The organism is Pseudomonas sp. C 49-2, assembly GCF_003970195.1.
GTDB lineage: Bacteria > Pseudomonadota > Gammaproteobacteria > Pseudomonadales > Pseudomonadaceae > Aquipseudomonas > Aquipseudomonas canadensis.
On sequence record NZ_RXYG01000002.1, the window covers coordinates 230,318 to 287,988 of the forward strand.

The window sequence follows — 57,671 nt, forward strand, 5'->3', positions numbered from 1 at the left end:
AGATTCTTTGGCAACTGGGCGAAAAACACGCCGAGGTTTTCCAGGACGCGGTTGCGCGACAACGGCTTGCCCGCCTCTTCGACGCGGATCCCGGCGCCATCGATCAGGTACAGCTTGCCGTCTTGGCGCAGCAGGTTGTCCAGGTGCAGGTCTTCCTGCCACAGCCCCCGAGTGTGCATCTGCGCAATTGCGCCCAGCGCTTCGGCCAGCACCGCAGTTTGTTCGTCAGCCAATGGCGGCAACCCTTCGACGGCCTGCCAGGCATCGGCCAGGCTTTCGGCGCCCTCGATGAATTCGAACAGCAGCCAACCGCCCTCGCCTTCCTTCAAGCCATCGGCCAGCAACAACGGCGTGGTCAGGCCTTGCTCGGCCAGCAGGCGCACGCCGCTGAGCTCTCGCTGAAAGTGCCGTGCTGCCTTGCTGCCCACCAGTAACTTGGCCAACACCGGACGGCCACGCCACACGGCGGCGCCTACATAGCGTTCGCCCGGCAGCACGCGCAACAGGCTCAACAGTTGCAACTGACCTGGGCCCGCCGCATCGGCCAGCTCAAGTGTCAGGGGCAAGTCCGGGGAACGGCCGGCGGTTTTCAGCTCGGACAAACGCATCAACGGTTTTCCTTGTGGCTGCGGCGGACGGTCAATTTCTGTAGCCAAGTAGCGACCAGCGCGCCGTCCTCCGGCTGATCGAGGTAGGCAGCCAGCAGTTGACGCACCTGCTCGTGAGACCACTGCGGCGCACGACGCAACAGCGGCTCCAGGTCCTTGACCCGATCACGCCAGCCGAACAGCAGCGGGCGGGTTTTCTCCAGGTCGATCAACTGCGCGGCATAACCGTCGCCGGTGGCCTGTAGGAAAATATGCTTGGGATAGAAACAGCCATGCACCTGGCCGACACTGTGCAATTGACGCGCAAGCTGACCGCAGGCCAACAGGATCGCGCAGTGCTGCGCATCGCTCAGTTGCGCCCACTGCTCCAGCAGCGAATCCAGGTCATTCCAGCCGTCCAGGGCGCGGGTCAGCAACATGGCGCGGTGTTCGCCGTTAACTTTACGCTCGCCGTAGAACGCCGCTTGCAAGGCGGGAATACCGAGCTTGCGATAACGGCTGATATTGCGGAATTCGCGGGAAAAACTCGGCTCGCCAAAAGGGCGGTGCAAGCTGCGCGTCAGGTAATTACTCTGGCGCTTGAGGTAGTAACCCTGACCGTCGAGTTCAAGGCGGAACACGCTGCTCCAGCCACCGCGACTGGTATTGGGTTCATCCACCGCGTCCAGTTGTTTGGCCCACAAGGCATCGAACGTCGCCAGGCCGTGCCGCTCCAACAGCGCACGGTCTTCAGCCGCCAGGAAATCACTCATTCGCGTCCCTCGAAAAACTTCACCACGTGGCGAATCCGCTCTTTATCCGATGCACTCAAGTGCCGGCACTGACGGTACTGCATGTAGAAGCGCAGGCGCTGGGTGGCGGACAGGTGATATTTGGCCACCTTGTCCAGGCAGGCCAAGTCTTTGGTGATGCGGTACTTGAGCCAAAACCCACGCCAGAAATCGCCATTGGGGCAATCGATCAGGTACAGGGTGGCCTGGTCATCGATCAGCAGGTTGCGCCACTTCAAATCATTATGGGTAAACCGATGGTCGTGCATCGTGCGCGTGTATTCGGCGAGTTGGCGGCTCACCGCATTGACCCACTTGGGGTCGCTCAGGCGCGCGTCGTTGCGCTCGGCCAGCACCGAGAGGTCTTCGGTCCTCGGCAGCTCGCGGGTGATCATCGCCCCACGGTTGTAGGCCAGGCCTTTGCGTTCCAGACCCCAGGCCACCACATCGGCGGTGGGAATGCCCCACTTGGCGAAGCGCTTGAGGTTCTGCCATTCGGACTTGACCCGCGGCTTGCCCAAGTAACGCCGCAGGCCCTTGCCGGCGCCGGTGTAGCGCTTGACGTAGTAATTGACCCCGCCGCGCTCCACGCGGATCACTTCCGACAGTGGGTCACGGGTCAGCCGCTCGCCTTGCAGGGCGAATACCGCTTCGAGGCTTCCAAAATCATCCGCCAGATTGGCGTAAGCAGGCTCCAGGTTCCAACCCGCCATCAGATTGCATCCCCGAGGCGCTGCTTGCGCGCGTAGAGCTTGTCGGCCTTGCGCTGCATCAGGTTCAACGACGCCGATTGCTCGGCCAGAATCTGGCGCAGCGGCTGGCGGAAGTAACCCTTGAGGAAGCGCAGTTTGTCGCGACGGGTCAGGCCAATCTCCAGCGCCGAGTAGTACAGCGCGGAGAGATCCTTGTCGCGCCAGCGCAACGGCAAGTGCGCGCGCAATTGGGCGCGGTGCAGGTCGATCACCGACAGCTTGATGCTCTTCGCATCGATGGGCTTGGCAGTGTCCAGCAGGAAATGGCACAGGTAGCAGTCGCGGTGGTTCACACCGCCACGGTGCATGTCGCCGACCATGCGCGCCAGTTCATGGGTGAGCGCATGACGCAACGCAGGCGCCGGAGGCTCGGCCACCCAGTTGATGGTCAGGTCTTCCAGGCTAAGGGTCGGCGCCAGCTCTTCGGTGATGATGAACGAGTGCTGGTCCGCCGGATTGCTGCCTTTTTCGCCGAAGGCCACGCCAGTCATGGTCGGAACGCCCAGTTCCTGCAAGCGGTGGATGGCATCCCACTCCAAGCCAGCGCCTAGCACCGGCAACTTGGCGGTGATCAGGTTCTTGAAGATTTCCGCCCAGCCAATGCCGCGATGAATTTTCACAAAATACGGACGGCCATCCACCACGGTACGCAGGGTGCGACGCGCCGCCAGCTCACGGAATACTTCGCCTTGCAGTTTCTCGACTTCGGCAAAGGCATCAAGCCCGGCCCATAACGTCTGGAACGGTTCGGCAAGAATCAACTTCATCGTTTTGGCTCCGCCAGGATCACATCCGCAGCGTGCTGCGGCATGCTGTAAAGGTCGGCCGTTTCAGCGAAGGCCAAACCATTGCGGCTCCAGGCCGCGCGCCGTGCAGTGTCAGTGAGCATATTCGTCAGGTACTGATTGAGCTGCGCTTGTTCGAACGGCTCATCCAACACCAGGCCGCTGTCGGCTTCGCCAATGTAGTGGGCATAACCACACACGGCCGAGACCAGCACCGGCAGCCCGGCCACCAGGGCTTCAAGCAATACGGTGCCGGTGTTTTCGTTGTACGCCGGGTGGATCAACAGGTCGGCGCCCAGCAGGAAGCGCGGGATATCACTGCGGCCCTTGAGGAACTGCACGTTGTCCCCCAGGCCCATCGTGGCGCTTTGCAGTTGGAATACTTTGGGGTCGTCCTGGCCGATTACAAACAGGCGCGTGCGTTTTTTCAGCTCAGACGGCAACGCGGCCACAGCCTTGAGGCTGCGGTCGACACCCTTGGTCTTGAAGCCCGAGCCGATCTGAACCAGCAGTAAATCGTCGTCGCCCAGGTTGAATTCCTTACGGAAACCCTCGCGAATTTCTGCGGCATTCGGCGGCGCGCGGCGGTCCTGGGCAATCCCCGGCGGCAGCAGATGGAAGCGCTCCAGCGGCGTGTCGTAGTGTTTGATGAACAGCGGCTGCTGCACTTCGGAGATCATCAAGACCTCGGTCTTGGCGTCCTTGGCGAACACCGCGCGCTCGTACTCGGCAAAGTGCTTGTAGCGGCCAAAATAGCGGTACAGCGAGTGGCGCAGGTTTTGCGCCTTGTCTTCAAAGCAGCCGTCGGCGGCGTAATACACATCCAGGCCAGGCATTTTATTGAAGCCGATCAGACGGTCCACCGGGCGCTTGGCTAGGTCGGCGGCCATCCAGGCGCTGAGTTTCTCATTGCGCCGATGGTTGAAGAACGCCTTGACCGGCGCCACCAGCACTTCGAAACCGGGCGGGATATCGCCTTCCCAGATCAGCGTGTAGACACGAATCTGGTGGCCGCGCTGCTGGCACTCCAGGGCGATGCGCATGAAGTCGCGCTGCAGGCCACCGAAGGGGAAATATTTGTACAAAACAAAAGCCAGTTGCATCAGTGCAGCTCCTCAGCCAATAACAACGTGCTCAGTCGGCTTGCCACACGCTCAGGGTTCAGGCGCGTGAAGCACAGGGGCGACTCGCGCTTGAGGTCGAACCGACGCAGGTCGTCGGCCGTCGGTTGATAGGTACAGTGTTTTTGCAGGCACGGCGCGCAAGGGAAGTCGCTGGCCAGGTGAATCTGGCCCTTGCCGTAGGCGCCGGTGAGGCCGGGGTTGGTCGGGCCGAACAGGGAAATGGTCGGCACATCCAGCGCGGCGGCCAAGTGACCGAGACCGGTGTCCACCGCCACACAGGCACGGGCGCCGGCCAGTACACGGGCGACACCGGCCAGGTTCAATTTGGGCAGTACTTCGGCGTTTTGCAGGCCCTGGGCCAGGCGTTCGGCGCGGGCCTTTTCGGCGGCGTTGCCCCAAGGCAATTTCACATCCACGCCCAGACGCCCCATGCGCTCGGCCAGCTCGCGCCAGTAGGCTTCGGGCCAGTGCTTGGTGTCCCAGGTGGTGCCGTGCAGCAGCAGTACAAACGGCTTTTTCGGCGGCAAGCCCAGGAGCTTTTCAGTGCTCAGGCCGTAGTCGCCCAAGCCCTTGGGCAAGTCATAACCGAGGGCCACGGCGAACAGCTGACGCAAACGCTCCACCGCGTGCTGCCCACGCGCCACGGCGAGGCGGCGGGAATAGAAACGTGCAGCCATCGGCTCACGGGCGGAATTTTTGTCGAAACCCGCGATGGGCGCACGCACGTAGCGGGTCAGCCAAGCGCTTTTCAGCAGTCCCTGGGCGTCGATCACCAGGTCATATTTGGTCGACTGGACTTGCTGCTTGAAGCGCCGCCATTCGCCACTCTTGATGGTCTGCCAGATGTTCTTGCGCCAGCGGCGGATCGCCACCGGGATCACCTTGTCGACCGCCGGGTGCCAGGTGGGAATCTCGGCGAAGCCTTCCTCCACCACCCAGTCGAATCGGATGCCGGGGATCGCCCGCGCCGCGTCGGTCAGGGCCGGCAAGGCATGAATCACATCGCCCAGGGATGAGGTCTTGATTACCAGTACGCGCAAACTATCGGACCTCGACCGCAGAGCCCTGCAACCGCTGCAAGGCTTCATTCACCGGCTGCGGCAGCAACTGGCGCATGCAGTTGTAGTGACCAAAACGGCAGGTGCGATCAAAACACGGGCTGCACTCCAGGCCCAGGCGCACCACTTCGACCTTGTCGGCCAACGGCGGCGTGAAGCCCGGTGATGTGGAGCCGTACACCGCCACCAACGGGCGGTTCAGCGCGGCGGCGACGTGCATCAGGCCGGAGTCGTTGGACACCACCGAATCGGCGCAGGACAGCAGGTCGATGGCTTCGGCAAGCGACGTGTCACCACTGAGGTTGACCGCCTCTTCACGCAGGCCGGGAATCAGGCGCTGGCGAATGTCCTCGCCTACCGGATGGTCCTTCTTCGACCCGAACAGCCACACCTGCCAGCCTTCACGGATCTTGGCCTCGGCAACCTTGGCGTAGTGCTCCGACGGCCAGCGCTTGGACTCGCCAAACTCGGCCCCCGGGCACAGTGCCAGGACCGGACGGTCGAGCTCTAGGCCGAACTTGGCCAGGGCGGCGTCACGGCTCACCGGGTCAATCTGCAAACTCGGACGCGGATACGGCGTGGGCAACTCGGCGCCCGGCTCGTAGGCCAGGGCCATGAAACGCTCGATCATCAACGGGTAGCGCGCTTTGTCCAGGGTACGCACGTCATTGAGCAGCACGTAACGGAACTCGCCACGCCAGCCGGTGCGTTTGGGGATGCCAGCAAAATAGGGCACCAACGCCGACTTGAGCGAATTGGGCAGCAGGATCGCCTGGTCGTATTCACCCGCCAGGGATTTACCGATACGACGGCGGGTCGCCAGCTCCAGAGCGCCATGGCCGAGCGGAAAGCTCAGGGCCTTGCGCACTTCGGGCATGCGTTCGAGGATCGGCCGGCTCCACTCAGGGGCAAGTACGTCGATCTGGCAGTCCGGGTAGCGCATACGCAGGCACTGGAACAGTGTCTGCGCCATCACCATGTCACCGACCCAACTGGGCCCAACGATCAGAATATTCATGTAGTTTCCACAAACGATGCGGGGAGGCTTATGCCTCCCCGCATCGAAATTTTCTGTAGGAGACGAACAATTGCAGGAGCTGGCTTGCCAGCGATAACGTCCGAAAGATCTCCATGGATTCCAAGGGCCTCATCGCCGGCAAGCCGGCTCCTACAGTTGACTCAACTTAACCCCAGTTCTTTCCAGATTCGCATCACCTGGCGCCGTTCGTCGGCGAACTGATCCCCGGCCACCGTGCCCGCCTCGTTTTGCAAGGCCTGGCGGTGCGCGGCGGAACGGTAGGCCTTATACACCTCGCGCAGCAGGTGGGCATCGGCCGCGGGCATCAAGCCCACCTGCTCCAGGCCTTCCAGAATGCGGATATTGTCGGTGTAGCGCAGCAACGATGGATGTTGCGCAGACCACGCCAAAGCCGCGTATTGCACCATAAATTCAATATCGACGATACCTCCGGCGTCCTGCTTGAGGTCGAACGCCGCCGTGGCCTCGAAGGCATTGGCGCCGGTGCCGGCCGCCGTGGTCTTGGTGCCCAGGTTGTCGCGCATCTTGGCACGCATCTCGCTGACCTCCTGGCGCAGCTTCGCCAGGTCGCGCTCCTGCCCCAACACTTTAGCCCGTACCTGCTCGAATGCCTGGCCCACATCCTGGCTGCCCACCAGCACCCGCGCGCGGATCAGCGCCTGATGCTCCCAGGTCCAGGCTTCATTTTGTTGATAGCGGTCAAACGCCCCCAGCGAACTCACCAGCAAACCAGACGCGCCGGAAGGCCGCAGGCGCATGTCGACTTCGTACAACTGGCCGGAGTTGGTCTGCGTGGTCAGCAAGTGAATGATGCGCTGGCCCAGGCGCGTAAAGAACTGCGCCCCGTCGATCGGCTTGGCGCCATCGGTTTCCGCTTGTGGATCGCCATCGTGGATAAACACCAGGTCCAGGTCCGAACCATGCCCCAGTTCGATCCCGCCGACTTTCCCATAACCGACAATGATGAACCCAGGATCGCACAGGGTGCCGTCCACGCGTTGCGGCGAGCCATGGCGCGCCACGGTCTGGCGCCAGGCCAAGGCCAATACTTGTTCGAGGATGGCCTCGGCAAGCCAGGTGAGGTAGTCGCTGACTTTCATCAGCGGCAGGCTGCCGGCGATTTCCGAAGCGGCCACGCGCAGGCGGTGGGCCAGCTTGAAGTGGCGCAGGGCTTCCATCTGTTGCTCCAGGTCGTCCTCCGGGATGCGCGTCAGGCGCTCGCGCAGCTCGGCAGCCAGCTCCGGCGCCAACGGTGGCTTGAACAGGCGGCCTTCGTTGAGCAATTCATCGAGCAACAGCGGGAAGCGTGTGATCTGCTCGGCGATCCACGGGCTGGCGGCGCACAGGGTTAACAGCCGACGCAGGGCGTCGGGGTTTTCCGTGAGCAGCACCAGATAAGCGGAACGCCGGGCGACGGCTTCCACCAGCGGCAGCACGCGCTCCAGCACTAGGTCCGGGTTGGCATGTTCAACAGCTTGGGCGAGTAGGCGCGGAATAAAGGCATCCAGCCGTTCGCGCCCCAGGCGCTGCATGGCGCGCAGTTGCGGGCTGCCGCGCAGGCCGGCCAGGGCCTTGAGGGCCTTGGGCGCATCGGTGAAACCGCCTTCGGCCAGTTGGCGGCAGGCTGCGTCTTCGTCTTGGGACTCTTCCCACAGCGGCAACCACTCACCGCCCACGACCAATTCGCTTTCTTCGCCCTCTTCTTCGTCCGGATCGGCAATCACTTGGCGGAAGTGCCAGTCCACCCGACCGCGCCAGTACATCAGGCGTTCGTGGAAGGCGGCCCAGTCGGCAAAGCCCAACATAAAGGCTATGCGCGCCTGGTCTTCCGGGCTGTCTGGAAGCATTTGCGTCTGCCGGTCGGCAATCGCCTGGATCGCGTGTTCGGTGTAACGCAGGAATTCGTAGCCATTGCGCAATTCGGCGATCACCGTCGGCGGCAAGTAGCCCTGGCCTTCCAGCGTACCGAGTACCTTGAGCAACGGGCGCTGTTGCAGGCTCAGGTCACGTCCGCCGTGGATCAGTTGGAAGGCCTGGGCGATGAATTCCACTTCGCGGATCCCGCCCGAACCCAGCTTGATATTGTCGGCCATGCCCTTGCGCCGCACTTCCTGCTGGATCAGCTGCTTCATGGTGCGCAGCGCCTCGATGGCGGAAAAATCCAAGTAGCGGCGGTAGACGAACGGTCGGAGCATGTCGAGCAGTTGCGCACCGGCCACTTGGTCGCCGGCAACAACCCGCGCCTTGATCATGGCGTAGCGTTCCCAGTCGCGGCCCTGGTCCTGATAGTACTGCTCCAGCGCATTGAAGCTGAGCACCAGCGCGCCGGCCGAACCGTAGGGGCGCAGGCGCATGTCGACACGGAACACAAAGCCATCGACGGTCATTGGATCGAGGGCCTTGATCAGTTTTTGACCAAGGCGAATAAAGAACTCCTGGTTGTCCAGAGAGCGTTTGACGCCAACGGTCTCGCCGCCCTCGGGGTAGGCGAAGATCAGATCGATATCCGACGACAGGTTCAACTCCACTGCGCCGAGCTTGCCCATGCCGAGGATGACCATGTGCTGCGGCTCGCCGCTGCGCCGGCTAGTGGGCGTGCCGAATTGCACGCAGTGGCGCTGGTACAGCCATTGGTAGGCTTGGTCGATGCTGGCGTCAGCCATGTCGGAGAGGTCGCGGCAGGTTTGCACCAGGTCGGCCTGGCGGGTCAGGTCGCGCCAGATGATGCGCACCTGCTGGCGCGTACGCTGGCGACGCAGCACACGGCCCAGCTCATCTTCTGTTTCGGCTTGTTGCACGGCGCCAGCAATCTGCCCGCACAGCTCACCAGGGGCAAAACCACGGTCCAGCTCGCCCCAGGCCACGAGTTCGAGCAACATCAAAGGGTCACGAACACTCTGTTCAATGACGAAATCACTCGCCGCGCACACGCGGGCGAAGTCGGCCCACCGTTGCGACGTCCACGCGGAAAGTCCATGATCGTCGTCCAGCGCGGCCACTGCGTCACGAAATGACTGCTCGGCCCGCTGGGCTTTTGGCAAGAGAATGGCCGGGAGTTCGGCGAGTGTTGGAAGGCTCATGGTCTATCCTTGATCGGCGCGTAAATGGCCTGTTGCTGTGAACGCAAGAACCACGCTCTATGAAGGACTGTCGAACAAAGGTTAGAAATAGCTGAAATTAATTTCATTTTGGCAGCCAACATCAAACATTCACCTTTTCTTGTTCGCAAAAGATCAACAATAACGATTATGCTCACCAGCCAGACCGAGCCATACGCTCAGTCTTGTGTAGTTTTACTACTCGTATATACATTCGAAAGGCTGAAATGGCCGACGATTTGTAGTAAAACTACAGGACGCCGAAGCAACCTTCGGCCATCCAAGAATTTATGTCGTCTGCCCACAAGGCCAGTCGCAAACTTCAGGCAACCGATTCTGGTAGCCTTTCCGCCCTGGAGCAAGCCATGCAAGACCTCGATCCCGTCGAAACCCAGGAATGGCTGGACGCCCTGGAATCGGTTCTCGACAAAGAAGGCGAAGACCGTGCTCACTACCTGATGACCCGTATGGGCGAACTCGCGACCCGCAGCGGCTCGCAACTGCCTTACGCCATCACTACGCCATACCGCAACACCATCCCCGTTACCCACGAAGCACGCATGCCTGGCGACCTGTTCATGGAACGCCGCATTCGCTCGCTGGTACGTTGGAACGCCATGGCGATGGTAATGCGCACGAACTTGAAAGATTCGGACCTGGGCGGTCACATCTCCAGCTTCGCTTCCAGCGCAACCCTGTATGACATCGGCTTCAACTACTTCTTCCAGGCCCCGACCGACGAACACGGCGGCGACCTGATCTACTTCCAGGGCCACACTTCTCCAGGCGTTTACGCCCGTGCGTTCATGGAAGGCCGCATCACCGAAGAACACATGAACAACTTCCGCCAGGAAGTGGACGGTAACGGCCTGTCGTCGTACCCGCACCCTTGGCTGATGCCTGACTTCTGGCAGTTCCCGACCGTTTCCATGGGGCTGGGCCCAATCCAGGCGATCTACCAGGCACGCTTCATGAAGTACCTGGAAGCCCGTGGCTTCATCCCTGAAGGCAAGCAGAAAGTCTGGTGCTTCCTGGGCGACGGCGAGTGTGACGAGCCAGAATCCCTGGGCGCCATCTCCCTGGCCGGCCGCGAGAAGCTGGACAACCTGATCTTCGTCATCAACTGCAACCTGCAGCGCCTCGACGGCCCGGTTCGCGGCAACGGCAAGATCATCCAGGAACTCGAGGGCGTGTTCCGCGGTGCTCAGTGGAACGTGACCAAAGTCATCTGGGGCCGCTTCTGGGACCCACTGCTGGCCAAAGACGTCGACGGCATCCTGCAACGTCGCATGGACGAAGTCATCGACGGCGAGTACCAGAACTACAAAGCCAAAGACGGCGCGTTCGTACGTGAACACTTCTTCAACACGCCTGAACTCAAGGCAATGGTTGCAGACCTGTCCGACGACGAGATCTGGAAACTCAACCGTGGCGGCCACGACCCGTACAAGGTCTACGCGGCGTACCACGAAGCGGTCAACCACAAAGAACAACCGACCGTCATCCTGGCCAAGACCATCAAGGGTTATGGCACCGGTGCTGGCGAAGCGAAGAACACTGCGCACAACACCAAGAAAGTCGATGTCGACAGCCTGAAGTTGTTCCGCGACCGCTTCGACATCCCAGTCAAGGACGAAGAGCTGGAGAACCTGCCGTTCTTCAAGCCGGAGCCGAACAGCGCCGAAGCCCGTTACCTGGCCGAGCGCCGCGCCGCACTGGGTGGTTTCGTGCCGCAGCGTCGCGCCAACAGCTTCAGCGTACCGACGCCAGACCTGAGCACCCTCAAGGCTATCCTCGACGGCTCGGGCGACCGCGAAATTTCCACCACCATGGCTTTCGTGCGCATCCTGGCGCAGCTGGTCAAGGACAAGGACATCGGCCCGCGCATCGTCCCGATCATCCCGGACGAAGCCCGTACCTTCGGTATGGAAGGCATGTTCCGTCAGTTGGGCATCTACTCCTCCGTCGGCCAGCTCTACGAGCCAGTCGATAAAGACCAGGTGATGTTCTACAAGGAAGACAAGAAGGGCCAGATCCTCGAAGAAGGCATCAACGAAGCGGGCGCCATGAGCTCCTTCATCGCTGCCGGTACTTCGTACTCCAGCCACAACCAGCCGATGCTGCCGTTCTACATCTTCTACTCGATGTTCGGCTTCCAGCGCATTGGCGACCTGGCGTGGGCAGCAGGCGACAGCCGTACCCGTGGCTTCCTGATCGGCGGCACCGCCGGCCGCACCACGCTAAACGGCGAAGGCCTGCAACACGAAGACGGTCACAGCCACATCCTGGCTGCCACCATCCCGAACTGCCGCACCTTTGATCCAACCTACGGCTACGAGCTGGCGGTGATCATCCAGGACGGCATGAAGAAGATGACCGAAGAGCAGCAGGACGTTTTCTACTACATCACCGTGATGAACGAGTCCTACCAGCAGCCAGCCATGCCGGCCGGCGTCGAGGAAGGCATCATCAAGGGCATGTACCTGCTCGAAGAAGACACCAAGGAAGCGGCGCACCACGTACAGCTGATGGGCTCCGGCACCATCCTGCGCGAAGTGCGTGAAGCGGCGAAGATCCTGCGTGACGAGTTCAATGTTGGTGCTGACGTGTGGAGCGTGACCAGCTTCAACGAACTGCGTCGCGATGGCCTGGCCGTAGAGCGTCACAACCGTCTGCACCCTGGCCAGAAGCCACAGCGCACCTTCGTCGAAGAATGCCTGACTGGCCGTAAAGGCCCGGTGATCGCATCGACCGACTACATGAAACTGTTTGCTGAACAAATTCGCCAGTGGGTCCCGTCCAAGGAATTCAAAGTCCTGGGCACCGACGGTTTCGGTCGCAGTGACAGCCGCAAGAAGCTGCGTCACTTCTTCGAAGTTGACCGTCACTTCGTGGTGTTGGCAGCCCTGGAAGCCTTGGCTGACCGTGGTGAGATCGAACCTAAGGTGGTGGCAGACGCTATCGTCAAGTTCGGGATCAACCCGGAAAAACGCAACCCACTGGACTGCTGAGGAGATTTTTTGTGAGCGAACTCATTCGCGTACCTGACATCGGCAGCGGTGAAGGTGAAGTAATCGAGCTGTTTGTGAAGGTCGGCGACACCGTCGAAGCCGACCAGAGCATCCTGACCCTGGAATCGGACAAGGCGAGCATGGAAATCCCTGCTCCCAAGGCCGGCGTGGTCAAGAGCCTGAAAGTGAAGCTGGGCGACCGCCTGAAAGAAGGCGACGAACTGCTGGAACTGGAAATCGAAGGTGCCGCTGATGCGGCCCCTGCGGCTGCTCCTGCTGCCGCTGCTGCACCTGCCCCTGCTGCTGAAAAGCCTGCTGCTGCCGAGGCCGCTCCGGCCCAGGCTGCCGCACCTGCCGCCGCCAGCGTCCAGGACATTCATGTCCCGGACATCGGTTCGTCGGGCAAGGCCAAGATCATCGAGCTGCTGGTCAAAGTCGGCGACACCGTCGAAGCCGACCAGTCGCTGATCACCCTGGAGTCCGACAAGGCCTCCATGGAAATCCCTTCGCCGGCTGCCGGCGTGGTGGAAAGCATCGCGGTCAAGCTGGAAGACGAAGTCGGCACTGGCGACTTCATCCTCAAGCTGAAAGTACAAGGCGCTGCACCTGCTGCCGCGCCAGCCCCGGCCGCCGCTCCAGCCGCCAAGGCTGAAGCTGCACCGGCTGCCGCTGCGCCTGCGCCTGCTGCAAAAGCCGAGGCCGCTGCGGCCCCTGCTGCTGCTGCTCCAGCGCCAAGCGGCGCCAAGGTGCACGCCGGCCCCGCCGTGCGTCAACTGGCCCGTGAGTTCGGCGTTGAGCTGAACGCTGTGTCGGCCACCGGCCCTCACGGTCGCGTGCTGAAGGAAGACGTGCAGGTCTACGTCAAGGCCATGATGCAGAAAGCCAAGGAAGCTCCGGCTGCCGGCGGCGCTACCGGTGGTTCGGGCATTCCGCCGATCCGTACCGTGGACTTCAGCCGCTTCGGTGAAATCGAAGAAGTGCCGATGACCCGCCTGATGCAAATCGGCGCGGCCGGTCTGCACGCCAGTTGGCTGAACATCCCGCACGTGACTCAGTTCGACCAGGCCGACATCACCGACCTGGAAGCTTTCCGCGTTGCGCAGAAAGCCGTGGCCGAAAAGGCCGGCGTGAAACTGACCGTGCTGCCGCTGCTGCTCAAGGCCTGCGCGCACCTGCTCAAGGAGCTGCCGGACTTCAACGCCTCGCTGGCGCCAAGCGGCAAGGCGATCATCCGCAAGAAGTACGTGCATATCGGTTTTGCGGTCGACACCCCGGACGGCCTGCTGGTACCGGTCATCAAGAACGTCGACCAGAAGAGCCTGCTGCAACTCGCTGCGGAAGCCGCTGCACTGGCTGCCAAGGCCCGCGACAAGAAGCTCACCCCGGACGACATGCAGGGCGCGTGCTTCACCATCTCCAGCCTCGGTCACATTGGCGGCACTGGCTTCACGCCAATCGTCAACGCGCCGGAAGTGGCGATCCTGGGCGTGTCCAAGGCAACCATCCAGCCTGTGTGGGACGGTAAAGCGTTCCAGCCGAAGCTGATGCTGCCACTGTCGCTGTCCTACGATCACCGTGTGATCAACGGCGCTGCTGCTGCTCGCTTCACCCAGCGTCTGAGCCAACTGCTGAACGACATCCGTACCATCCTGCTATAAGCAGGAACAGGCCTCCCGTTCACCCGGGAGGCCTGGTTGCACCGATTTTCGAGCGCCACGCTCGTACCTCAACCCCGCCACTTGGCGGGGCTTTTTTTGCCGGTTTGCTGGACAATAAAAACAGGCTTGTACACCTTCCATCACCCCGATTGCAGAAATCCCTTTCACGGCCGATAACCCCCTTATAGCACTTAGCCTTCATCCTCTCTTGTCAGCCCGCGCCGCATGATGCAACCTTGCCGCAGGCAACAGAAAAGAGGGCGTGAGCCCGGCGCCGTGCGCGTAATTTCAAGTGAGTTTCCCCCATGAAAAGCCAGCCCGATGTCGCCCGTATGGCGGCCGAGGTAGTGACGCAGTTACCGGTGCCTTCGCGCCTCGGTATGCTGCGTTTCGAGCGGCTGAATGAGGCAAGCTGGGCCCTCCTTTACCTCGACCCCAATTGCGAACGCCAATTCGGCCTGACGGCGGTCGAGCTGTGTGCCTTGATCGGCACGCCCTACGCCAGCCTGATGGAGCCCCAGGCGCGCTATCAACTGCACGACACCATCCAGCAGCAACTGACCCAGAGCCCGCATTACCTGGTGCGCTACACATTGCACACCAGCGACGGGCCGCTGAGCCTGCTGGAGATGGGCGAAGCCTACAAACAACACAATCGCCACCTGCTGCGCGGTTACTTGATGGTGGTCGACGGCCTGTTCAGCGAAATTCCCACCGCTGCCCCGACGGCAGACCTGGAGAACCAGAACAGCCGCCTGCAGATCGCCCTGGAGCTCAACCAGCGTGCCCAACTTGAACAATTGCAGCATTTGGAGCGGGTGCGCGCCCAGCAGGAACTGATCCTGTTGCTGGCCCGCCAGCGCTACACCACCCACAATTCGCTGCAAGAAGCCGCCGAACTGATCACCCGCAGTGCCTGTGATATCTACCAGATTGACTGCGCCAGCATCTGGAACCTCGAAGGCCAGCGCCTGGTGCCGATCTCCGCCTACCACCGCGCCGACGAGCAACACCACCTGCCCGAATCCATTGATGCAAGCTGCTTCCCGGACTACCTGGAAGCCTTGCACAGCAGCCGGGCGATCGACGCCACCAACGCGCTGCGCGACCCTCGCACCCGGGAAATGGCCGACAGCCTGCGCGATAAAGACATCCACGCCATGCTCGACGCGAGCATTCGCGTCGACGGCCATGTGGTGGGCGTGCTGTGCCTGGAGCAAAGCGGCAGCACCCGCGCCTGGCAGGCCGATGAAATTGCCTTTGCCGGCGAGCTGGCCGATCAGTTCGCGCAGGTCATCAACAACCACAACCGCCGTACGGCGACCAGCGCTCTGCACCTGTTCCAGCGCGCCGTGGAGCAAAGCGCCAATGCCTTTCTGCTGGTCAATTGCGACGGCGTGGTCGAGTACGTCAACCCGAGCTTTACCGCGATCACTCAGTACAGCGCCGAAGAGGTCCACGGCCACCGCCTGGCCCAGTTGCCGGCGCTGGAAAACCTCAGTGAATTGCTGTTCGACGCACCGTCAGCCCTGGCCAAGAGCAACAGCTGGCAGGGTGAATTCAAGAGCCGCCGCAAAAATCTCGAACCCTACTGGGGCCAGCTGTCGATTTCCAAGGTGTATGGCGACAACCGCGAGTTGACCCACTACATCGGCATCTACGAAGACATCACCCAGACCAAGCTGGCCCAGCAGCGCATCGAGCGCCTGGCCTACACCGACAACCTGACCAACCTGGGCAACCGCCCGGCGTTCATCCGCAACCTCGACGAACGCTTTGCCCGCGACAGCGACAGCCCGATCAGCCTATTGCTGGTGGACATCGACAACTTCAAGCGCATCAACGACAGCCTCGGCCACCAGACCGGCGACAAGCTGCTGATTAGCCTCGCACGGCGTTTGCGTAACAGCCTGAGTGCCGGCGGCAGCCTGGCACGTTTTGCGAGTAACGAGTTCGCGGTGCTGCTCGACGACACCGACCTGGAGAGCGGCCAGCAGGTTGCCAGCCAGTTGCTGGCAACCCTCGACAAACCGATGTTCGTTGACAACCAGTTGATCAGCGTCACCGGGTCCGTGGGCCTGGCGTGCGCGCCACTGCACGGTCGCGATCCGCAAACACTGATGCGCAACGCCGGCCTGGCCTTGCACAAGGCCAAGGCCAACGGTAAGCATCAGGTCCAAGTGTTTACCGAAGCGCTGAACGCCGAGGCCAGCTACAAGCTGTTCGTCGAGAACAACCTACGCCGCGCCCTCACCCAGAACGAGCTGGACGTGTTCTACCAGCCCAAGCTGTGCCTGCGCAGCGGCCGCCTGCTGGGCATGGAAGCGTTGCTGCGCTGGAACCACCCGGAAAAGGGCATGATCCGCCCGGATCAATTCATCAGCGTGGCGGAAGAGACCGGCCTGATCATCCCGATCGGCAAATGGATCGCCCGCCAGGCTTGCCGCATGAGCAAGCAACTGAGCGCCGGCGGCATGGGCAACTTGCAAGTGGCAATCAACCTGTCGCCCAAGCAGTTCTCCGACCCGGACCTGGTGGCCTCGATTGCCGCGATCCTCAAGGAAGAACAGTTGCCGGCCAACCTGCTGGAGCTGGAACTGACCGAAGGCCTGCTGCTGGAAGCCACCGAAGACACGCGCCTGCAGCTTGATCAACTGAAAAGCTTTGGCCTGACCCTGGCCATGGACGACTTCGGCACCGGCTACTCGTCGCTGAGTTACCTGAAAAAATTCCCCATCGACATCATCAAAATCGATCGCAGCTTTATCCACGAAATCCCGGACAACCAGGACGACATGGAAATCACCTCCGCGGTGATCGCCATGGCCCACAACCTCAAGCTCAAGGTGGTCGCCGAAGGCATCGAGACCGCCGAGCAACTGGCGTTCCTGCGTCGCCACCGTTGTGATGTGGGCCAGGGTTACCTGTTTGACCGGCCAATCCCCGGTGCAGAGCTGCTGGCGATGCTCAAACGCTACCCGCGCGGGCCAATCGCCTGACAGCGCCGTAACACTCGGGCACACTGGTTGTCTGAATCTTTACTGCTAACTCAACCTGACGAGAGGACTGATCATGGTCTTGCGCTCGGAAATTCTGGTGAACAAAAACGTGCTGCCTACCCAAGAACAAGCTCTACCTGGCCGTGAAACCCCGATGAACCTGCCGGAGACGCATTTCGTCAACGGCAACCCGCTGCTGGGTCCATTCCTGGACGACGTCGGCTTTGCGATCTTCGGTCTGGGCTGCTTCTGGGGGGCCGAGCGCCGGTTCTGGCAGCGCGATGGCGTGGTCAGCACCGTGGTCGGTTACGCCGGCGGCTACACGCCGAACCCGACCTACGAAGAAGTCTGCTCCGGCCTGACCGGCCACAGCGAAGTGGTACTGGTGGTGTATGACCAGGCCAAGGTGAAATACGAAGATTTGCTGAAGATGTTCTGGGAACTGCACAACCCGACCCAGGGCATGCGCCAGGGCAACGACATCGGCAGCCAGTACCGCTCGGTGATCTATGCGACCACGCCGGAGCAATTGGCGGCAGCGCAGGCGAGTGCCGAGGCTTATCAAGCTGAGCTGACCAAAGCCGGACTGGGTGCGATCACCACGGAAATCGAAGAAGCGCCGACGGTGTATTTTGCCGAGGCGTATCACCAGCAATACCTGGCGAAGAATCCGCAGGGCTATTGCGGGATTGGCGGCACGGGCGTGACCTGCCCGATCTGAAGCCATTTTGTGGTTACACCGATTCCCTGTGGTGAGCGAGCTTGCTCGCGCTGGGGCGCGAAGCGGCCCCAACAAGGCCGCTACGGTTTTTCTGATAGACCGTGGTGACTGGTTTTGGGGCTGCTACGCAGCCCAGCGCGAGCAAGCTCGCTCACCACAACAGCCCGCCCCCCCGCAAATTGATCAGCGTTGCTGACTACTCAGCGATGAGCCAATCCATCTGCCACCCACCCTGGGTCTGGCCCAGCTTCTTGGACAGCCACGGCAGCAGCTCACGCAACTCCTCTTCCAAACCCCACGGCGGGTTGGCGATCGCCAGGCCCGAGCCGGTCAGGGTGTTGGGTGTGTCCAACGGATGCACCAGCAACTCCACACGCAGCAACTTCGGCGCACCGGTGCCGGCCAAGTCTTGGTAGAAACGGCGCAACATGCGTTGGTCTTTCACCGGGTACCAGATGGCCGCGACGGTCTGGCGCATGCGGCTCACGGCTTCCTTGAGGGAAGCGGCGCAGCGTTGCATCTCGTCGAGTTTCTCGAACGGTGGATCGATAAGCATCAGCGCACGCTTTTCCGGCACCGGCAGCAGGGCACGCGGTACATGCCAGCCTTCGCCCAAATGCACCTTCACGCGGCGATCACCCTTCATATTGTCCTTGAGCAGCACACCGTCTTCCGGGTGTTTTTCATTGAGCAGCACACGGTCCTGGGGACGAGTGAGGCGTCGCGCCAACTCCGGCGAACCTGGGTAGTAACGCAACTCGCCATCCGGGTTCATCTCATGCAGCACGCGCATGTAATCGGCTGTCAACGGCGGCAGGTCGCTTTCGCCCCAAAGGCGCGCGATGCCTTCCAGATATTCACCGGTCCGATTGGCCTGGTCGCCCTGCAGATCGTACAGGCCGATCCCGGCGTGGGTGTCGAGGTAGGCGAACGGCTGCTCCTTGCGCGACATCAGGGCGATGAGGCGGGTCAAGGTCAGGTGTTTGAAGACATCGGCGTGGTTGCCGGCGTGAAAGGCGTGACGATAATTCATGGTTGCTCCTGCGCAGGAGGCGAAGTTTACCTTTTACGCGGGCGTTGGTGCAGTGCGGCGTGCCGGGCGGTGCTTATGTCGAAAAGGCAGGTGTGCACCTGAAAAAAGTCTAAATGTTGGTGAGGGCGCGGATTTATTGTGGCGATCCACACGCCAGGGAGGTCCACCACCATCATGAAAGACGCCACCATCGCATTGCACCACGGCTTCCAGTCGGACCCGACCACCAAGGCCGTCGCCGTGCCGATCTACCAGAACGTCGCGTTCGAGTTCGATAACGCCCAGCACGGCGCCGATCTGTTCAATCTGGACGTGCCCGGCAATATCTACACACGGATCATGAACCCCACCAATGACGTGCTGGAACAGCGCATCGCCGCGCTGGAAGGCGGTATCGCGGCCCTGGCGGTATCGGCCGGCAGCGCAGCGATTCACTATGCGATCCAGACCCTTACGCGAGCGGGCGACAATATCGTCACCACCCCGCAGCTCTACGGCGGCACCTACACCTTGTTCGCGCACTTGCTGCCCAGCTTTGGCGTCGATGTGCGTTTCGCCCGTGACGACTCGGCCGAAGCTATCGCCGAACTGATCGACGGCAACACCAAATTGGTCTACTGCGAAAGTATCGGCAACCCGGCGGGCAATATCGTCGACCTGGAAGCCCTGGCCAAGGTCGCCCACGCGCGTGGCGTGCCGCTGATGGTGGACAACACCGTGGCCACGCCGATCCTGTGCAAGCCGATCCACTTCGGCGCCGATATCGTGGTGCACTCAGTGACCAAATACATCGGCGGCCACGGCAATTCCCTGGGGGGCGTAATCGTCGACAGCGGCACTTTCCCCTGGGCCGACTACCCGGAGAAATTTCCCGGTCTCAACAACCCAGAGCCGGCCTATCACGGTGTGGTCTACACCGAAAAGTTCGGTCCCGCCGCCTTCATCGCCCGCGCGCGTACCGTGCCGTTGCGCAACACGGGCGCGGCGTTGGCACCGATGAATGCCTTCCTGCTGCTACAAGGCTTGGAAACCCTGGCCCTGCGCATGGAACGTCATACTGAAAATGCCTTGAAAGTTGCGCAGTTCCTCCAAGGTCATGCCGAGGTGGAATGGGTCAGCTACGCCGGCTTGCCGGATCATCCACACCACGAACTGGCGCAGAAATACCTGCAGGGCAAACCCTCGGCGATTCTCTCGTTCGGCCTCAAAGGCGGTTATGCCGCCGGTGTGCGCTTCTACGATGCGCTGCAAATCTTCAAGCGCCTGGTGAACATCGGCGACGCCAAGTCCCTGGCGTGTCATCCGGCGTCCACCACCCACCGGCAAATGAACGAGCAAGAACAAGCCAAAGCCGGCGTGAAGCCGGAAATGATTCGCCTGTCAGTGGGCATCGAGGCGATTGAAGACCTGATCGAAGATCTGCAGCAGGCGCTGGGTTCAACTCAACTCTGAAGCCAGGTAGTCCGCCAAACCCTGATGGCTGACATCCCGGCGGCGCGTGAAATAGGCGACCTTATGCCGCAAGGTCGTCGGCACGAATGCGGTGTAAAGGTCGGGCCGCTGCTCTTCGAGCCCTTGCAGGAGGTTATCGATCAGGGTTTGGGGCGATTGCTCGGCCAGATGTTGCAGTAAAGGCGCAGGCACTCGCCACCACGGGCTCGCCTTGGCGGCTGTGACTGGGCCAGAAGTGACGGTCAGCGACTGGCCATTGATCACGTAGCGCTGGAACATCGGCAATAGCTCATCGCCCGACTGCTGAAGAATCGGCAGGAATTGAGCACCATCCCAGAACCGTAAGAACACATCCTGACCATCGGGCAGGTAGACCTTGGTCAATCCTTGCAGGTGTGCAATCACGGTTTCCAGTGGATGGGTCGATATGGCCAGCCACCCCCAATCCGTGGCATCAGTGCAGGCGGCCCATTCCAGGAAAGGACTGCCCGGCTCGACGATGCCTACATAGGGCATGACCTCGTCCCATGTCGCATAGGCCGTGCCGGCCCATACGGGTTGCGGCGGGGCCCCGACGGCGAGCGCCCGCCAAGCGTCAAGGGGTTTGGCGTCGCTGGCAGCGCTCAGCACTGCAAACAGTTGTTCGCCAGGCAGCAAAGGTTGATGCATCTTCGTAAATCCCTTTAAAAGTCAGATGGGGCCGCACTGGCCGTTTTTGCAACGCTCGCACTCTTCGCAAAACGGCGCGCTGCGCTTGAGGCTGGCCACCTGCACGCGGCTCAGCGGAGCAGGAATCACCGCCAGCAGTGTTTCCTTCAGTCCAGGCGTTAACGGCGCTGCAGTAACAGCGGGCGCACTGCCAAGCTGGATCGGCACACTGCTGAAAATCCCGCCCGCAGACAGCGTGATCGACTGCCCGCCTGCCTGAATCGTGACAGTTGCGCCACCATCGATCACAACGCTTTGCCCCGCGCCTATCAGAATGGCCTGCCCTGCCCTTACCTGCCGAGAGCCGCCAACCATCAAGTGGTCGTCTCGCTTCAGGTCAGTCAGGCGGTTGCCATGGGTAATGCGCAGCTCCTCGCCCTGCAGTTCGTGATGCGACTCACCGTCCACTTTTACCCGAAGGTCATGCAGCACGTGTTGGGTCCAGTCCCGCTGGGCACGCAGGTAGATTTCCTCGGCCCCCTTGCGGTCCTCGATGCGCAACTCGTTGTAGCCACCACCACCGGGGCTGCTCTGGCTGCGGAAGATGCTGCGGGTCTTGTCCGCAGGCAGATCGAGGGGCACCTGGGCGGCCGCATTGGGTAGGCAGCCCATGACCAGCGGCATATCCATGTCGCCATTAACGAAGCCTACCAACACTTCCATACCGACCCGAGGGATCAATACCGCCCCATATCGATCATGCGCCCAGCCGCTGGCAACCCGCAGCCAGCAGCTGGAATGGTCGTTATGTTCCCCATCGCGATCCCACGCCAACTGCACCTTGACCCGGCCGTATTCGTCGCAATGGATTTCGCTGCCGGCGGGACCGGTCACCACTGCGTTCTGGTAACCCGATATTTGAGGCCGGGACATAATCTGAGGTGTTCGAAACGCTACGTCCCAAGGCGTTACAACAAATTCATTGCTGTAGCCTTGAGGCGACTCATCGCCAACAGACTCCTCAAGCACTTGAGGTTGGTGCCCTACATGGTGCAACTGGGTAATCAGCCACAAATCATTCCATTCCTGACGAGGATGCCCAGTCATTTTCAAGAACTGCCCAGTGACCAACGCCGGCTGGTCGCTAGCGCCGCTGGCCTGACGGTAATCGCTGCGATGACGCTCCAGCAGGCGTTGCGCCAGGTACTTACCACGCTCACGATCCGTGAAGTGCCCAGGGTAGCGCTGGTCGTCCAGGGTGGGCCGCAGCCGACTGGACACTTCGCTTTCCAACGTCAGGCTAGGCTTTTTGAAATCGTAATCCCGCAGGCTCACACCGGTGGTACGAGTCTTCAGCCGCAGAATAAAGCGCTTGATCGCTGTCTCGTCGGCAACCATCCCGGTACCAGGCGAATACGGTGTGGATTGATCAGGCCGCGCAAAAACACTTTGATCGTCGCCAAACACCAACAGGTGACGCTCAGGGTTGTGCTGGAAGTGATAGTGAATGCCCGATTCAGCACATAGACGCTGAATGAACTCCAGATCGGTTTCGCCGAACTGAACACAGTATTCACACTCGGGATACTTGCCGCTCAGTTGAAACGCGAAGGCATCACTTTGGATAGCCTGAGCTTGCAATACCTGCGCAATGATCTCGGGTATGGTTTTTTTCTGGAAAATCCGCTGGTGAGTGCTGTGTTCCAGATAAGCCAGCTGCGGCACCAGGGTGATCTGGTAACGGGTAAGGCGCCTGCCCGAATCGCCTTGCGCCACCCGATACACCAAGCCATGAATACCATGGCCATGAGCGTCAAACCCCAGGAACGCTTGACGATGTAGCAGGCTCTCAAGGTCTTGATCGGACTGTTCGCTGACCAACTCAAGGTCAAAGCGAAAAGGCAGGCTGATGAACTCATCCCCCACGAACCCGTGGACCTGGAATTCACTGGGCTCCCCGTCGAGGGTCAGGGTAAAGGCGCTTTGGTTGGCAGGAGCGAACATCCGGTGTTTCTCTGCGGGGGGTGGGCTGCCGATTTTGCATCACCCTTGCGACCTGCTGAGCACTCGCCAGGAAAATCAGTAAAACCCTACGTGCGCACGTCCGAATTTTCTTAGGACCGACATAAATCACACGTAAAAAAAAGGCCCGCAATCCGTAGGACGCGGGCCTTTCTTTCAACTCACTTGGCGCTAAACACCCAGCGAATTACTTATTGAGGTTGTAGTCTTTTTCCGCAGCATCAAAACGCTCGACCATACCGGCAGTCGGTGCGCCCATCTTGCTCACGAAGTAGATCGCCAGGCTGGCGAAGATAAAGCCTGGGATGATTTCGTACAGGCCCAGCAATTCGAAGTGTTTCCACACAATCACAGTGATCGCGCCGACCAGGATACCGGCCAGTGCGCCGTTGCGGGTCATGCCTTTCCAGATCACCGAGATCAGCACCACAGGGCCGAATGCGGCGCCGAAACCGGCCCAGGCGTAGCTCACTAGGCCCAGTACGCGGTTTTCCGGGTTGGCAGCCATGGCGATAGCGATCAGTGCAACCAGCAGCACCATCAGGCGACCGACCCATACCAACTCAACTTGGGACGCGTTTTTGCGCAAGAAGGTCTTGTAGAAGTCCTCGGTCAAAGCGCTGGAGCACACCAACAGTTGGCAGCTCAAAGTGCTCATCACCGCCGCCAGGATGGCCGACAGCAGCACGCCGGCAATCCATGGGTTGAACAGCAGCTTGGCCAGCTCAATGAATACGCGTTCGTGGTTTTCGGTCACAGGACCTGCCACTTCCGGATGCGCCGAGAAGTAGGCAATACCGAAGAAGCCCACCGCCACGGTGCCGCCCAGGCACAGGATCATCCAGGTCATGGAAATGCGACGAGCCTTGGCAATCGACTTCACCGAATCCGCCGCCATGAAACGCGCCAGGATGTGCGGCTGGCCGAAGTAACCCAGGCCCCAGCCCATCAGCGAGATGATGCCGATGAAGGTTGTGTTTTTCAGCATGTTGAAGTTGTCAGGGTTCTGGGCTTCGATCGCCAGGAACGTGGTGTCGACGCCACCGGTGGCCAGCAGCACGATGATCGGCGTGAGAATCAGCGCAAAAATCATCAGCGTGGCTTGTACGGTATCTGTCCAGCTCACGGCCAGGAAACCACCGACGAAGGTGTAGGCAATGGTCGCTGCAGCACCGGCCCACAAAGCAGTCTCGTAGGACATGCCGAAGGTGCTTTCAAACAGGCGGGCGCCGGCGACGATGCCGGAGGCGCAGTAAATGGTGAAGAACACCAGGATCACCACGGCGGAGATGATCCGCAGCAGGCCGCTTTTATCTTCGAAACGGCTGGAGAAGTAATCCGGCAGGGTCAGGGCGTCACCGTTGTGCTCGGTCTGGACCCGCAGGCGACCGGCGACGAACAGCCAGTTGAGGTAGGCACCGACGATCAGGCCGATGGCGATCCAGCTTTCCGACAGGCCAGACATGTAGATCGCGCCCGGCAGGCCCATCAACAACCAGCCGCTCATGTCGGAAGCGCCGGCCGACAAGGCAGTCACCACGCTACCGAGGCTGCGACCGCCCAGGATGTAGTCGGAAAGGTTGTTGGTGGAGCGATAGGCCATGAAGCCGATCAGCACCATTGCTGCGATGTAGATCACGAACGTGATCAGGGTTGGATTACTAACGCTCATAAGAGTGACGCCCTGGCTTTGTTTTTATGTAGCAACGGTCTGTCAGACTGCCACCCACTGGAAGTAGGTAGACGTAGCTGCGTGCCGCGCATTTATGACTGACGTTTCCCCAGGAAAGCCGTCAGCCGATGAACCGAACTTTCAAAGTGGTTGCACCTTGGGCGCGAATGCTATTCAACAAAGCAAATAAGGTGCAACCAGTTTCGTGAGAATAAGTTGCACCTTGATATGTTTTGTGGAAAACGCCCTGTTTTTGCTCCTTTTCGGAGCAAGAACAGCCGATCTCAGAAGCAAACGCACCAAGGCAGAGCGGAATCCGTCGGCGGTGTCTTTTTTTCCCGATCACGATCGAAAATTTCCTGAATAAAAAGGGTTGCACCCGGTTGCACCTCTGCATGCGCAAAGCTAATCTTGCCGCCAGCTAATGCCACTCGGTAGTGGCACCCATGAGGATAAGAAAATGGCTACGACCACCCTTGGGGTCAAACTCGACGACCCGACCCGCGAGCGCCTGAAGGCTGCCGCGACCTCCATTGATCGCACGCCGCACTGGCTGATCAAGCAGGCGATTTTCAATTACCTGGAGAAACTGGAGGGTGGTGCAACCCTGTCCGAACTCAATGGTTTGAGCAGCAAGGACGCCGACGATGCAGGCGAGGTCCAGACCGACCACGCCCACCAGTGCTTCCTTGAGTTCGCCGAGAGCATCCTGCCGCAATCCGTATTGCGCGCCTCGATCACCGCCGCTTACCGCCGCCCCGAGCCGGAAGTGGTGCCGATGCTGATCGAACAGGCTCGTCTGCCGGCCCCGATGGCCGAAGCCACCAACAAGCTGGCCGCGTCAATCGCCGAAAAACTGCGTAACCAGAAAAGTGCTGGCGGCCGTGCCGGTATTGTTCAGGGCCTGCTGCAGGAGTTTTCCCTGTCGTCCCAGGAAGGCGTGGCACTGATGTGCCTGGCCGAAGCGCTGCTGCGCATCCCGGACAAGGGCACTCGCGACGCACTGATCCGCGACAAGATCAGCACCGGCAACTGGCAGCCGCACTTGGGCAACAGCCCGTCGCTGTTCGTCAACGCTGCTACGTGGGGCCTGCTGCTGACCGGCAAACTGGTCGCCACCCACAACGAAGCAGGCCTGACCTCGTCCCTGAGCCGCATCATCGGCAAGAGCGGCGAGCCGATGATCCGCAAGGGCGTCGACATGGCGATGCGCCTGATGGGCGAGCAGTTCGTCACCGGCGAAACCATCGCCGAAGCCCTGGCCAACGCGAGCAAGTTCGAAGCCAAGGGTTTTCGCTATTCCTACGACATGCTTGGTGAAGCCGCGCTGACTGAACACGACGCGCAGAAGTACCTGGCCTCGTACGAACAAGCCATCCATTCGATCGGCAAAGCCTCCCACGGCCGTGGGATTTATGAAGGTCCGGGTATCTCCATCAAGCTATCGGCCCTGCACCCGCGCTACAGCCGTGCGCAGTACGAGCGCGTGATGGACGAGCTGTACCCGCGCCTGCTGTCCCTGACCTTGCTGGCCAAGCAATACGACATCGGCCTGAACATCGACGCCGAAGAAGCCGACCGTCTGGAGCTGTCCCTGGACCTGCTGGAGCGCCTGTGCTTCGAGCCACAACTGACCGGCTGGAACGGCATCGGTTTTGTGATCCAGGCCTACCAGAAGCGTTGCCCGTATGTGATCGACTACGTCATCGACCTGGCGCGCCGCAGCCGCCATCGCCTGATGATCCGCCTGGTAAAAGGCGCGTACTGGGACAGCGAGATCAAGCGCGCCCAAGTTGAAGGCCTGGAAGGCTATCCGGTCTACACCCGCAAGGTGTACACCGACGTTTCCTACATTGCTTGCGCACGCAAACTGCTGTCGGTGCCGGAAGTCATCTACCCGCAGTTCGCCACGCACAACGCTCACACGCTGTCGGCCATCTACCATATCGCCGGTCAGAACTATTACCCCGGCCAGTACGAGTTCCAATGCCTGCACGGCATGGGCGAACCGCTGTACGAGCAGGTTGTAGGCAAGGTTGCCGATGGCAAGCTGAACCGTCCGTGCCGTGTGTACGCTCCAGTCGGCACCCACGAGACACTGCTGGCTTACTTGGTCCGTCGCCTGTTGGAAAACGGCGCGAACACCTCGTTCGTCAACCGCATTGCCGACCAATCCATCTCCATTCAGGAGCTGGTGGCCGATCCAGTGGCCAGCATCGAGCAAATGGCCACGCTGGAAGGCGGCTTCGGCCTGCCGCACCCGCGCATTCCATTGCCGCGTGACCTGTACGGCAGCGACCGCGCCAATTCGGCCGGTATCGACCTGGCCAACGAACACCGCCTGGCGTCGTTGTCCTGCGCCTTGCTGGCCACCGCTCACAACAACTGGAAAGCTGCGCCGATGCTCGGTTGCGCCTCCAGCGAGCAAGCGGCGGCGCCGGTACTGAACCCGTCCGACCTGCGTGACGTGGTCGGTCATGTTCAAGAAGCCACCGTCGAAGACGTCGACAACGCTATCCAGTGCGCCATCAGCGCCGGTCCGATCTGGCAGGCCACCCCGCCCGCCGAGCGCGCCGCCATCCTGGAACGTGCCGCCGACCTGATGGAAGGCGAGATTCAGCCACTGATGGGCCTGCTGGCCCGTGAAGCCGGCAAGACCTTCGCCAACGCCATCGCCGAAGTGCGTGAAGCCGTAGACTTCCTGCGCTATTACGCGGTGCAGGCACGCAACGATTTCACCAACGACGCCCACCGCCCACTGGGCCCGGTGGTGTGCATCAGCCCGTGGAACTTCCCGCTGGCCATCTTCAGCGGCCAAGTCGCCGCCGCATTGGCCGCCGGCAACCCGGTACTGGCCAAGCCGGCCGAACAAACTCCGCTGGTCGCCGCGCAAGCCGTGCGCATCCTGTTGGAAGCCGGTATTCCGGAAGGCGTGCTGCAACTGCTGCCGGGCCAGGGCGAAACCGTGGGTGCCCGCCTGGTGGGTGATGATCGCGTCAAAGGCGTGATGTTCACTGGCTCTACCGAAGTGGCGCGTCTGCTGCAACGTAATGTCGCCGGCCGCCTGGACGCCCAGGGCCGTCCGATCCCGCTGATCGCCGAAACCGGTGGCCAGAACGCGATGATCGTCGACTCCTCCGCGCTGACCGAACAAGTGGTTATCGATGTGGTGTCCTCGGCCTTCGACAGTGCCGGCCAACGCTGCTCGGCCCTGCGTGTACTGTGCCTGCAGGAAGATTCGGCAGACCGTGTCATCGAAATGCTCAAGGGCGCCATGGCGGAATGCCGTCTGGGCAACCCTGAGCGCCTGTCCGTCGACATCGGCCCGGTGATCGACGCCGAGGCCAAGGCCGGCATCGAGAAACACATCCAGGCCATGCGCGACAAAGGCCGCAATGTGTATCAAGTGGCGATTGCCGACGGTGAAGAGATCAAGCGTGGCACCTTCGTGATGCCGACCCTGATCGAACTGGAAAGCTTCGACGAGCTGCAACGGGAGATCTTCGGCCCGGTGCTGCACGTGGTGCGCTACAAGCGCAAAGAGATCGACCAGCTCATCGGCCAGATCAACGCTTCCGGCTACGGCCTGACCCTGGGCGTGCACACCCGTATCGACGAGACCATCGCCAAGGTGATCGACAACGTCAATGCCGGTAACGTCTATGTGAACCGCAACATCGTCGGTGCCGTGGTTGGCGTGCAACCGTTCGGCGGCGAAGGCCTGTCGGGCACTGGCCCGAAAGCCGGTGGCCCGCTGTACCTGTACCGCCTGCTGTCGACGCGCCCTACGGATGCCATCGAGCAATCCTTCGTACGCGGCGACGCATTGGCCGCGCCGGACGTGCGCCTGCGCGATGCCATGAGCCAGCCGCTGACCGCCCTGAAATCCTGGGCCGACAGCAATAAGTTCAGCGACCTGAGCACCCTGTGCAGCCAGTTCGCCGCGCAATCGCAAAGCGGTATCACCCGCCAACTGGCCGGCCCGACCGGCGAACGCAACAGCTACGCCATCCTGCCCCGCGAGCACGTACTGTGCCTGGCGGAAGTGGAAGGCGATCTGCTGACGCAACTGGCGGCGGTACTGGCCGTGGGCGGTTCGGCGGTATGGCCGGAATCTGACCTGACCAAGGCCTTGTTCCCACGCCTGCCGAAGGAGATTCAGGCGAAGATCAAGCGCGTGGCCGACTGGAGCAAGGACGACGTAGTGTTCGACGCGGTCTTGCATCACGGTGATTCCGATCAATTGCGTGCGGTGTGCCAACAAGTGGCCCAGCGTGGCGGGGCGATTGTCGGGGTGCATGGTTTGTCGCAAGGCGAGACCGCGATTGCACTGGAACGCCTGGTGATTGAGCGGGCGTTGAGCGTCAACACGGCTGCGGCGGGCGGTAACGCCAGCCTGATGACCATCGGCTAACTGCCTGACGAAATGCGGTAAAAAATGTGGGAGGGGGCTTGCCCCCGATAGCGGTGGATCAGCCAATGCACTTGGTGACTGACACATCGCCATCGGGGGCAAGCCCCCTCCCACATTTGCCTGTGCATCACCCAAATCAATCTTGCTATTCACCCTCCATTCGCACACTTAGACTCAGGCCAATTCCTCCAAAGGTAAGCCGCCATGTCCGAGACGCTGCTCAGTTCCCGCAATCTGGCTTTCGAGCTGTACGAAGTCCTCGATGCCGAGGGCCTGACCCAGCGCGAGCGGTTTGCCGAACACAATCGCGAAACCTTCGATGCGGCCATCAGCACCGCGCGTAACATCGCGGAAAAGTACTTCGCTCCTCACAATCGCAAGAACGACGAAAACGAACCGCGCTACGAAGACGGCAAGGCCATCCTGATTCCGGAAGTGAAGCCGGCGGTGGATGCGTTTCTGGAAGCCGGCTTCCTCAACGCAGCCCGCAGCTTTGAAGCGGGTGGCATGCAACTGCCGACCCTGCTGTCCCAAGCCTGTTTTGCGCACTTCCAGTCCGCCAACGCGGCATCCACTTCCTATCCGTTCCTGACCATGGGCGCCGCCAACCTGATCGAAAGCTTCGGCACTGAGGACCAGAAACAACGCTTCCTGCAACCGATGATCGACGGCCGTTTCTTTGGCACCATGGCGCTCACCGAACCTCACGCCGGCTCATCCCTGTCAGATATTCGTACACGCGCAGAGCCAGCGGCTGACGGTACTTACCGACTCAAGGGGAATAAGATCTTCATTTCCGGCGGTGATCACCCGCTGTCGGAAAACATCGTGCACATGGTGCTGGCCAAACTTCCGGACGCGCCGGCCGGGGTTAAGGGCATTTCGTTGTTTATCGTGCCCAAGTTCCTGGTCAACGACGACGGCAGCCTGGGCGAGCGCAACGATGTGTTGCTGGCCGGGCTGTTCCACAAGATGGGTTGGCGCGGCACCACGTCCACTGCGCTGAACTTCGGCGATAACGGCAATTGCATCGGCTATCTGGTGGGTAAGCCGCACCAGGGTTTGAGCTGCATGTTCCAGATGATGAACGAGGCGCGGATTGGCGTCGGTATGGGCGCCGTCATGCTCGGTTACGCCGGCTACCTCTACTCCCTGGAATACGCCCGCGAACGCCCACAAGGCCGCCTGCCCGATAGTAAAGATCCCACGACCGCGCCGGTCTCGATCATTCAGCACGCGGACATCAAGCGCATGCTGCTCACCCAAAAATCCTACGTAGAAGGCGCCTTCGACCTCGGCCTCTACGCCGCGCGGCTGTTCGACGACACCACCACCCTGGCCACCGAAACCGAACGCAAACAAGCTCACGAACTGCTGGACCTGCTCACGCCCATCGTCAAATCCTGGCCGTCGGAGTTCTGCCTCAAAGCCAACGAACTGGCGATCCAGATTCTCGGCGGCCATGGCTACACCCGCGAATACCCTGTGGAGCAGTATTACCGTGACAACCGCCTGAACCCGATCCATGAAGGCACCCACGGCATCCAGTCCCTGGATTTGCTCGGGCGCAAACTGGCGCAGAACGGCGGAGCGGGCTTGAAGCAACTCATCAGACTGATCGCCGAAACCGGCGCCCGTGCGCAGGAATACCCGAGCCTTACCGTGCTGAGGGAACCCTTGGAACAGCTGGTCAACCGCCTGCAAACCGTCACCATTGGTCTGCTGACGGATCTCGCCCACGGCAAGGTCAGCAGCAGCCTGGCGAATTCGGCGCTGTACCTGAAGGTGTTCGGGCATACGGTAATTGGCTGGCGCTGGCTGGAACAGGCGATTCGCGCCGAAGCAGGCTTGGCCAAGGGTGATGCGGCGGATGTGGCCTTCTATAGAGGCAAGCTCCAGGCTGCCCGGTACTTCCTGACCTGGGAAGTGCCGAGCTGCCATCATGAACTGGCAATCTTGGAGGCCCGCGATGACACGTGCCTCGGCATGCAAGATGAGTGGTTCTAAGGCGTTCCGATCGCCTTGGAAATCACATCGACCGTGGCGCTGACTTGCTCTTGGTAACGGTCGAGTTCCTGCTGGTGCGCCTGCTGCATTTCGATCTGCTCGGCGCACAGGTTCAGCGCCGCCAGCACCAGTAGCTTGTCACCGATCAGGGTCGGGTACTTCTTCTTGGTGGTGGCCAGGGACGCCTTGAGCAGGGTCACGGCGTGCATCAGGGTTTTCTCTTCCCCGGCCGGTGCCTTGATCGAGTAATCCTCTCCGAGAATCGAAACGACCTTTATCCCTTCACTCATGCGCCGACGGGCCCTGCGCTCACACGCTCAACCAGCGCCTGGATACGCGCAGCGGTGGCACCGTGCTTTTCTTCCTGTTCCATCAGGCTCAGTTGCAGGCTGTCGTTCTCGTCCTTGGCGCGGGCCAGTTCGGCCTTGAGGGATTCGTTGGTGCCCAGCAGATCCTGGTTCTGCTGTACCAGGTCGCTGACCAGTTGTTCCAATTGGCTGAGGGATGCTTCTAACATTTTGATTTCTCGGGCTTTTTAAAAGGGCGGTGACGATAAAGAAAATTCACCTCGGATGCCAGGGTTATCCCCGGCGCGCAGCCCGATTTTTAAGGGCCGGGCCGCACTTTCGAGCCTTAGTGACTGCATTTACCGGATCTGGTTCCTGAATCGATCAAACCCCTCGTCAGATGCGACAAAACCGCACACGCCCCTTTAGACTTTAGTCGTACGACCGATAAAGAGGGACACCCCGTCTGATGGCCGCACGGATCGCGCATCTCCCCCAGGATTCCCGCATGTCGCTTCGTAATATGAATATCGCTCCGAGGGCCTTCCTCGGCTTCGCGTTTATTGGCGCGTTGATGTTGTTTCTCGGTGTGTTCGCCCTGAATCAAATGAGCAAGATACGCGCCGCCACGGAAGACATCACCCTGTCCAGCGTGCCAAGCATTCGTGCCCTCGATGAGTTCACCCAACTGACTCTGCGCCTGCGGGTGCTGTCGTACCGCCTGCTGACCAACCGCGAGCCGGAGGTCCAGCAAAAAACCCTGGAAGCCTTTGAGCTGCGCAATCAGCAGATTCGCACGGCCCAGGGCATCTACGAAAAACTCATCGAGAGCAGCGAAGAGCGCTCGACCTACGACGAATACGTACGCCTGCTGGGCCAGTACCATCAGATTGAAGAGCGCATGAAGAGCCTGTCGCGCGCCAATCAAGTGGAAGAGCTGCGCACCCTGCTCAACACCGAACTGCTGAGCAACTCCGAGCAGGTCAACGCCGTGCTCACCCGCCTGCTGGACATCAACAATAAGATGGCCCTGGCTACCAATAAAGACGCCGAAGACCAATACAACATGGCCTTCAACATGGTGGTGAGCCTTCTGGTGATCGCCACCCTGCTGACACTGCTGTTTGCGTGGCTGCTGACCCGCAGCATCACCCTGCCCATCTCCCAGGCCTTGGAAGCAGCCGAAGAAGTGGCCGAAGGCAACCTGACGCGCCCGATCAAAGTCGACGGCAACGACGAAGCCGGGCGCCTGTTGGCGGCCATGGCCAAGATGCAGGACAAACTGCGCGACACCCTGCAACGCATTGCCGGGTCCGCGACCCAGCTGGCGTCGGCTGCCGAGGAACTGAACGCCGTCACCGACGAAAGCGCCCGTGGCCTGACCCAGCAAAACAACGAAATCGAACAAGCCGCCACGGCGGTGAACGAGATGACCAGTGCCGTCGAAGAAGTCGCCCGCAATGCGGTGAGCACCTCCGAGGCATCGCGCAACGCCACCACTTCTGCCGGCGATGGCCGTGATCTGGTGCAGGAAACCGTCAGCGCCATCGAACGCATGAGCGGCGATGTGCAAGCCACCGCCACCTTGATTGGCGACCTGGCCAATGAGTCACGCGATATCGGCAAGGTGCTGGACGTGATCCGTGGCCTGGCCGACCAGACCAACCTGCTGGCCCTGAACGCGGCGATTGAAGCGGCACGTGCTGGCGAAGCCGGTCGCGGTTTTGCGGTGGTCGCCGATGAAGTGCGCGCCCTGGCTCATCGCACGCAGCAATCGACCAGCGAGATCGAGCGGATGATCGGCAGTATCCAGGCCGGCACCGAACACGCGGTGGATTCGATGCGCAACAGCACCGAACGCGCCGAATCGACGCTGAATATCGCCAAAGGCGCCGGGATGTCGCTGGATACCATCAATACCGCGATCGTCGAGATCAACGAACGCAACCTGGTCATCGCCAGCGCAGCGGAAGAACAGGCCCAGGTGGCGCGGGAAGTGGATCGCAACCTGGTGAATATCCGCGACTTGTCCGTGCAATCGGCGACTGGTGCCAGCCAGACCAGTGCGGCGAGCAGCGAGCTGTCGCGCCTGGCGGTGGACTTGAATGGGATGGTCGGGCGCTTCCGCCTCTAACTGAAACAACTGGGTCAAAATTGTGGGAGGGGGCTTGCCCCCGATGGCGGTGTGTCAGCCAGCTTATCGATAGCTGGACCACCGCAATCGGGGGTAAGCCCCCTCCCACATTCAGATCTGCGCCGGCCTTTAAAAGCTTTTTGACAGCGCAGCAATTCAACAGGTTAGAATCGCTGGCACGCAGACTGCATGGTCAGTTTGCGCCCCGTCTTGTTTGCTCATGGAGTACTGCCTTTGAATGCGACGACCATCAACAGCCTGTTCTTGATCGGCGCGTTGCTGGTGAGTGCGAGCATTCTGGTGAGTTCTCTTTCGTCCCGCCTGGGTATCCCGATATTGGTGATCATCCTGGCCGTGGGCATGGTCGCCGGCGTCGATGGCGGCGGCATCATCTTCGATAACTACCCAACTGCCTACCTGGTGGGCAACCTCGCCCTGGCCGTGATCCTGCTCGATGGCGGTTTACGCACACGGGTGGCGAGTTTCCGCGTGGCACTCTGGCCGGCGTTGTCGCTGGCCACGGTGGGGGTGTTGATTACCACCGGCCTCACCGGCATGGCCGCGGCCTGGCTGTTTGACCTCAATATCATCCAAGGCTTGTTGATTGGCGCGATTGTCGGCTCCACGGACGCTGCGGCAGTGTTCTCGCTGCTCGGCGGCAAGGGCCTCAACGAACGGGTCACCGCCAGCCTGGAAATCGAATCCGGCAGCAACGACCCCATGGCGGTGTTCCTCACTGTCACCTTGATCGACATGCTCGCCAGCGGCCAGACCGGCCTGCACTGGAGCCTGCTGACTCACTTGGTGCGCGAGTTCGGCATCGGCGGCGTGGTTGGCCTGGGCGGCGGCTGGCTGATGCTGCAAATGGTCAACCGCATCAACCTGGCCACCGGCCTGTACCCGATCCTGGTGATCGCTGGCGGCCTGTTCGTGTTCGCCGTGACCAACGCCCTGCACGGCAGCGGCTTCCTCGCCGTGTACCTGTGCGGCCTGGTGATCGGCAACCGCCCGGTGCGCAGCCGTCATGGCATTTTGCATATGCTCGACGGCATGGCCTGGCTGGCGCAGATCGGCATGTTCCTGGTACTGGGCCTGCTGGTCACGCCCCATGACTTGCTGCCCATCGCGTTGCCGGCCCTGGGCCTGGCGCTGTGGATGATTCTGTTTGCGCGGCCATTGTCGGTAATGGTCGGCCTGCTGCCTTTCAAAGCGTTCCACGGTCGTGAAAAGGCCTTTATCGCCTGGGTGGGCCTGCGCGGCGCGGTGCCGATCATTCTGGCGGTGTTCCCGCTGATGGCCGGGCTGCCCCATGCGCAGCTGTACTTCAATCTCGCGTTCTTTATCGTGCTGGTGTCGCTGCTGGTGCAGGGCACAAGCCTGCCGTGGGTGGCCAAGCTGCTCAAAGTCACCGTACCGCCGGACCCGGCGCCGATTTCCCGTGCCGCGCTGGAAGTGCACGTCACCAGCGAGTGGGAGCTGTTCGTCTACCGCCTGGGCGCGGAAAAATGGTGCATCGGCGCAGCCCTGCGTGAGCTGAAAATGCCCGAAGGCACGCGGATCGCCGCGCTGTTCCGTGGCCAGCAACTGCTCCATCCGTCGGGTAGTACCGTGCTGGAAGTCGGCGACCTGCTCTGCGTGATCGGCCACGAACACAACCTGCCGGCCCTGGGCAAACTGTTCAGCCAGGCCCCGCAACGCGGTCTGGACCTGCGTTTCTTCGGCGACTTCGTGCTGGAAGGCGATGCCCAGCTGGGTGCGGTTTCCGCGCTGTACGGCCTGAAGCTGGAAGGCATCGACCCGGATATGCCGCTGAGCAGTTTCATCACCCAGAAAGTCGGCGGCGCGCCCATCGTCGGCGACCAGGTGGAGTGGAACAACACCATCTGGACTGTCGCGGTCATGGACGGGAACAAGATTGGCAAAGTGGGCGTCAGATTCCCCGAAGGAAGTCGCCCGGGCCCCGGACTCTTCCTCTAAACTGCGGGGCGATAACGCCCCCGATTCTTCACCTTGCAAGACCGGTCTCTATGCCTACCCTGCGCACGTTCCTCGCCACTGCCCTGCTGGGCCTGACCCTTTGTGTCGGCACCGTTCACGCGGCCGACCCGCCCAGCGCCGACGCCATCCAGCAAACCCTGGACAAGCTGCCCGACCGCAAGCTGCCCGACGCCGACATGAAGGCCCTGCAGACCATCCTGCAGCAGACCTTGACGTACCTGGGCAACAAGCAGGATTACGAGCAGCGCCTGGTCGACCTCAAGCGCCAGCTGGAAGACGCACCGCGCGAGACCGCCGACAACCAGCGCGAACTGACCCGGCTCAAGGCCACCAAAATCATCCCGGTCGCCCAGCGCTACGCCACCCTGCCGGTGCCGCAGCTTGAGCAACTGCTGGTGCAGCGCACCACCCAGCAAGGCGACCTGCAAAAAGAACTGGCTGACGCCAACAGCCTGTCCATCGCCGCCCAAACCCGCCCCGAGCGCGCCCAGACCGAAATCAGCAGCAGCCAGACGCGCATCCTGCAGATCAACTCGATCCTCAAGGCCGGCAAGGACAACGGCAAGACCCTCAGCGGCGACCAGCGCAACCAGCTCAATGCCGAACTGGCCGCCCTCAACGCACTGATCCCGCTGCGCCGCCAGGAACTGGCCGGCAACAGCCAACTGCAAGACCTGGGCAACAGCCAACACGACCTGGTGATGGAAAAAACCGCGCGCCTGGAACAAGAGATCCAGGACCTGCAAACCCTGATCAACCAGAAACGCCTGGCCCAGTCCCAACAAACGGTGACCCAGCAGTCCATCGAAGCGCAAAAAGCCGGCGGCAGCAGCCTGCTGGCCACCGAAAGCGCGGCCAACCTGAAGTTGTCCGACTACCTGCTCAAAAGCACCGACCGCCTCAACGATCTGACCCAGAAGAACCTGAAAACCAAGCAGCAACTCGACACGGTGACCCAGAGCGACTCGGCCCTGGACGAGCAGATCAACGTGCTCAAGGGCAGCCTGTTGCTGTCCAAGATCCTCTACAAACAGAAACAAGCCTTGCCACGCCTGACCGTGGACCGCGACCTGGCGGACGACATCGCCAACATTCGCCTGTACCAGTTTGAGGTCAACCAGCAACGCGAACTGATCAGTTCGCCAAGTGCCTATGTGGATAACTTGCTGGCCAACCAAGCGCCGGAAGACGTCACCCCCCAACTGCGCCGCACCCTGCTGGAACTGGCGATCACCCGCAGCGACCTGCTGGAGCGCCTGAGCCGTGAGCTGAGCGCGCTGCTCAATGAATCCATCACCCTGCAACTGAACCAGAAACAACTGCTCAGCACCGCCACCACCCTGCGCGCGACGCTGGATGAGCAAATGTTTTGGATCCCCAGCAACAAGCCGCTGGACACCGAATGGCTGGAAACGGTGCCGGCGCACCTGAGCAAGCAAGTCGCCACCCTGCCCTGGGCCTCCAGCGTCAGCGAACTGTACGACGGCCTGACCCAACGCCCGCTGCTGTTCCTGCCGCTGCTGCTGTTGATTGGCGCGCTGCTATGGCGCCGTAAAAACCTGTACCAGCGCTTGAACAAGGTGCATCTGGATATTGGCCACTTCAAGCGCGACAGCCAGTGGCACACGCCCCAGGCCATCCTGATCAATATCCTGCTGGCGATGCCGGTTTCCCTGGGCTTGGCGCTGTGCGGCTACGCGCTGCAGATCGACGCCCGTGGGCAGAACGCCAACCTCGGTTCGGCCCTGCTGCAGATCGCCCAGGCCTGGCTGGTGTTCTATACCGCTTATCGCATCCTGGCGCCGGGTGGCGTGGCGGAACTGCACTTCCGTTGGGAAAAGCCCCAGGTCGAATTCCTGCAAGGTTGGGTGCGCAAACTCGGTCTGGTGGTACTCGCGCTGGTGGCCGTGGTGGCCATCGCCGAACACCAACCGGCGGCGCTGGCCGACGACGTGCTGGGCATCGGCGTGGTACTCACCTGCTACGCGCTGATGGCCTGGCTGCTCGGCCGCCTGTTGCTCAACAGCCCGACCCATGAAAAGGCCTCACTGTTCCGCAAGGCCGTGGGCCTGATGTTTACCGCGCTGCCGGTCGCGCTGTTTATCGCCGTGTGCTTTGGCTACTACTACACCGCGCTCAAGCTCAGCGACCGTCTGATCAACACCCTGTACCTGCTGATGTTCTGGCTGGTGATCGAAGCCACCTTCGTCCGCGGCCTGGGCGTTGCCGCCCGGCGACTGGCCTATGCGCGTGCCCTGGCCAAACGCCAGGCCGCCAAGGAAGCCGGCGACGGCGAAGCAGTGATCGAAGAACCGACCCTGGACATCGAACAGGTCAACGAACAGTCCATGCGCTTGATCCGCCTGGCCTTGCTCGGCGGCTTTATTGCCGCGCTGTACTGGGTATGGTCTGACCTGATCTCGGTGTTTTCGTATTTGGATAACGTCACGTTGTACGAATACACCAGCGGTACGGGTGCCAATATCAGCATGGTGCCGATCAGCATCGGCGACTTGCTCGGCGCGCTGATCATCATCGGCATCACCTTCGCCCTGGCGCGCAACCTGCCCGGCCTGCTCGAGGTGCTGGTGCTGTCCAAGCTGGACCTGGCCCAGGGCAGCGCCTATGCGACCACCACGTTGCTGTCGTACGTGATTGCCGGCGTCGGCTTCGTCTCCACCCTGTCCACCCTCGGCGTGAGCTGGGACAAGTTGCAATGGCTGGTGGCGGCGCTGTCGGTGGGGTTGGGCTTTGGTATGCAGGAGATCTTCGCGAACTTCATCTCCGGCATTATGATCCTGTTCGAACGCCCGGTGCGCATCGGCGACACCATCACCATCGGCAACCTGTCGGGCACGGTGAGCAAGATCCGCATCCGCGCCACCACGATCACCGACTTTGATCGCAAGGACATCATTGTCCCGAACAAAACCTTCATCACTGGGCAACTGATCAACTGGTCGCTGACCGACACCATCACCCGCGTCACCCTCAAACTCGGCGTGGACTACGGCTCGGATCTGGACCTGGTGAAGGAACTGTTACTCAAGGCTGCCAGGGAAAACCCACGGGTCCTGAAAGAGCCAGAACCCCATGTTTACTTCCTTAATTTCGGCGAAAGCACCCTCGACCACGAACTGCGCATGCACGTGCGTGACCTGGGTGACCGTAACCCGGTGCTCGACGAGGTCAACCGCTACATCAACCGTGAGTTCAAGAAGCAGCACATCAACATCTCGTTCCGGCAGATGGAGGTGTACCTGAAGAACATGCATGGCCAGGAATACAAACTGGTGCCGGTCGAAGATGACCGCAAGACCCTCGTCGGGCCTGCGACAGACCAAGATGCCCCCGAGCCGCCACCCGGCAAAGTCGACGATGCGCCGGAACCGCCGCCGAGCAAGCTCGACTAACTCCGCTATCCCCAGCAGAATGCTCGGACATTCTGCTGGAGATGGCCGGTGAAAGCCCTCGACGAACTGACCTTCGACAACCGCTTCGCACGCCTGGGCGACGCATTCTCGACCCACGTACTGCCTGAGCCCCTCGACGCGCCGCGCCTGGTCGTGGCAAGCGACGCCGCCATGGCCCTGCTGGACCTTGACCCTGCCGTGGCCGAAACACCGGTATTTGCCGAGCTGTTTGGCGGGCACAAGCTGTGGGCCGAGGCGGAACCCCGGGCTATGGTCTATTCCGGGCATCAGTTCGGCGGCTACACCCCGCAACTGGGTGATGGCCGTGGCTTGTTGCTGGGCGAGGTGTACAACGCAGCCGGCGAACACTGGGACCTGCACCTCAAGGGCGCAGGGATGACGCCTTACTCACGGATGGGCGATGGTCGCGCCGTGTTGCGCTCGTCGATTCGCGAGTTTTTGGCTTCCGAAGCGCTGCACGCGCTTGGCATCCCCAGCAGCCGCGCACTGTGCGTGATCGGCTCCGACACCCCCGTGTGGCGCGAAAAGCAGGAACGCGGCGCGATGGTGTTGCGCACGGCACACAGCCATATCCGCTTCGGCCATTTCGAATATTTCTACTACACCAAGAAGCCCGAGCAGCAGGCGCTGTTGGCCGAGCATGTACTGAACCTGCACTACCCCGAGTGCCGCGAACAACCCGAGCCATACCTGGCGATGTTCCGCGAAATCGTCGAGCGCAACGCCGAACTGATCGCAAAATGGCAGGCTTATGGCTTCTGCCATGGCGTGATGAACACCGACAACATGTCGATCCTCGGCATCACTTTCGACTTCGGGCCGTTTGCGTTTTTGGATGACTTTGACGCGCACTTCATCTGCAACCACTCGGACCATGAAGGACGCTATTCCTTCAGCAATCAGGTGCCGATTGGGCAGTGGAACTTGAGCGCATTGGCGCAAGCACTGACGCCATTTATCAGCGTCGACGCCTTGAAAGAAGCCCTTGGGCTGTACCTGCCGCTGTATCAGGCGAACTACCTGGACCTGATGCGCCGCCGCCTGGGACTCACCACCGCCGAAGACGACGACCAGCATCTGGTCGAGCGTTTATTGAAGCTGATGCAGAACAGCGGCGTGGATTACACCCTGTTCTTCCGCCGTCTGGGGGATGAGTCGGCGGCGTTGGCCGTGGCGCGGTTGCGCGATGACTTTGTCGACCTGGCCGGGTTTGATGCCTGGGCCGAGCAGTACAAGGCGCGTGTTGCACGGGATGGGGAATACAGCGAGGAACAGCGCCGTGCGCGGATGCACGCGGTGAACCCGCTGTACATCTTGCGCAACTATCTTGCGCAGAATGCCATCGCTGCCGCCGAGTCCGGGGATTACAGCGAGGTGAGGCGGCTGCATGAGGTGCTTTCCAAGCCGTTTGAGGAACAAGCCGGGATGGAGCAATACGCACAGCGGCCGCCGGATTGGGGGAAGCATTTGGAGATTAGTTGTTCCTCGTAAAAACCTTTAGATAAAGGTTTCTACTGAAACACCGAATCGCTCGGCCAGCCAACGAATTTGACGTATGTTGAGCTGGCGCTTGCCGCTCAGGATTTCCAAAACGTCGGACTGCGGACCTACACCCGGCAGATCGCCTTGGGTCAAGCCATGCTCTCGCATCATAAAGCGCAACACATCAACGCCACTGGCAACAGGCATCGGCCAATGCTCATGATCGTAGGCTTCGATCCAGTCACCTATGATGTCCACCAGCCCCATAAGTGGGTGAGCTTCGTCTTCTCCAACGATATCCAGCAGCTCATCGAGCGACCCAGCCAAGGCATCATAGTCGGCCTCGGATTGGGGCTTGGTCAGCAGCGATGAAACAAAGCGCCACTGCTCAATAGCCAGCTTTAGATCGTCGTTCATGTGTTGTCCTTTTTATCTGGTCTTGATAAACCGCATTCCCGGCTCCAGATTGAACCTAATGGCCACACCCTAGGAGCCCCCCGATGTCCGAACCTCTTGTAATCCCCTGCCCCCACTGCAACGGGCTCAACCGCATCCCCGGTGAACGCCTGGGTGATGCGCCAAAGTGCGGGCGCTGCAAGCAGCCGGTTTTGTTGAACAAGCCGTTTGAGCTGAAACAAGGCGACTACGCCAGCCAGATCAAAGGCGACCTGCCGTTGCTGGTGGATGTGTGGGCCGACTGGTGCGGGCCCTGTAAATCGTTTGCGCCGGTGTTCGAGCAGGCGGCCGGGCAGTTGGCGGGCAAGTGCCGGTTGGCCAAGCTTGACAGCGAGGCCAATCAGCAGTTGTCGGCGCAGTTGGGGATTCGCTCGATTCCCAGCTTGATTCTGTTCAAGAACGGCCGCGAAGTGGCGCGCCAGAGCGGGGCGTTTCCGTTGCCGCAGTTGATAAGTTGGTTGCGTAGCCAGGGCGTCTAAACACGGTCGAATGTGGGAGCTGGCTTGCCTGCGATGGCAATGTTGAATTCACTACAGCTATCGCAGGCAAGCCAGCTCCCACACTGACCGCATTCCAGATTTAGGCCAGCGGCGCTTCACGGTCCATCATCTGGCCGACGAGCATTACGCCGAGTTCGCTCAATTGGTGGATCGCCAGGGCTACGTCGCGGTGTTCGTCGGTGAGGTCGTTGGACAGGTTGAGTAATAGGGTGCGGACGCAGGAGAAGGTTTCGTAGCTGTTGAGGACGAGGGTTTCGGTGGGGAGATTGGGTGCCACATTGAAAAGATTAATAGACATGCATTTGTTCTCTGATAGGGCTGCCACCTTTTCGCTACTAAACGAAGGGCGGCAGCTGTACGCAGGTTAGTAGACCGGAGAACAAAGCAAAGACCGGCGCACCCGAAAGTGCCCTGCGCACAGCCACCATCAGATAGGCGATAGAACGCCATGCTTTTAGGGCGGTGTAAATGCTTTGGTCGGTTGGGCTACTAAACCCGACCACTGAGAATTCAGCGGCCCGAGAACCTTAAGAGAAGCCCATCCAGACGCACAAGCCGGGCGATTCTGGCTTACCTGTAGGCATCGTTACAAGGCACAACCCCTATTGGGAGACCCGTCCTACAGCCTCTGTGGGACAAATCCAGCAGCTGGAATGCAGAACCCAGTGTGGGAGCTGGCTTGCCTGCGATGCAGGCGACTCGGTCTGCCTGATAAACCGAGGCGATGCGATCGCAGGCAAGCCAGCTCCCACACTGATCGCATTTCAAACTCAGGTCCGCGCTGCCTTTCAGATCACGCGTTTTCCAGCAGGTTATGCAACTCCACAAACTGCTGCGTCAGCTTATGCCGTGGGTCCAGGTGGATCAGCGGCTTGCTCTCCTGGTGCGACTCACGCATACGCACGGAACTGGCCAAGTAAACGGGCAATACCGGCAACCCCTCGGCAATCAATTCATCGAGCATCTGCTGCGGCAACGTCGCGCGGGCCTGGAACTGGTTGACCACGATGCCTTCCACTTCAAGGCCTTCGTTGTGGTCCTCCTTCAATTCTTCGATTTCCGCCAGCAGGCCATACAGGGCCTGGCGCGAGAAGCTGTCGCAATCAAAGGGGATCAGCACACGATCAGCGGCAATCAGCGCCGAAACAGCATAAAAATTCAGGGCTGGCGGTGTATCCAGGTAGATCCGGTCGTAATCCTCGCTCAGATCATCCAGCAGCTTTCTCAGCTTGTTGATCTTGTGCTTGGCCTCAAGCTTGGGCTGCAGGTCGGCCAACTCCGGGGTCGCGGTGATGACGTGCAGGTTGTCGAACGGCGTCTCGTAGATATCTACCTTGTTCTTCTTGGAAAACGGCCCGGAAGACAGGGTTTGCTTGAAAAAATCCGCGATACCCATGGGGATATCGTCGCCGGTCAGCCCCGTGAGGTACTGGGTTGAGTTGGCTTGTGCATCGAGGTCCACCAACAGGGTTCGATAACCTTCGCTGGCGCTGACTGCCGCCAGGTTGCAGGCAATGCTGGACTTGCCAACGCCGCCTTTCTGATTGAACACCACACGCCGCATGGAAAAACCTCCGTGTATCAATGAATGTCCGAGTGTAGAGGGCAAAAGCGCCTGTTAGCTACCTCGTTCATCCATGCACTGCTGCATCACGGGCGATCGGTGACCTGCCTTTCATACGCAGCCGACAGCTTAAAAAGAACGGTCCGACAATCCAATCAGTCCTCTGGTAAAGGACAATCTGTAAATCCTTTCCACTATTTTGTAATCAATCGTGCACAAATTTTTACCAAAGTTTGCTAGAACCCCACGGCACCGGGATAATGCGCGCCATTCGGCTATTGTTCCCTGTCCCGGTATTCGGGGCCAAAAGTCGCACATGGAAGCCCGCAGGGGCGGGATAACTTCTCAGTGATCACTTTCAACATCGCCCAATGGCGCGCCTGGGCCCCTGGGCTCGATAACGTGGACGACTGGCGCGCCTGGTGCCAGGCCCCGATGTTGCTGCCTGCCAGCGAAGCCTGTCCCGATGTGTCATTCCTGCCGGCCATGCAACGCCGCCGCCTGAACCGCCTGGCGCGCATGGCGTTCAGCGTGGGCTGGCCACTGGCTGAGGGTTTGCAGGACCTGCCGCTGGTGTTTATCTCCCGGCATGGCGAGACCCCGCGCACCCTCGACATCCTCAGTGACCTGGCCAACGACCAACCGCTGTCGCCGACCCAGTTCAGCCTGTCGGTGCATAACGCGGTCATTGGCCTGTGGTCGATCCTGCGCAATGAAACCAGCGAAATGACTGCCCTCGCTGCCGCGGGCGACGGTTTGGAACATGGCATGCTCGAGGCCGCCGCGCTGCTCAACGAAGGTGCCCCGGCCGTATTGCTGGTGATCACTGAAGAACAGCCGCCCGAAGCCTACGCCAGCTGGATCCACGACGTGCCGTTCCCCTACGCCCTCGGCCTGTTGCTGACACCGGGCGACGAGTGGCAACTGGAACTCGGTACCGGCACTGTCCAACCCACTCAAACCCAGTGGCCCCACGCCCTGAACCTGCTGCGCACCCTGCTCACCGAACAGGTCGCCTGCCAACATGCCTGGAAGAACCGTGTATGGAATTGGCAACGCAAGCCCTGAACGAGAAACCACGGGACGCCTACTATTGGCGCCTGTTCGCCACCGCCGCCAGCTTCGCGCTGTTCGGCTTCGGTGGGCTGTGCCTGCGTTTACTGGTGTTTCCGTTGCTCAGTTGCCTGCCAGGGGACGCTGCAAAACACCGCAGCCGCGCCCGTCACACGATCAGTTGGCTGTTCTGGTTCTTTATTCGCCTGATGCAGCGCGCCGGCGTGCTCACCTACAGTGTCGAAGGCGCGGAAAAACTCGGCCGCCCTGGCCAGATGATCATCGCCAACCACCCGTCGTTGATCGACGTGGTGTTCCTGATCGGCCTGGTGCGCCAGGCCAACTGCGTGGTCAAGCAGAGCCTGTGGCAGAACCCCTTCACCCGTGGGCCGGTGCGCGACGCGGGCTATATCAGCAACGACGGCAGTGCCGAGATGCTCGATGCGGCGGCTGACGCCCTGCGCAGCGGCCAGACCCTCATCATCTTTCCCGAAGGCACCCGCACCACACCCGGCGCGGCGCCTGCCTTTCATCGCGGCGGCGCCGCCATTGCGCTGCGCGGTGCGACAATCATCACCCCCGTGGTGATCAAGGTCAGCCCCACCACGCTGACCAAGGCCGAACCCTGGTATCGCATCCCAAAATGCCGCGTGCACTTCAGTTTGCGGGTGGGTGCCGATATAGAACCACAGGCGTTCGCATCAATGGGGCCCGCGCCCCAGGCCTCACGCAAGCTCAACGATTACCTGCATCACTTTTTTATTAAGGAGCTCGCCGAAGATGAGCGACCAACACCGCCTTGAGCACGACATAAAGACCCTGATCATCGAGGCCCTGGGCCTGGAAGACATCAGTGTCGACGACATCGGCAGCGAGCAGACCCTGTTCGGCGAAGGCCTTGGCCTGGATTCGGTAGACGCCCTGGAATTGGGCCTGGCGATCCAGAAAAAGTACGGTATCAAGATCGATGCCGACGCCAAGGACACCCGCAATCACTTCACCAACGTGGCCAGCCTTGCGGCGTTCGTCACGGCCAGACAGGCAGCTTGAGACCGGACCATGCAAACTCGTGACGATATTTTCAACACCTTGCGCGATGCCTTGGTGGAACTGTTTGAACTGCCGCCGGAACGCGTCACCCTTGACGCCAACCTGTACCAGGACCTGGAAATCGACAGCATCGATGCCGTCGACTTGATCGACCACATCAAGCGCCAGACCGGCAAGAAGATCGCCGCCGAAGAGTTCAAGGCCGTGCGCACCGTGAACGATGTGGTTGAGGCGGTGTACCGTCTGGTCACGCCTGCCGCATGAGCCGGCTGATCGGCCTTGGCCTGTTGTTGGCGGGGCTGCTGTACCCCTTTGCGGTGTATTACGGCACCGAACACTTCGCCCCGTGGCAATTCGGCCTGCTGCTGGGCAGCCTGTGGCTATTGCGCGCACTGACCGGTGCGCGACGCCCCGGCAGCCGCTGGATGGCGCTGGCGGTGATCTTGTTTTGCCTGCTGCTGGCCTGGTTCGACAACCCGCACTTTCTGCGCTGGTACCCGAGCCTGGTCAGTGGGTTCATGTTGGCGTTGTTCGGCTTGAGTCTCAAATACGGCCCGCCAATGGTCGAACGCCTGGCGCGCATGACCGACCCGGTGCTGCCCCCGCATGCCATTGTGTATACCCGCCAGGTCACCGTGGTGTGGAGCGTGTTTTTTCTGTGTAATGGCCTGCTCGCCGCCGCCCTCACCCTGTGGGCGCCGCTGAGCTGGTGGACGTTGTACAACGGCCTGATCGCCTACGGGCTGATGGGGCTGTTGTTTGCCGTGGAATGGCTGGTACGACAAAGGGTTCGAGGCCGCGTATGAATGGGTTGAAACTTGAGCACTTGTTGCTTGAGCCGCTGGAACAGCGTCCGGTCACCACCGAACCTGCAATGAATCATGCCCAGTTGTGGGCGCAGTCCCTGAGCCTGGCCGCAGGCCTGCAAGCGCGCGGTATCCAGCGCCTGGCCGTGTACCTGGAAGACGCCGGCCTGCTGGCGATTGCCCTGCTGGCCGCCTGGCGGGCCGGGGCCAGCGTATTGCTGCCCGCCGATTTGCAACCTCAGACCCGCCAACGCTGGGACGAGGCCGTCGATGCCTGGCTGACCGAAACGACAGACCTGGACGCGCTGTACCAGGCGCCACTGAGCGCTGCGGCACTCGATCTGGACGCTTGCCAACTGAGCCTGTGCACCTCCGGCTCCAGCGGCGAACCCAAGCGCATCGACAAAAACCTGCGCCAACTGGCCAACGAAGTCGAGGCCCTGGAAACTCTGTGGGGCCAGGATCTCAAGGACGCCTGCATCATCGGCAGCGTCGCCACCCAGCATATCTACGGTTTGTTGTTCCGCGTGCTGTGGCCGCTGTGCGCCGGCCGCACCTTCGTGCGCAAGCAACTGGCCTTCCCTGAAGACTTGCAGCGCGCCAGCCGTGAGCATGCCCGGTTCGCCTGGGTCGCCAGCCCGGCGTTGCTCAAGCGCATGGGCGACAACCTTGACTGGCCGGCGCTGAGCCAGGTGTCGCGAGTGTTTTCATCCGGCGGCGCGCTGCCCGTAGAAGCCGCCGGCAGCCTGTACGACCGATTGCAACAATGGCCGACCGAGATCCTCGGCAGCTCGGAAACCGGTGGCATTGCCTGGCGCCAGGGTGCGCAGCCGTGGCAGCCGTTTGCAGACGTGCACCTGAGTCAGGATGCCGACGGCGCCTTGCGCATCGCTTCACCGTATTTGCCTGAAGGGCATGTCGAACAGACCGCCGACGCTGCCCGCATCCATGCCGATGGTCGCTTCGAGCTGCTGGGCCGCCTGGACCGCATCGTCAAGCTAGAAGAAAAACGCATCTCCCTGCCCATGTTGGAAAACGCGCTGATGGCCCACCCGTGGGTCGCGGAAACGCGCCTGGGCGTGGTGCAGGAAAACCGCGCGTCCCTGGGTGCCTTGGTGGTGTTGAGTGCCGAGGGCCTGCATGCCTTGCGCAATCAGGGCCGACGCACGCTCACCCAAACCTTGCGCCAACACTTGAGCCAACATTGCGAAGCCCTGGCGTTGCCGCGGCGCTGGCGCTTACTGCGTCAGCTGCCCCTGAACAGCCAAGGCAAACTGCCCCAGGCACAGGTCGAGGGGCTGTTGTTGGCACCACGACCGAAAGCCCCGGAAGTACTCGAGCAGGTCGAAGCCAATGGCGAATGGACCTTGCAACTGAGCGTGCCGCCAGACCTGGCCTACTTCAGCGGGCACTTCCCGGTCACGCCAGTATTGCCGGGCGTGGTGCAGGTGGAATGGGCGTTCAACCTGGGCCAGCAACTGCTCGATCTGCCGCCGACCTTTGCCGGCATGGAAGTGCTCAAGTTCCAGCAATTGGTGCGCCCTGGCGACGCAATCGAGCTGCATCTGCGCTTCGACCGGGAGCGCGGCAAGTTGTACTTCGCCTACCGCAACGGCGTCGCGGCCTGCTCCAGCGGCCGGATTTTGCTGGAGGCCGCGCATGCATAACCCCTGCGCCCTGATTCCGGTCTACAACCACGAAGCAGCCGTGCCCGCCGTGGTCCGCAGCCTGTTGAACAGTGGCCTGCCGTGCCTGCTGGTCGACGACGGCAGCAGCCCGGCGTGCGCGGCGGTTTTGGCAGAGTTGGCAGTCCTGGAAAACGTCACCCTGCTGACCCTGCCAACCAACCAGGGCAAGGGCGGTGCCGTGATGGCCGGTTTCCGCGAGGCCGCACGCCTGGGCTTCAGCCACGCCCTGCAAGTCGACGCCGACGGCCAGCATGACCTGCGCGAAGTCGAGACCTTCCTCGACACCTCGCGCCGGCACCCCGACGCGATCATCTGCGGCTACCCCGAATACGACGACAGCGTACCCAAAGGCCGCCTGTACGCGCGCTACCTGACCCACGTGTGGGTATGGATCAACACCTTGTCGCTGCAGATCCGCGACTCCATGTGCGGCTTTCGCGTATACCCGCTGCCCCCGGTGCTGGCACTGATGGACTCGGCTTACATCGGCACACGCATGGATTTCGACTCCGACATCCTGGTGCGCCTGGCTTGGCGCAACCAGCCGATGCGCTGGCTGCCAACCCAGGTGCATTACCCGGCTGACGGCCTGTCGCACTTCCGGCTGTTCCGCGACAACGTACGCATCTCGGCCATGCACACCCGGTTGTTCTTCGGCATGTTGGTGCGGGCGCCGATGATCCTGTGGCGACGGTGGCAGGCATGAGTGACAGCACCAAGCACTGGGCCGACCGCGAAGAGCGCGGCAGCTACTGGCTGATGAAGCTCACGGCATTCGCCGCCAAGGTCCTTGGCCGCCGCCTGTTGAGCCCGGTGCTGTACGGCATCGTGTTGTACTTCTTCCTGTTCGGCCGCACCGCGCGCCAGAGCGCCTGGCAGTACCAGCAGCGCCTGGCCGACTGGAGCGGGCGCGACGAACTGCGCCCCAGCCAGTGGAAAGTCTTCGGCCAGTTCATGGCGTTTGCCGACTCGCTGCTCGACAAGCTCGACGTGTGGAACGGCAAGCTGCGCCTGGAACAGATCGAGATCAACGACCCGGCGCAATTGCGCGGGCAACTGCGCGGCGAGCGCGGGCAGATGCTGGTGGGCGCACACCTGGGCAACCTGGAAGTGTGCCGCGCGCTCGCCGAGATTGGCGAGCAGGTCACCATGAACGTACTGGTGCACACCAAGCACGCCGAGCAATTCAATCGCCTGCTGGGCGAAGCCGGTGCCACTCACCTGCGTCTGATCCAGGTCAGCGAGTTGGACCCGGCTACCATGTTGCTGCTCAGCCAGCGCCTGGACGACGGCGAATGGCTGGCCATTGCCGGCGACCGCGTGCCGCTGCACGGCGGGCGCACGGTGCGCGTGGATTTCCTCGGCCATGACGCCGCCTTCCCCCAAGGCCCGTGGCTGCTGGCGGGCTTGCTTAAATGCCCGGTGAACCTGCTGATGTGCCTCAAGCACAACAGCCGCTATCGCCTGAGCATCGAGCCGTTCGCGCCGCTCGTCGAATGGAAACGCAACACCCGCGAGCAGGTCATAGCCCTGTGGACCGCGCGCTACGCTGCACGGCTGGGCCAGTTCTGCCTGGAAGCGCCCCAACAATGGTTCAACTTTTACCCTTTCTGGAAGACCGATGACGACGCATCTTGAGCCGGTAACCTTTGGCGAACGCGCTTTGCGCATCGAAGACGTGTTGGCCCTGGCCAACCGTCAGGCGCCGACCCACTTGCAGGGCGACGCCGCGTATCGCCAGCGCATTGCCAAGGGCGCGCAGTTCCTCGACTCGCTGCTGGACAAGGAAGGCGTGATCTACGGCGTGACCACCGGCTACGGCGACTCGTGCGTGGTGGCGGTGCCGTTGCAGCACGTCGAAGCGCTGCCGCGTCATCTGTACACCTTCCACGGTTGCGGCTTGGGCAAGTTGCTCGACGCCCAGGCCACCCGCGCGGTGCTGGCGGCTCGATTGCAGTCGCTGTGCCATGGCGTGTCCGGGGTGCGCGTGGAGTTGCTGGAACGCCTGCACGCCTTCCTTGAACACGATGTGCTGCCGCTGATCCCGGAAGAAGGCTCGGTGGGCGCCAGCGGTGATCTGACCCCGCTGTCCTACGTGGCCGCGACCCTGTCCGGCGAACGGGAAGTGATGTTCCGTGGCGAACGGCGCCAGGCGGCCGACGTGCACCGCGAACTGAGCTGGGAGCCGCTGGTGTTGCGTCCGAAAGAAGCCCTGGCGCTGATGAACGGCACCGCCGTGATGACCGGCTTGGCCTGCCTGGCCTTCGCCCGCGCCGACTACCTGCTGCAACTGGCCACGCGCATCACCGCGTTGAACGTGGTGGCGCTGCAGGGCAACCCGGAACACTTCGACGAACGCCTGTTCGCCGCCAAGCCGCACCCTGGGCAGATGCAAGTCGCCGCCTGGCTGCGCAAGGACCTGGCGATCGATGCGCCGACCGCGCCGTTGCATCGCCTGCAAGACCGTTACTCGCTGCGCTGTGCGCCCCACGTCCTTGGCGTGCTGGCTGACAGCCTGAACTGGCTGCGTTCGTTCATCGAGATCGAACTGAACAGCGCCAACGACAACCCGATCATCGACGCTGAAGAAGAGCGCGTGCTGCACGGTGGCCACTTCTACGGCGGGCATATCGCCTTCGCTATGGACAGCCTCAAGACGCTGGTCGCCAACGTCGCCGACCTGCTCGACCGCCAGCTCGCGCTGCTGGTGGACGTGCGTTACAACCACGGCCTGCCGAGCAACCTGTCCGGCGCGCCGGCCGATCGCGCCATGATCAACCACGGCTTCAAGGCCGTGCAGATCGGCACCAGCGCGTGGACCGCCGAAGCCTTGAAAAATACGATGCCGGCCAGCGTGTTCTCGCGCTCCACCGAGTGCCACAACCAGGACAAAGTGAGCATGGGCACCATCGCCGCCCGCGATGCGATCCGTGTGTTGGAGCTGACTGAACAGGTCGCCGCCGCCACGCTACTCGCCGCCAACCAAGGCGTGTGGCTGCGGGCCCAGGCTGAGGATGCGCGACCGTTGCCACCCGCATTGGCGGCGATGCACGAAGAGCTGGCCAAGGACTTCCCACCCGTCATCGAAGACCGCGCCCTCGAAGGCGAACTGCGCCTTTGCCTGCAACGCATTGCCGAGCAACACTGGAGGCTGCATGCGTAGCCAGGGCGTGCTGCATTGCGACACTGAAATCCTCGTGCCGTTTTTTGACGTCGACACCATGAACGTGGTGTGGCACGGGCATTACGTGAAGTACCTGGAAGTGGCGCGCTGCGCGTTGCTGGACAAGATCGGGCATAACTACACGGCAATGCTCGAATCCGGTTACGCCTGGCCGGTGATCGACATGCAGCTGCGTTACGTACGCGGCGCGGTGTTCGGCCAGACCCTCAACGTGCGCGCCAGCCTGGTGGAGTGGGAGAACCGTTTGAAGGTCAATTACCTGATCACTGACCTGGCCAGCGGCGAGCGTCTGACCCGCGCCAGCACCGTGCAGGTGGCGGTGGAAATCGCCAGCCGCGAGATGCAGTTGGCCTCCCCCAAAGTACTCACCGACGCCGTCGAAAGGGCCCTGAAATGAGACCCCCTGTAGGAGCCGGCTTGCCGGCGAAAATCGTCAACGATAACGCGGGCTGCCTGACACTGCGCAGCGCCCTCAGGTTTTTCGCGAGCAAGCTCGCTCCTACAGGGATCGGGTTGTTGCTGAGCTTCTGTGCCCATGCTTTTGACTTGCAGCAGCTGAGCGACCAACTTGCAAAACCCTCAGTGATCCACGGCAGCTTCACCCAGGAAAAACACCTGCGCGCCCTGCCCCAGCCCTTGGTCAGCAAAGGCACCTTCGTCCTCGCCAAGGACCACGGCCTGCTGTGGCTGCTGAAAACCCCACTGCAACAGGACTACCGCATCAGCGCCCAGGGTATCGCCCGGCGTGACGCCAATGGTTGGCAACTGCTGCCGAACAAGAGCGCCGGCGCTGAGCAGAATCGCCTGTTCCTCGCCGTGCTCCAGGGCGACAGCAGCGGCTTGCAGCGTGACTTCGAGTTGCAGCTGCAAGGCGAGGCGAAGCAATGGAAGCTCACGCTGATCCCGCGTTCACTGTTGCTCAAGCAGGTTTTCACCCAGATCAACATCGACGGCGGCGACTTGGTGCAGACCATCCAACTGTTGGAAACCCAAGGCGACAGTACTGTTTTGCGCATGCAGGACAGCACCGCCGGCCAACTCCTGAGCGAAGCGGAGCAACACGACTTTGCCCAGTGAGCGCCTGCTGCCGCGCCTGTTCCTGATCCTGCTGGTGGCCGTGCTGGCCCTGGCCGGCTGGCAGTGGCGCCATGGCGCGCCGTTGTCGGCCAACCTGATGGAACTGGTGCCGGGCAACACGCCGGATGCCCTGGAACAGCAAGCCGAACAGCGCATGCAGGAACCGCTGAACCGCGAGATGCTGGTGCTGGTGGGCCATGCCGACCGCCAGCAAGCCGTGGCAGTCGCCCAACAACTGGGCGAGCGCTGGCAGGCCAGTGGGCTGTTTGAAAAAGTGCAGTGGAACCTGCAAGCCGACTTGCCGGCACTGCGCGAGCAACTGCTGCGCGGGCGCCTGGCGATGCTCTCGGCCAAGGACCGCGAGCAACTGATCGAACAGCCCGACGCGTTTATCCAGCAGCGCGTGCAAGCGCTGTTCGACCCCTTTACCGGCTTCAGCCTGGTGCCCAGCCAGGATGACTGGCTGGGCCTCACCGGGCGTATCCAGAACAGCCAGCCGCAACACGGCTCGGTGCAGTTGGATATCGGCAGCGGCGCGTTGATCGCCGATGCCGACGGCAAGAGCTGGGTGCTGCTGCGTGCGCGCACCACCGGCAATGCCTTCGACATGAAACTGCCGCTGCAAGTGGCGGACCTGCTTCAGGCCAGTCGCGCGCAGGCCAGCGAACACGGCGCGCAATTACTCGCCGCCAGCGGCTTGCTCTACGCCGCCAATGGTCAGCAGCAAGCCACGCGCGAAATCACCTGGGTCGGCGGCGGCGCAACCGTCGGCATCCTGTTATTGCTGTTGCTCGCCTTCCGCCGCTGGCGCGTGTTGCTGGCCTTTGTACCGGTGCTGGTGGGCATGCTGTTTGGCGCGGTGGCCTGTGTGGCGCTGTTCGGCCATATGCACGTGATGACGCTGGTGCTGGGCTCCAGCCTGATCGGCGTGGCGGTGGATTACCCGCTGCACTACTTGTCGAAAAGCTGGAGCATGAACCCGTGGCGCAGTTGGCCGGCGTTGCGCATCACCTTGCCGGGCTTGAGCTTGAGCCTGGCGACCAGCTGTATCGGTTACCTGGCGCTGGCCTGGACGCCGTTCCCGGCGTTGACGCAAATCGCCATCTTCTCAGCCGCAGGCTTGGTCGGCGCCTACCTGTCTGCCGTGTGCCTGTTGCCAGCGCTGCTCAAGGGCGTCGAGTTGCGCCCGGCACAATGGCCGCTACGCATCGCGCAATGCCTGTGGTTGGTGCGCGAATCGCTGCTCAAGCGCGTGCCAAGCCCGGTACTGCTGGCGCTGGTGTTGTTGTTTTGCGCCGGTGGCCTGTGGCACCTGAACAGCAAAAACGATATCCGCCAATGGATCGGCGCGCCGCCACAATTACTGCAAGAAGCGCAGGCCGTGGCGCGGATCACCGGGTTCCAGCCCACCAGCCAGTTCTTCCTGGTGCGGGCGGACAACCAGCAACAGTTGCTAGAGCGTCAGAGCGCGTTGGCGCAGCGCCTGGATCAATTGGTGAATATGGACAAGCTCCAGGGCTACCTGGCGCTCAATCAACTGGTCAGCCAGCCCGCCGAGCAACAGCAACTGCGTGATGCGCTGAACAACCTGCCACAACACTGGCAGCCGCTGCTCGACCTCGGCGTACCCGCCAGCGCCCTGCAAGCCGAAGTCGCGCACCTGCAAGCGCTGCCTACCCAAGATATCGACGCTGCGCTGGCCGGCCCGATGGCCGAGCCTTGGCGCACGCTGTGGCTCGGTAAGGTCGATGGCGGCGTGGCGGCCATGGTCAGCCTGCAAGGCTTGAACAACCCCGCCCTGCTGCGTGTGCAGGCGCTGGACTTACCCGGTGTGCAACTGGTAGACCGCCTGGGCGACTTGAACCGGGTGTTCGCCGACACACAGATCAGCGCCGCTGAACTGAAGTTGATGTCCTGTGTGTTGATCGTACTGTTGCTGATCCTGCCGTTCGGCTTCGGCGGTGCCTTGCGTATCGTCGCACTGCCGCTGCTGGCGGCCCTGTGCAGCCTGGCCAGCCTTGGATGGCTGGGCCAGCCGCTGACACTGTTCAGTCTGTTCGGCCTGCTACTGGTCACGGCCATCAGCGTCGACTACGCGATCCTGATGCGCGAGCAAATCGGCGGCCCTGCGGTCAGTCTCTTGGGCACCTTGTTGGCAGCGTTGACGACCTGGCTGTCGTTTGGGCTGCTGGCGGTGTCCAGTACACCGGCAGTGAGTAATTTCGGCTTATCGGTCAGCCTGGGGCTGGCATTCAGCTTTATGCTGGCACCCTGGGCCGGGCAACAGAAGCACGCCTTATGAATGTGATTATCGCCAATGTGGCAAGGAGCCCTCGTGCCCACAGTTGAAATGGAACGTCGCCAGGTGGTGGTGATCGGTGCCGGTCCGTCCGGGGCCATCGCCGCCGCGCTGTTAAAGCGCAAAGGGCATGATGTATTGATCATCGAGCGCCAGCATTTCCCACGGTTCTCGATTGGCGAAAGCCTGCTGTCGCACTGCATCGATTTCATCGAAGAAGCCGGCATGCTCGACGCCGTACAGGCCGCAGGGTTCCAGGTGAAAACCGGCGCCGCGTTCGCCTGGGGCGAGCGCTACAGCGCATTTGATTTCAGTGACACCTTCAGCAACGGCAAGCCGACCACCTTCCAGGTGCAGCGCGGCGAGTTCGACAAGTTGCTGGCCGATCAGGCCGCCAAGCAAGGTGTGGAGATCCGCTACGGCGAAACTATCATCGGCGTGGATTTCAGCGGCGAGAGCCGCTACCTGCATGTGCGCCGTGAGAACGGCAGCGAGTACCACCTCAAGGCCAAGTTCGTACTCGACGCCAGCGGCTATGGCCGCGTGCTGCCGCGTCTGCTGGACCTGAATCTGCCGTCCGACTTCCCCATACGCCAAGCCGTGTTCACCCACGTCGAAGACCGCATCGAACATCCCGGCTTTGATCGCACCAAGATTCTGGTGACCACCCATCCGACCCAGCGTGACATCTGGTTCTGGACCATTCCGTTCAGCAACGGGCGTTGTTCGGTGGGCGTAGTCGCGGCCAAGGAGCATTTCGACGGTCGCGATGGCGACCTCGACGCCTGCCTGCGCGGCTTTATCGCCGAAACCCCGAGCCTTGCCGGCGTGCTGCAAAACGCCGTGTGGGACACCCCGGCGCGCACCCTCGGTGGCTACGCAGCCAACGTCAAAACCCTGCACGGACCGGGCTTCGCGCTGCTGGGCAATGCGGCAGAATTCCTCGACCCGGTGTTTTCTTCCGGGGTGACCATCGCCATGCGCTCGGCAAGCATGGCGGCCGGTGTGTTGCACCGTCAGCTCAAGGGCGAAACCGTGGACTGGGAGAACGAGTTTGCCGTGCCCTTGAAACGCGGCGTGGACACCTTCCGCTGCTACGTCGAAGGCTGGTACGCCGGGACGTTCCAGGATGTGATCTACCACCCGGACAGCTCGCCGGAGATTCGCCGGATGATCAGCTCGATCCTCGCCGGCTACGCGTGGGATGAGCGCAACCCGTTTGTCAGCGAGCCCAAGCGGCGTTTGCGGATGTTGTCGGAGATTTGTGCGAGTGAGCCGGTATGAGCAGTCAGTACTTAAGTAAGAACTACGTTGAGGAAACCAGGTTCGGCTTCTGGTTCCTGCGCAGCCACACCTGGCAGCACCATGTGCTGCGCGTGGCGATCAACGACCTGCGCAGCCTGTTTACCGACCCGCTGCCCGAGGCTCCGGTACTGCTGGACGCCGGTTGCGGCCAGGGCAAATCGTTCCAATACTTGCAGCAGGTGTTCGCCCCCGAGCGCCTGATCGGCCTGGATGCCGACCCGCACAGCCTGGAACTGAGCCGCGAAGAAGCTCAGCGCCAAGGCTTGGCCATCGAGCTGATCGGCAGCGACTGCGCCACCTTGCAAGTGCCGGACGAAAGCGTCGATATCCTGTTCTGCCACCAGACCTTTCACCACCTGGTCGAGCAGCACCGCGCGCTCAAGGAGTTCTACCGCGTGCTCAAGCCGGGCGGTTATCTGCTGTTTGCAGAATCCACCGAAGCCTATATCGACACCTGGGTGATTCGCTGGCTGTTCCGCCACCCGATGCATGTGCAGAAAAGCGCCGAAGAGTACCTGGATATGCTCCGCGAGCAGGGCTTTGAATTCGGTCCGCAGAACATCTCGTACCCGTACTTGTGGTGGAGCCGCTCCAGCGATTTCGGCCTGCTGGAACGCTGGGGCCTGCGCAAGGCGCCGCCAGTGGGGCAGCGCGAGGAAACCCTGGTCAACTGCGTGGCACGCAAACCCTTAACGAGCGCAGCCCCATGATGCGCATGCTGTTGATCGGCTGCCTGTTGCTGCTGAGCGCCTGCGCCAGCCAGCCGCCGCTGCCGGAGAAAACCCCAACCCTGGCCTTGCCGCTGCAACTGCATGTGCAGCGCCTGGCCGGCGGCCAGAGCCAGGACTGGCTGTTGGTGATCCAGCGCGAAAGCGACGGCATTCGCTGGTCGATGATGGACCCGCTGGGCATTCCCCAGGCCCGACAAAAACTAATCGATGGCGAGTGGCAGGCCGACGGCTTGCTGCCGCCCAATCCCCAGGCGCGCGAGCTGTTCGCCGCGTTGCTGTTTGCCCTGACGTCGGCCGATGACGTGCGCGCGCTCTACCCCAGCGCCCAGGCCATGGACCTGACGCGCACCCTGCCGGGGCATTGGCAGATCGTGTATCAATCGTCCGAGGTCTTCAGCGTGAACATGGCCGGCCAGCCCTTGAGTTACCGCATCACACCGCTTGGAGCCGCCCGATGAGCGCTTACTTCAACGCCCTAGGCGTGATCTGCGCCCTTGGCCGTGGCCAGGACGAGGTCAGCCGCAGCCTGTTTGCCGGGGACTGCTCCGGCATGCGCCCCGAAAGCGGCTGGGTGCCGGAGCGCGTATTGCCGGTGGGCGCCGTAAAAGGCGACCTGGCAATCATCCCGCCCGAGTTGGGCCAGCAAAGCAGCCGCAATAACCAGTTGCTGCTGGAAGCGGCGTTGCAGATCGAAGGCGATATCCGACAGGCGATCCACACCTACGGCGCGTCACGGGTCGGCGTTGTGCTCGGCACCAGCACCTCGGGCATCGACGAAGCCAGTCGGGGCATCGCGCACTTTTTGCGCGAACACCAGTTCCCCGGCGACTACGACTACCAGCAGCAGGAACTCAGCGCGCCGGCGAATTTCCTCGCCGACTGGCTGCAACTGAGTGGCCCGGCCTATGTGATCTCCACCGCCTGCACCTCCAGCGCCCGTGCCTTGATGAGTGCCCAGCGCCTGCTGGACCTGGGCGTGTGCGATGCAGTGATCTGCGGCGGTGTCGACAGCCTGTGCAAGCTGACACTCAACGGTTTCAGCTCATTGGAGGCGGTGTCGAACGATCGCTGCAATCCGTTCTCGGTGAACCGCAACGGCATCAACATCGGCGAAGCGGCCGTGCTGTTTGTGATGAGCAAGGAACCCGCGCCCATCGCCCTGCTGGGCAGCGGCGCCAGTTGCGATGCGCACCATATCTCCGCGCCCGAGCCCACCGGCAAAGGCGCATTGCAGTCAATGCGCAAGGCCTTGGCCAGCGCCCGATTGCAGCCCGAGCAGATCGGTTACCTGAACTTGCACGGCACCGCCACCCAACATAACGACGCCATGGAAAGCCTGGCCGTCGCCAGCCTGTTCCCGCACGGCGTGGCCTGCTCATCGACCAAACCCATGAGCGGTCACACCCTGGGCGCAGCCGGGGCGCTGGAAGCGGCGTTCTGTTGGTTGAGCCTGGCTCACAACCGCGTCCCGCCCCACGTGTGGGACGGCCAGGCCGACCCGGCCCTGCCCGCCTTGCAGTGGGCGCAGGCCGCAGAAACCCTAGGAAAGCGCTGCCTGATGAGCAATTCGTTTGCCTTCGGCGGCAACAACGTCAGCCTGATTATCGGAGAGGCCCCATGATCGATTGGCCACTCGCTGAACTGCTGCCCCATGCGGGCGACATGATCCTGATCGACCAGGTGTTGTCGTTCGATGAAGAGCAGATCCACACCCGCGTCACGGTCAAACCCGGCGGCCTGTTCAACCGCCCG

45 protein-coding genes and 2 pseudogenes (2 of these 47 running past the window's edge) are annotated in these 57,671 nt (G+C 61.7%); 30 read left to right on the forward strand and 17 right to left on the reverse strand.

Annotation, left to right across the window (positions count from 1 at the left end):
- From EJ576_RS04605 to glnE, 8 genes are all read right to left on the reverse strand, one after another.
- On the reverse strand, nt 1-608 hold the 5' portion of the coding sequence (locus tag EJ576_RS04605) for a lipopolysaccharide kinase InaA family protein (RefSeq protein ID WP_122730537.1). 832 nt of this gene lie to the left of the window's left edge; only the first 608 of its 1,440 coding nucleotides appear in the window; the start codon lies at nt 606-608; its stop codon lies beyond the left edge, outside the window.
- Nucleotides 608-1,360 carry a lipopolysaccharide kinase InaA family protein gene (locus EJ576_RS04610; protein ID WP_122730536.1) on the reverse strand — a complete coding sequence of 251 codons (753 nt, stop codon included), beginning with the start codon at nt 1,358-1,360 and terminating at the stop codon, nt 608-610. The genes EJ576_RS04605 and EJ576_RS04610 overlap by 1 nt, the downstream gene beginning before the upstream one ends.
- Nucleotides 1,357-2,091 (reverse strand): lipopolysaccharide kinase InaA family protein, encoded by a 735-nt coding sequence (locus EJ576_RS04615; RefSeq protein ID WP_122730535.1) that lies wholly within the window; start codon nt 2,089-2,091, stop codon nt 1,357-1,359. Before EJ576_RS04615 ends, EJ576_RS04610 begins: the two co-directional genes overlap by 4 nt.
- Entirely contained in the window at nt 2,091-2,897 is an 807-nt protein-coding gene (gene rfaP / locus EJ576_RS04620) for a lipopolysaccharide core heptose(I) kinase RfaP (protein WP_122730534.1), read from the reverse strand. Before rfaP ends, EJ576_RS04615 begins: the two co-directional genes overlap by 1 nt.
- On the reverse strand, nt 2,894-4,018 hold the full coding sequence (locus tag EJ576_RS04625) for a glycosyltransferase family 4 protein (protein ID WP_126569649.1): 1,125 nt from the start codon (nt 4,016-4,018) through the stop codon (nt 2,894-2,896). Before EJ576_RS04625 ends, rfaP begins: the two co-directional genes overlap by 4 nt.
- On the reverse strand, nt 4,018-5,079 hold the full coding sequence (gene waaC / locus EJ576_RS04630) for a lipopolysaccharide heptosyltransferase I (protein ID WP_122730532.1): 1,062 nt from the start codon (nt 5,077-5,079) through the stop codon (nt 4,018-4,020). The genes EJ576_RS04625 and waaC overlap by 1 nt, the downstream gene beginning before the upstream one ends.
- 1 nt (nt 5,080) lies before the next feature.
- The gene (waaF, locus tag EJ576_RS04635; protein ID WP_028615468.1) at nt 5,081-6,115 is read right to left on the reverse strand and encodes a lipopolysaccharide heptosyltransferase II; all 1,035 of its coding nucleotides are present in this window, start codon (nt 6,113-6,115) and stop codon (nt 5,081-5,083) included.
- 161 nt (nt 6,116-6,276) lie between these two features.
- Nucleotides 6,277-9,216: a bifunctional [glutamate--ammonia ligase]-adenylyl-L-tyrosine phosphorylase/[glutamate--ammonia-ligase] adenylyltransferase gene (glnE, locus tag EJ576_RS04640; RefSeq protein ID WP_126569650.1), complete on the reverse strand. Its 2,940-nt coding sequence runs from the start codon at nt 9,214-9,216 to the stop codon at nt 6,277-6,279.
- 383 nt (nt 9,217-9,599) lie between these two features.
- Between glnE and aceE the strand changes: the two genes are divergently transcribed.
- From aceE to msrA, 4 genes are all read left to right on the forward strand, one after another.
- Entirely contained in the window at nt 9,600-12,245 is a 2,646-nt protein-coding gene (gene aceE / locus EJ576_RS04645) for a pyruvate dehydrogenase (acetyl-transferring), homodimeric type (protein ID WP_078046549.1), read from the forward strand.
- Between the two features lie 11 nt (nt 12,246-12,256).
- Nucleotides 12,257-13,903, forward strand: coding sequence for a dihydrolipoyllysine-residue acetyltransferase (gene aceF, locus EJ576_RS04650; RefSeq protein WP_126569651.1), 1,647 nt, complete (start codon nt 12,257-12,259; stop codon nt 13,901-13,903).
- A gap of 305 nt (nt 13,904-14,208) precedes the next feature.
- Nucleotides 14,209-16,902, forward strand: a complete 2,694-nt coding sequence (locus tag EJ576_RS04655; RefSeq protein WP_126569652.1) for a bifunctional diguanylate cyclase/phosphodiesterase — start codon at nt 14,209-14,211, stop codon at nt 16,900-16,902.
- A gap of 73 nt (nt 16,903-16,975) precedes the next feature.
- Nucleotides 16,976-17,623, forward strand: a complete 648-nt coding sequence (msrA, locus tag EJ576_RS04660) for a peptide-methionine (S)-S-oxide reductase MsrA (RefSeq protein WP_126569653.1) — start codon at nt 16,976-16,978, stop codon at nt 17,621-17,623.
- Nucleotides 17,624-17,819: 196 nt separating this feature from the next.
- Here msrA and EJ576_RS04665 read toward each other — a convergent pair whose 3' ends face one another.
- Nucleotides 17,820-18,656: a 23S rRNA (adenine(2030)-N(6))-methyltransferase RlmJ gene (locus EJ576_RS04665; protein WP_028615462.1), complete on the reverse strand. Its 837-nt coding sequence runs from the start codon at nt 18,654-18,656 to the stop codon at nt 17,820-17,822.
- A gap of 174 nt (nt 18,657-18,830) precedes the next feature.
- Here EJ576_RS04665 and EJ576_RS04670 point away from each other — a divergent pair, with 174 nt between their 5' ends.
- Complete coding sequence (locus EJ576_RS04670; protein ID WP_126569654.1) at nt 18,831-20,108, forward strand: O-acetylhomoserine aminocarboxypropyltransferase/cysteine synthase family protein; 1,278 nt, start codon at nt 18,831-18,833, stop codon at nt 20,106-20,108.
- On the opposite strand, the gene EJ576_RS04675 is transcribed toward EJ576_RS04670, so the two are convergent.
- The 3 genes from EJ576_RS04675 to putP all read right to left on the reverse strand — a co-directional run bounded on the left by EJ576_RS04675 (nt 20,094) and on the right by putP (nt 24,450).
- Entirely contained in the window at nt 20,094-20,777 is a 684-nt protein-coding gene (locus tag EJ576_RS04675; protein ID WP_126569655.1) for a DUF4123 domain-containing protein, read from the reverse strand. The two genes, EJ576_RS04670 and EJ576_RS04675, sit on opposite strands and share 15 nt — an antisense overlap.
- 21 nt (nt 20,778-20,798) lie before the next feature.
- Complete coding sequence (locus EJ576_RS04680; protein ID WP_126569656.1) at nt 20,799-22,760, reverse strand: type VI secretion system tip protein VgrG; 1,962 nt, start codon at nt 22,758-22,760, stop codon at nt 20,799-20,801.
- Between the two features lie 205 nt (nt 22,761-22,965).
- Nucleotides 22,966-24,450: a sodium/proline symporter PutP gene (gene putP / locus EJ576_RS04685; RefSeq protein ID WP_028615458.1), complete on the reverse strand. Its 1,485-nt coding sequence runs from the start codon at nt 24,448-24,450 to the stop codon at nt 22,966-22,968.
- Nucleotides 24,451-24,910: 460 nt separating this feature from the next.
- On the opposite strand from putP, the gene putA reads away from it, so the two are divergent.
- The gene (gene putA, locus EJ576_RS04690; protein WP_126569657.1) at nt 24,911-28,864 is read left to right on the forward strand and encodes a trifunctional transcriptional regulator/proline dehydrogenase/L-glutamate gamma-semialdehyde dehydrogenase; all 3,954 of its coding nucleotides are present in this window, start codon (nt 24,911-24,913) and stop codon (nt 28,862-28,864) included.
- Nucleotides 28,865-29,068: 204 nt separating this feature from the next.
- Nucleotides 29,069-30,871, forward strand: coding sequence for an acyl-CoA dehydrogenase (locus tag EJ576_RS04695; protein WP_126569658.1), 1,803 nt, complete (start codon nt 29,069-29,071; stop codon nt 30,869-30,871).
- Here EJ576_RS04695 and EJ576_RS04700 read toward each other — a convergent pair.
- Together EJ576_RS04700 and EJ576_RS04705 are read right to left on the reverse strand one after the other, a co-directional pair.
- On the reverse strand, nt 30,868-31,161 hold the full coding sequence (locus EJ576_RS04700; protein ID WP_016977202.1) for a cell division protein ZapA: 294 nt from the start codon (nt 31,159-31,161) through the stop codon (nt 30,868-30,870). The genes EJ576_RS04695 and EJ576_RS04700 overlap by 4 nt on opposite strands.
- Entirely contained in the window at nt 31,158-31,388 is a 231-nt protein-coding gene (locus tag EJ576_RS04705) for a hypothetical protein (RefSeq protein WP_122730516.1), read from the reverse strand. Before EJ576_RS04705 ends, EJ576_RS04700 begins: the two co-directional genes overlap by 4 nt.
- A gap of 344 nt (nt 31,389-31,732) precedes the next feature.
- On the opposite strand from EJ576_RS04705, the pseudogene EJ576_RS30155 reads away from it, so the two are divergent.
- From EJ576_RS30155 to selO, 5 genes and pseudogenes are all read left to right on the forward strand, one after another.
- Nucleotides 31,733-32,389: pseudogene (locus EJ576_RS30155) on the forward strand (MCP four helix bundle domain-containing protein); the annotation flags it as partial.
- Nucleotides 32,390-32,692: 303 nt separating this feature from the next.
- Nucleotides 32,693-33,292, forward strand: a pseudogene (locus EJ576_RS30160) (methyl-accepting chemotaxis protein); the annotation flags it as partial.
- 234 nt (nt 33,293-33,526) lie between these two features.
- Nucleotides 33,527-35,269 carry a potassium/proton antiporter gene (locus EJ576_RS04715; protein WP_016977199.1) on the forward strand — a complete coding sequence of 581 codons (1,743 nt, stop codon included), beginning with the start codon at nt 33,527-33,529 and terminating at the stop codon, nt 35,267-35,269.
- A 50-nt stretch (nt 35,270-35,319) separates the two neighbouring features.
- A complete protein-coding gene (gene mscK / locus EJ576_RS04720; protein ID WP_123475155.1) occupies nt 35,320-38,703 on the forward strand; it encodes a mechanosensitive channel MscK in 3,384 nt (1,127 codons plus the stop codon).
- Between the two features lie 48 nt (nt 38,704-38,751).
- Nucleotides 38,752-40,215, forward strand: a complete 1,464-nt coding sequence (gene selO / locus EJ576_RS04725; RefSeq protein ID WP_126569659.1) for a protein adenylyltransferase SelO — start codon at nt 38,752-38,754, stop codon at nt 40,213-40,215.
- A gap of 6 nt (nt 40,216-40,221) precedes the next feature.
- On the opposite strand, the gene EJ576_RS04730 is transcribed toward selO, so the two are convergent.
- Complete coding sequence (locus tag EJ576_RS04730; RefSeq protein ID WP_122730511.1) at nt 40,222-40,623, reverse strand: type II toxin-antitoxin system HigA family antitoxin; 402 nt, start codon at nt 40,621-40,623, stop codon at nt 40,222-40,224.
- An 83-nt stretch (nt 40,624-40,706) separates the two neighbouring features.
- Between EJ576_RS04730 and trxC the strand changes: the two genes are divergently transcribed.
- On the forward strand, nt 40,707-41,141 hold the full coding sequence (trxC, locus tag EJ576_RS04735; protein WP_122730509.1) for a thioredoxin TrxC: 435 nt from the start codon (nt 40,707-40,709) through the stop codon (nt 41,139-41,141).
- 100 nt (nt 41,142-41,241) lie between these two features.
- On the opposite strand, the gene EJ576_RS04740 is transcribed toward trxC, so the two are convergent.
- Both EJ576_RS04740 and EJ576_RS04745 read right to left on the reverse strand, forming a co-directional pair.
- A complete protein-coding gene (locus EJ576_RS04740) occupies nt 41,242-41,460 on the reverse strand; it encodes a DUF6124 family protein (RefSeq protein WP_126569660.1) in 219 nt (72 codons plus the stop codon).
- A gap of 495 nt (nt 41,461-41,955) precedes the next feature.
- Nucleotides 41,956-42,726 carry a ParA family protein gene (locus EJ576_RS04745; protein ID WP_016979218.1) on the reverse strand — a complete coding sequence of 257 codons (771 nt, stop codon included), beginning with the start codon at nt 42,724-42,726 and terminating at the stop codon, nt 41,956-41,958.
- A gap of 348 nt (nt 42,727-43,074) precedes the next feature.
- Here EJ576_RS04745 and EJ576_RS04750 point away from each other — a divergent pair, with 348 nt between their 5' ends.
- The 17 genes in view from EJ576_RS04750 to EJ576_RS04830 are tightly spaced (at most 33 nt apart) and all read left to right on the forward strand, a layout consistent with a single transcriptional unit that may run on beyond the window.
- Nucleotides 43,075-43,794 carry a beta-ketoacyl synthase chain length factor gene (locus tag EJ576_RS04750; RefSeq protein WP_123475165.1) on the forward strand — a complete coding sequence of 240 codons (720 nt, stop codon included), beginning with the start codon at nt 43,075-43,077 and terminating at the stop codon, nt 43,792-43,794.
- Nucleotides 43,770-44,582 (forward strand): 1-acyl-sn-glycerol-3-phosphate acyltransferase, encoded by an 813-nt coding sequence (locus tag EJ576_RS04755; protein ID WP_095014411.1) that lies wholly within the window; start codon nt 43,770-43,772, stop codon nt 44,580-44,582. The genes EJ576_RS04750 and EJ576_RS04755 overlap by 25 nt, the downstream gene beginning before the upstream one ends.
- Nucleotides 44,560-44,829: a phosphopantetheine-binding protein gene (locus EJ576_RS04760; RefSeq protein ID WP_014716603.1), complete on the forward strand. Its 270-nt coding sequence runs from the start codon at nt 44,560-44,562 to the stop codon at nt 44,827-44,829. The genes EJ576_RS04755 and EJ576_RS04760 overlap by 23 nt, the downstream gene beginning before the upstream one ends.
- Before the next feature lie 9 nt (nt 44,830-44,838).
- On the forward strand, nt 44,839-45,093 hold the full coding sequence (locus EJ576_RS04765) for an acyl carrier protein (RefSeq protein WP_016979215.1): 255 nt from the start codon (nt 44,839-44,841) through the stop codon (nt 45,091-45,093).
- Nucleotides 45,090-45,635 carry a hypothetical protein gene (locus EJ576_RS04770; RefSeq protein WP_126569661.1) on the forward strand — a complete coding sequence of 182 codons (546 nt, stop codon included), beginning with the start codon at nt 45,090-45,092 and terminating at the stop codon, nt 45,633-45,635. Before EJ576_RS04765 ends, EJ576_RS04770 begins: the two co-directional genes overlap by 4 nt.
- The gene (locus EJ576_RS04775) at nt 45,632-47,302 is read left to right on the forward strand and encodes an acyl-CoA synthetase family protein (protein WP_126569662.1); all 1,671 of its coding nucleotides are present in this window, start codon (nt 45,632-45,634) and stop codon (nt 47,300-47,302) included. Before EJ576_RS04770 ends, EJ576_RS04775 begins: the two co-directional genes overlap by 4 nt.
- A complete protein-coding gene (locus EJ576_RS04780) occupies nt 47,295-48,029 on the forward strand; it encodes a glycosyltransferase family 2 protein (RefSeq protein WP_123475173.1) in 735 nt (244 codons plus the stop codon). Before EJ576_RS04775 ends, EJ576_RS04780 begins: the two co-directional genes overlap by 8 nt.
- The gene (locus EJ576_RS04785; protein WP_126569663.1) at nt 48,026-48,961 is read left to right on the forward strand and encodes a glycosyl transferase; all 936 of its coding nucleotides are present in this window, start codon (nt 48,026-48,028) and stop codon (nt 48,959-48,961) included. The genes EJ576_RS04780 and EJ576_RS04785 overlap by 4 nt, the downstream gene beginning before the upstream one ends.
- The gene (gene hutH, locus EJ576_RS04790; RefSeq protein WP_126569664.1) at nt 48,945-50,486 is read left to right on the forward strand and encodes a histidine ammonia-lyase; all 1,542 of its coding nucleotides are present in this window, start codon (nt 48,945-48,947) and stop codon (nt 50,484-50,486) included. The genes EJ576_RS04785 and hutH overlap by 17 nt, the downstream gene beginning before the upstream one ends.
- Complete coding sequence (locus EJ576_RS04795) at nt 50,479-50,904, forward strand: thioesterase family protein (protein WP_099492886.1); 426 nt, start codon at nt 50,479-50,481, stop codon at nt 50,902-50,904. Before hutH ends, EJ576_RS04795 begins: the two co-directional genes overlap by 8 nt.
- Nucleotides 50,901-51,584 (forward strand): outer membrane lipoprotein carrier protein LolA, encoded by a 684-nt coding sequence (locus EJ576_RS04800; RefSeq protein ID WP_126569665.1) that lies wholly within the window; start codon nt 50,901-50,903, stop codon nt 51,582-51,584. Before EJ576_RS04795 ends, EJ576_RS04800 begins: the two co-directional genes overlap by 4 nt.
- A complete protein-coding gene (locus EJ576_RS04805; RefSeq protein WP_068937673.1) occupies nt 51,574-53,886 on the forward strand; it encodes an MMPL family transporter in 2,313 nt (770 codons plus the stop codon). Before EJ576_RS04800 ends, EJ576_RS04805 begins: the two co-directional genes overlap by 11 nt.
- Nucleotides 53,887-53,919: 33 nt before the next feature.
- On the forward strand, nt 53,920-55,167 hold the full coding sequence (locus tag EJ576_RS04810) for an NAD(P)/FAD-dependent oxidoreductase (protein ID WP_178083524.1): 1,248 nt from the start codon (nt 53,920-53,922) through the stop codon (nt 55,165-55,167).
- The gene (locus EJ576_RS04815; protein ID WP_126569666.1) at nt 55,164-55,898 is read left to right on the forward strand and encodes a class I SAM-dependent methyltransferase; all 735 of its coding nucleotides are present in this window, start codon (nt 55,164-55,166) and stop codon (nt 55,896-55,898) included. The genes EJ576_RS04810 and EJ576_RS04815 overlap by 4 nt, the downstream gene beginning before the upstream one ends.
- The gene (locus EJ576_RS04820; RefSeq protein ID WP_122730489.1) at nt 55,895-56,377 is read left to right on the forward strand and encodes a hypothetical protein; all 483 of its coding nucleotides are present in this window, start codon (nt 55,895-55,897) and stop codon (nt 56,375-56,377) included. Before EJ576_RS04815 ends, EJ576_RS04820 begins: the two co-directional genes overlap by 4 nt.
- Nucleotides 56,374-57,540: a beta-ketoacyl-[acyl-carrier-protein] synthase family protein gene (locus tag EJ576_RS04825; protein ID WP_126569667.1), complete on the forward strand. Its 1,167-nt coding sequence runs from the start codon at nt 56,374-56,376 to the stop codon at nt 57,538-57,540. The genes EJ576_RS04820 and EJ576_RS04825 overlap by 4 nt, the downstream gene beginning before the upstream one ends.
- On the forward strand, nt 57,537-57,671 hold the 5' portion of the coding sequence (locus EJ576_RS04830; RefSeq protein WP_028615433.1) for a hotdog family protein. Its footprint extends 327 nt past the window's final position; only the first 135 of its 462 coding nucleotides appear in the window; the start codon lies at nt 57,537-57,539; the stop codon falls past the right edge of the window. Before EJ576_RS04825 ends, EJ576_RS04830 begins: the two co-directional genes overlap by 4 nt.

Bases quoted from the DNA above. Each gene is read 5' to 3' on its own strand.
- EJ576_RS04675 (WP_126569655.1), bottom strand. From the start codon at position 20,777: ATGCATCAACCTTTGCTGCCTGGCGAACAACTGTTTGCAGTGCTGAGC.
- EJ576_RS04760 (WP_014716603.1), top strand. From the start codon at position 44,560: ATGAGCGACCAACACCGCCTTGAGCACGACATAAAGACCCTGATCATC.
- EJ576_RS04825 (WP_126569667.1), top strand. From the start codon at position 56,374: ATGAGCGCTTACTTCAACGCCCTAGGCGTGATCTGCGCCCTTGGCCGT.
- mscK (WP_123475155.1), top strand. From the start codon at position 35,320: ATGCCTACCCTGCGCACGTTCCTCGCCACTGCCCTGCTGGGCCTGACC.
- EJ576_RS04695 (WP_126569658.1), top strand. From the start codon at position 29,069: ATGTCCGAGACGCTGCTCAGTTCCCGCAATCTGGCTTTCGAGCTGTAC.
- EJ576_RS04795 (WP_099492886.1), top strand. From the start codon at position 50,479: ATGCGTAGCCAGGGCGTGCTGCATTGCGACACTGAAATCCTCGTGCCG.
- EJ576_RS04680 (WP_126569656.1), bottom strand. From the start codon at position 22,760: ATGTTCGCTCCTGCCAACCAAAGCGCCTTTACCCTGACCCTCGACGGG.
- EJ576_RS04610 (WP_122730536.1), bottom strand. From the start codon at position 1,360: ATGAGTGATTTCCTGGCGGCTGAAGACCGTGCGCTGTTGGAGCGGCAC.
- hutH (WP_126569664.1), top strand. From the start codon at position 48,945: ATGACGACGCATCTTGAGCCGGTAACCTTTGGCGAACGCGCTTTGCGC.
- EJ576_RS04800 (WP_126569665.1), top strand. From the start codon at position 50,901: ATGAGACCCCCTGTAGGAGCCGGCTTGCCGGCGAAAATCGTCAACGAT.
- waaF (WP_028615468.1), bottom strand. From the start codon at position 6,115: ATGAATATTCTGATCGTTGGGCCCAGTTGGGTCGGTGACATGGTGATG.
- EJ576_RS04740 (WP_126569660.1), bottom strand. From the start codon at position 41,460: ATGTCTATTAATCTTTTCAATGTGGCACCCAATCTCCCCACCGAAACC.
- EJ576_RS04785 (WP_126569663.1), top strand. From the start codon at position 48,026: ATGAGTGACAGCACCAAGCACTGGGCCGACCGCGAAGAGCGCGGCAGC.
- EJ576_RS04700 (WP_016977202.1), bottom strand. From the start codon at position 31,161: ATGAGTGAAGGGATAAAGGTCGTTTCGATTCTCGGAGAGGATTACTCG.
- EJ576_RS04775 (WP_126569662.1), top strand. From the start codon at position 45,632: ATGAATGGGTTGAAACTTGAGCACTTGTTGCTTGAGCCGCTGGAACAG.
- rfaP (WP_122730534.1), bottom strand. From the start codon at position 2,897: ATGAAGTTGATTCTTGCCGAACCGTTCCAGACGTTATGGGCCGGGCTT.
- EJ576_RS04625 (WP_126569649.1), bottom strand. From the start codon at position 4,018: ATGCAACTGGCTTTTGTTTTGTACAAATATTTCCCCTTCGGTGGCCTG.
- EJ576_RS04655 (WP_126569652.1), top strand. From the start codon at position 14,209: ATGAAAAGCCAGCCCGATGTCGCCCGTATGGCGGCCGAGGTAGTGACG.
- EJ576_RS04665 (WP_028615462.1), bottom strand. From the start codon at position 18,656: ATGAATTATCGTCACGCCTTTCACGCCGGCAACCACGCCGATGTCTTC.
- EJ576_RS04705 (WP_122730516.1), bottom strand. From the start codon at position 31,388: ATGTTAGAAGCATCCCTCAGCCAATTGGAACAACTGGTCAGCGACCTG.
- putA (WP_126569657.1), top strand. From the start codon at position 24,911: ATGGCTACGACCACCCTTGGGGTCAAACTCGACGACCCGACCCGCGAG.
- EJ576_RS04815 (WP_126569666.1), top strand. From the start codon at position 55,164: ATGAGCAGTCAGTACTTAAGTAAGAACTACGTTGAGGAAACCAGGTTC.
- glnE (WP_126569650.1), bottom strand. From the start codon at position 9,216: ATGAGCCTTCCAACACTCGCCGAACTCCCGGCCATTCTCTTGCCAAAA.
- EJ576_RS04755 (WP_095014411.1), top strand. From the start codon at position 43,770: ATGGAATTGGCAACGCAAGCCCTGAACGAGAAACCACGGGACGCCTAC.
- EJ576_RS04820 (WP_122730489.1), top strand. From the start codon at position 55,895: ATGATGCGCATGCTGTTGATCGGCTGCCTGTTGCTGCTGAGCGCCTGC.
- aceE (WP_078046549.1), top strand. From the start codon at position 9,600: ATGCAAGACCTCGATCCCGTCGAAACCCAGGAATGGCTGGACGCCCTG.
- trxC (WP_122730509.1), top strand. From the start codon at position 40,707: ATGTCCGAACCTCTTGTAATCCCCTGCCCCCACTGCAACGGGCTCAAC.
- EJ576_RS04765 (WP_016979215.1), top strand. From the start codon at position 44,839: ATGCAAACTCGTGACGATATTTTCAACACCTTGCGCGATGCCTTGGTG.
- msrA (WP_126569653.1), top strand. From the start codon at position 16,976: ATGGTCTTGCGCTCGGAAATTCTGGTGAACAAAAACGTGCTGCCTACC.
- EJ576_RS04745 (WP_016979218.1), bottom strand. From the start codon at position 42,726: ATGCGGCGTGTGGTGTTCAATCAGAAAGGCGGCGTTGGCAAGTCCAGC.
- EJ576_RS04730 (WP_122730511.1), bottom strand. From the start codon at position 40,623: ATGAACGACGATCTAAAGCTGGCTATTGAGCAGTGGCGCTTTGTTTCA.
- EJ576_RS04670 (WP_126569654.1), top strand. From the start codon at position 18,831: ATGAAAGACGCCACCATCGCATTGCACCACGGCTTCCAGTCGGACCCG.
- putP (WP_028615458.1), bottom strand. From the start codon at position 24,450: ATGAGCGTTAGTAATCCAACCCTGATCACGTTCGTGATCTACATCGCA.
- EJ576_RS04780 (WP_123475173.1), top strand. From the start codon at position 47,295: ATGCATAACCCCTGCGCCCTGATTCCGGTCTACAACCACGAAGCAGCC.
- EJ576_RS04615 (WP_122730535.1), bottom strand. From the start codon at position 2,091: ATGGCGGGTTGGAACCTGGAGCCTGCTTACGCCAATCTGGCGGATGAT.
- EJ576_RS04770 (WP_126569661.1), top strand. From the start codon at position 45,090: ATGAGCCGGCTGATCGGCCTTGGCCTGTTGTTGGCGGGGCTGCTGTAC.